The organism is Streptomyces sp. NBC_00377 (assembly GCF_036075115.1).
GTDB lineage: Bacteria > Actinomycetota > Actinomycetes > Streptomycetales > Streptomycetaceae > Streptomyces.
In genome coordinates, this window is the sequence record NZ_CP107958.1 from 5436621 (window position 1) to 5493404 (window position 56784).

Annotated in this window: 52 protein-coding genes (2 of these 52 running past the window's edge); 25 read left to right on the forward strand and 27 right to left on the reverse strand. The window is 72.2% G+C overall.

Going from position 1 to position 56784, the window contains the following annotated elements:
• Both OHS71_RS24380 and OHS71_RS24385 read right to left on the reverse strand, forming a co-directional pair.
• Positions 1–479, reverse strand: partial view of an acetyl-CoA C-acetyltransferase gene (locus tag OHS71_RS24380; RefSeq protein ID WP_328481476.1) — the 5' end (the start) only. The gene continues 742 nt to the left of window position 1, outside the view; only the first 479 of its 1221 coding nucleotides appear in the window; the start codon lies at positions 477–479; the stop codon falls past the left edge of the window.
• 257 nt (positions 480–736) lie between these two features.
• Positions 737–1804 (reverse strand): SGNH/GDSL hydrolase family protein, encoded by a 1068-nt coding sequence (locus OHS71_RS24385; protein ID WP_328481477.1) that lies wholly within the window; start codon positions 1802–1804, stop codon positions 737–739.
• Positions 1805–1965: 161 nt separating this feature from the next.
• Between OHS71_RS24385 and OHS71_RS24390 the strand changes: the two genes are divergently transcribed.
• Positions 1966–3354, forward strand: a complete 1389-nt coding sequence (locus tag OHS71_RS24390; protein WP_328481478.1) for a cystathionine beta-synthase — start codon at positions 1966–1968, stop codon at positions 3352–3354.
• 420 nt (positions 3355–3774) lie between these two features.
• Here the strand turns inward: OHS71_RS24390 and OHS71_RS24395 are convergent, their stop codons facing one another.
• Positions 3775–4638 carry a helix-turn-helix transcriptional regulator gene (locus OHS71_RS24395; RefSeq protein WP_328481479.1) on the reverse strand — a complete coding sequence of 288 codons (864 nt, stop codon included), beginning with the start codon at positions 4636–4638 and terminating at the stop codon, positions 3775–3777.
• Between the two features lie 145 nt (positions 4639–4783).
• Here OHS71_RS24395 and OHS71_RS24400 point away from each other — a divergent pair, with 145 nt between their 5' ends.
• Positions 4784–5563 carry an SDR family oxidoreductase gene (locus OHS71_RS24400; RefSeq protein ID WP_328481480.1) on the forward strand — a complete coding sequence of 260 codons (780 nt, stop codon included), beginning with the start codon at positions 4784–4786 and terminating at the stop codon, positions 5561–5563.
• A gap of 15 nt (positions 5564–5578) precedes the next feature.
• Here OHS71_RS24400 and OHS71_RS24405 read toward each other — a convergent pair whose 3' ends face one another.
• The 5 genes from OHS71_RS24405 to OHS71_RS24425 form a co-directional block, all read right to left on the reverse strand.
• Positions 5579–6004 carry a hypothetical protein gene (locus tag OHS71_RS24405; protein ID WP_328484622.1) on the reverse strand — a complete coding sequence of 142 codons (426 nt, stop codon included), beginning with the start codon at positions 6002–6004 and terminating at the stop codon, positions 5579–5581.
• 169 nt (positions 6005–6173) lie between these two features.
• Positions 6174–7106, reverse strand: a complete 933-nt coding sequence (locus OHS71_RS24410; RefSeq protein WP_328481481.1) for an ABC transporter substrate-binding protein — start codon at positions 7104–7106, stop codon at positions 6174–6176.
• A gap of 9 nt (positions 7107–7115) precedes the next feature.
• A complete protein-coding gene (locus OHS71_RS24415) occupies positions 7116–7787 on the reverse strand; it encodes an ABC transporter permease (protein WP_328481482.1) in 672 nt (223 codons plus the stop codon).
• Positions 7787–8428, reverse strand: a complete 642-nt coding sequence (locus OHS71_RS24420) for an ABC transporter permease (protein WP_328481483.1) — start codon at positions 8426–8428, stop codon at positions 7787–7789. Before OHS71_RS24420 ends, OHS71_RS24415 begins: the two co-directional genes overlap by 1 nt.
• Positions 8425–9468, reverse strand: a complete 1044-nt coding sequence (locus tag OHS71_RS24425; protein ID WP_328481484.1) for an ABC transporter ATP-binding protein — start codon at positions 9466–9468, stop codon at positions 8425–8427. Before OHS71_RS24425 ends, OHS71_RS24420 begins: the two co-directional genes overlap by 4 nt.
• Positions 9469–9609: 141 nt before the next feature.
• Between OHS71_RS24425 and OHS71_RS24430 the strand changes: the two genes are divergently transcribed.
• The 3 genes from OHS71_RS24430 (at position 9610) to OHS71_RS24440 (ending at position 12797) form a co-directional block, all read left to right on the forward strand.
• A complete protein-coding gene (locus tag OHS71_RS24430) occupies positions 9610–11118 on the forward strand; it encodes an aromatic amino acid ammonia-lyase (RefSeq protein ID WP_328481485.1) in 1509 nt (502 codons plus the stop codon).
• On the forward strand, positions 11115–12059 hold the full coding sequence (locus tag OHS71_RS24435) for a MurR/RpiR family transcriptional regulator (protein WP_328481486.1): 945 nt from the start codon (positions 11115–11117) through the stop codon (positions 12057–12059). Before OHS71_RS24430 ends, OHS71_RS24435 begins: the two co-directional genes overlap by 4 nt.
• Before the next feature lie 153 nt (positions 12060–12212).
• Positions 12213–12797, forward strand: a complete 585-nt coding sequence (locus OHS71_RS24440; RefSeq protein ID WP_328481487.1) for a hypothetical protein — start codon at positions 12213–12215, stop codon at positions 12795–12797.
• Between the two features lie 31 nt (positions 12798–12828).
• Here the strand turns inward: OHS71_RS24440 and OHS71_RS24445 are convergent, their stop codons facing one another.
• Genes OHS71_RS24445 through OHS71_RS24460 form a run of 4 tightly spaced genes read right to left on the reverse strand, consistent with a single transcriptional unit; the run spans position 12829 to position 15163 of the window.
• Entirely contained in the window at positions 12829–13203 is a 375-nt protein-coding gene (locus tag OHS71_RS24445) for a hypothetical protein (protein WP_020128504.1), read from the reverse strand.
• A gap of 22 nt (positions 13204–13225) precedes the next feature.
• Positions 13226–13765: a roadblock/LC7 domain-containing protein gene (locus tag OHS71_RS24450; protein ID WP_328481488.1), complete on the reverse strand. Its 540-nt coding sequence runs from the start codon at positions 13763–13765 to the stop codon at positions 13226–13228.
• A 34-nt stretch (positions 13766–13799) separates the two neighbouring features.
• Positions 13800–14702, reverse strand: a complete 903-nt coding sequence (locus OHS71_RS24455) for a transcriptional regulator (protein WP_328481489.1) — start codon at positions 14700–14702, stop codon at positions 13800–13802.
• Positions 14699–15163 (reverse strand): hypothetical protein, encoded by a 465-nt coding sequence (locus OHS71_RS24460; RefSeq protein ID WP_328481490.1) that lies wholly within the window; start codon positions 15161–15163, stop codon positions 14699–14701. Before OHS71_RS24460 ends, OHS71_RS24455 begins: the two co-directional genes overlap by 4 nt.
• A 586-nt stretch (positions 15164–15749) precedes the next feature.
• Between OHS71_RS24460 and hutU the strand changes: the two genes are divergently transcribed.
• The 4 genes from hutU (at position 15750) to hutI (ending at position 21398) form a co-directional block, all read left to right on the forward strand.
• Entirely contained in the window at positions 15750–17414 is a 1665-nt protein-coding gene (hutU, locus tag OHS71_RS24465; protein WP_328481491.1) for a urocanate hydratase, read from the forward strand.
• Between the two features lie 143 nt (positions 17415–17557).
• Positions 17558–18760 (forward strand): allantoate amidohydrolase, encoded by a 1203-nt coding sequence (locus tag OHS71_RS24470; protein WP_328484623.1) that lies wholly within the window; start codon positions 17558–17560, stop codon positions 18758–18760.
• Entirely contained in the window at positions 18757–20106 is a 1350-nt protein-coding gene (locus tag OHS71_RS24475; protein ID WP_328481492.1) for a formimidoylglutamate deiminase, read from the forward strand. Before OHS71_RS24470 ends, OHS71_RS24475 begins: the two co-directional genes overlap by 4 nt.
• 59 nt (positions 20107–20165) lie before the next feature.
• Positions 20166–21398: an imidazolonepropionase gene (hutI, locus tag OHS71_RS24480; RefSeq protein WP_328481493.1), complete on the forward strand. Its 1233-nt coding sequence runs from the start codon at positions 20166–20168 to the stop codon at positions 21396–21398.
• On the opposite strand, the gene OHS71_RS24485 is transcribed toward hutI, so the two are convergent.
• The 3 genes from OHS71_RS24485 to OHS71_RS24495 all read right to left on the reverse strand — a co-directional run bounded on the left by OHS71_RS24485 (position 21338) and on the right by OHS71_RS24495 (position 25423).
• Positions 21338–22330, reverse strand: coding sequence for a DMT family transporter (locus OHS71_RS24485; protein WP_328484624.1), 993 nt, complete (start codon positions 22328–22330; stop codon positions 21338–21340). The genes hutI and OHS71_RS24485 overlap by 61 nt on opposite strands.
• Before the next feature lie 324 nt (positions 22331–22654).
• Positions 22655–24190, reverse strand: a complete 1536-nt coding sequence (locus OHS71_RS24490) for an RICIN domain-containing protein (protein ID WP_328481494.1) — start codon at positions 24188–24190, stop codon at positions 22655–22657.
• Between the two features lie 297 nt (positions 24191–24487).
• On the reverse strand, positions 24488–25423 hold the full coding sequence (locus OHS71_RS24495) for an RNA polymerase sigma factor SigF (RefSeq protein WP_328481495.1): 936 nt from the start codon (positions 25421–25423) through the stop codon (positions 24488–24490).
• Positions 25424–25662: 239 nt separating this feature from the next.
• Between OHS71_RS24495 and OHS71_RS24500 the strand changes: the two genes are divergently transcribed.
• From OHS71_RS24500 to OHS71_RS24525, 6 genes are all read left to right on the forward strand, one after another.
• A complete protein-coding gene (locus tag OHS71_RS24500) occupies positions 25663–26058 on the forward strand; it encodes an STAS domain-containing protein (protein ID WP_328481496.1) in 396 nt (131 codons plus the stop codon).
• 204 nt (positions 26059–26262) lie between these two features.
• The gene (locus OHS71_RS24505; RefSeq protein WP_328481497.1) at positions 26263–26811 is read left to right on the forward strand and encodes an ATP-binding protein; all 549 of its coding nucleotides are present in this window, start codon (positions 26263–26265) and stop codon (positions 26809–26811) included.
• A 900-nt stretch (positions 26812–27711) separates the two neighbouring features.
• Complete coding sequence (locus OHS71_RS24510; protein WP_328481498.1) at positions 27712–28431, forward strand: LPXTG cell wall anchor domain-containing protein; 720 nt, start codon at positions 27712–27714, stop codon at positions 28429–28431.
• 32 nt (positions 28432–28463) lie between these two features.
• Positions 28464–29294: a COG1470 family protein gene (locus OHS71_RS24515; protein ID WP_328481499.1), complete on the forward strand. Its 831-nt coding sequence runs from the start codon at positions 28464–28466 to the stop codon at positions 29292–29294.
• A 1-nt stretch (position 29295) separates the two neighbouring features.
• On the forward strand, positions 29296–30405 hold the full coding sequence (locus tag OHS71_RS24520) for a hypothetical protein (protein ID WP_443047033.1): 1110 nt from the start codon (positions 29296–29298) through the stop codon (positions 30403–30405).
• 68 nt (positions 30406–30473) lie between these two features.
• The gene (locus tag OHS71_RS24525) at positions 30474–31733 is read left to right on the forward strand and encodes a hypothetical protein (RefSeq protein ID WP_328484626.1); all 1260 of its coding nucleotides are present in this window, start codon (positions 30474–30476) and stop codon (positions 31731–31733) included.
• Positions 31734–31823: 90 nt separating this feature from the next.
• On the opposite strand, the gene OHS71_RS24530 is transcribed toward OHS71_RS24525, so the two are convergent.
• Positions 31824–33320 carry an oligopeptide:H+ symporter gene (locus OHS71_RS24530; protein WP_328481500.1) on the reverse strand — a complete coding sequence of 499 codons (1497 nt, stop codon included), beginning with the start codon at positions 33318–33320 and terminating at the stop codon, positions 31824–31826.
• Positions 33321–33845: 525 nt separating this feature from the next.
• Here OHS71_RS24530 and OHS71_RS24535 point away from each other — a divergent pair.
• Positions 33846–34523: a response regulator transcription factor gene (locus tag OHS71_RS24535; RefSeq protein WP_020128522.1), complete on the forward strand. Its 678-nt coding sequence runs from the start codon at positions 33846–33848 to the stop codon at positions 34521–34523.
• Between the two features lie 231 nt (positions 34524–34754).
• The gene (locus OHS71_RS24540; protein ID WP_328481501.1) at positions 34755–36029 is read left to right on the forward strand and encodes an ATP-binding protein; all 1275 of its coding nucleotides are present in this window, start codon (positions 34755–34757) and stop codon (positions 36027–36029) included.
• Between the two features lie 82 nt (positions 36030–36111).
• On the opposite strand, the gene OHS71_RS24545 is transcribed toward OHS71_RS24540, so the two are convergent.
• Positions 36112–36657 (reverse strand): GtrA family protein, encoded by a 546-nt coding sequence (locus OHS71_RS24545; RefSeq protein WP_328481502.1) that lies wholly within the window; start codon positions 36655–36657, stop codon positions 36112–36114.
• A 198-nt stretch (positions 36658–36855) separates the two neighbouring features.
• Between OHS71_RS24545 and OHS71_RS24550 the strand changes: the two genes are divergently transcribed.
• The 4 genes from OHS71_RS24550 (at position 36856) to OHS71_RS24565 (ending at position 41077) form a co-directional block, all read left to right on the forward strand.
• Complete coding sequence (locus OHS71_RS24550; protein WP_328481503.1) at positions 36856–38007, forward strand: 5-(carboxyamino)imidazole ribonucleotide synthase; 1152 nt, start codon at positions 36856–36858, stop codon at positions 38005–38007.
• 20 nt (positions 38008–38027) lie between these two features.
• Positions 38028–38525 carry a 5-(carboxyamino)imidazole ribonucleotide mutase gene (gene purE / locus OHS71_RS24555; protein WP_328484627.1) on the forward strand — a complete coding sequence of 166 codons (498 nt, stop codon included), beginning with the start codon at positions 38028–38030 and terminating at the stop codon, positions 38523–38525.
• A 5-nt stretch (positions 38526–38530) separates the two neighbouring features.
• The gene (locus OHS71_RS24560; protein ID WP_328481504.1) at positions 38531–39709 is read left to right on the forward strand and encodes a dipeptidase; all 1179 of its coding nucleotides are present in this window, start codon (positions 38531–38533) and stop codon (positions 39707–39709) included.
• Between the two features lie 207 nt (positions 39710–39916).
• A complete protein-coding gene (locus OHS71_RS24565; protein WP_328481505.1) occupies positions 39917–41077 on the forward strand; it encodes a dipeptidase in 1161 nt (386 codons plus the stop codon).
• A 235-nt stretch (positions 41078–41312) separates the two neighbouring features.
• Here the strand turns inward: OHS71_RS24565 and OHS71_RS24570 are convergent, their stop codons facing one another.
• Together OHS71_RS24570 and OHS71_RS24575 are read right to left on the reverse strand one after the other, a co-directional pair.
• On the reverse strand, positions 41313–41711 hold the full coding sequence (locus OHS71_RS24570) for a VOC family protein (protein WP_328481506.1): 399 nt from the start codon (positions 41709–41711) through the stop codon (positions 41313–41315).
• A gap of 120 nt (positions 41712–41831) precedes the next feature.
• Positions 41832–42191 carry a VOC family protein gene (locus OHS71_RS24575; protein WP_328481507.1) on the reverse strand — a complete coding sequence of 120 codons (360 nt, stop codon included), beginning with the start codon at positions 42189–42191 and terminating at the stop codon, positions 41832–41834.
• A gap of 134 nt (positions 42192–42325) precedes the next feature.
• Here OHS71_RS24575 and OHS71_RS24580 point away from each other — a divergent pair, with 134 nt between their 5' ends.
• The gene (locus OHS71_RS24580; RefSeq protein WP_328481508.1) at positions 42326–42859 is read left to right on the forward strand and encodes a CGNR zinc finger domain-containing protein; all 534 of its coding nucleotides are present in this window, start codon (positions 42326–42328) and stop codon (positions 42857–42859) included.
• A gap of 199 nt (positions 42860–43058) precedes the next feature.
• Here the strand turns inward: OHS71_RS24580 and OHS71_RS24585 are convergent, their stop codons facing one another.
• Complete coding sequence (locus tag OHS71_RS24585; RefSeq protein ID WP_328481509.1) at positions 43059–44402, reverse strand: UDP-glucose dehydrogenase family protein; 1344 nt, start codon at positions 44400–44402, stop codon at positions 43059–43061.
• A 197-nt stretch (positions 44403–44599) separates the two neighbouring features.
• Here OHS71_RS24585 and OHS71_RS24590 point away from each other — a divergent pair, with 197 nt between their 5' ends.
• Complete coding sequence (locus OHS71_RS24590; protein WP_328481510.1) at positions 44600–45757, forward strand: acyl-CoA dehydrogenase family protein; 1158 nt, start codon at positions 44600–44602, stop codon at positions 45755–45757.
• Positions 45758–45852: 95 nt separating this feature from the next.
• Here the strand turns inward: OHS71_RS24590 and OHS71_RS24595 are convergent, their stop codons facing one another.
• Positions 45853–46413 (reverse strand): acyl-CoA thioesterase, encoded by a 561-nt coding sequence (locus OHS71_RS24595; RefSeq protein ID WP_328481511.1) that lies wholly within the window; start codon positions 46411–46413, stop codon positions 45853–45855.
• Positions 46414–46533: 120 nt separating this feature from the next.
• Here OHS71_RS24595 and OHS71_RS24600 point away from each other — a divergent pair, with 120 nt between their 5' ends.
• Positions 46534–47826, forward strand: coding sequence for an LCP family protein (locus OHS71_RS24600; protein WP_328481512.1), 1293 nt, complete (start codon positions 46534–46536; stop codon positions 47824–47826).
• A 68-nt stretch (positions 47827–47894) separates the two neighbouring features.
• On the opposite strand, the gene OHS71_RS24605 is transcribed toward OHS71_RS24600, so the two are convergent.
• Positions 47895–48257, reverse strand: coding sequence for a four-helix bundle copper-binding protein (locus tag OHS71_RS24605; RefSeq protein WP_328481513.1), 363 nt, complete (start codon positions 48255–48257; stop codon positions 47895–47897).
• A 132-nt stretch (positions 48258–48389) separates the two neighbouring features.
• Positions 48390–49850, reverse strand: a complete 1461-nt coding sequence (locus OHS71_RS24610) for an LCP family protein (protein ID WP_443047034.1) — start codon at positions 49848–49850, stop codon at positions 48390–48392.
• 131 nt (positions 49851–49981) lie between these two features.
• Between OHS71_RS24610 and OHS71_RS24615 the strand changes: the two genes are divergently transcribed.
• Positions 49982–51028: a glycosyltransferase family 2 protein gene (locus OHS71_RS24615; RefSeq protein ID WP_328481515.1), complete on the forward strand. Its 1047-nt coding sequence runs from the start codon at positions 49982–49984 to the stop codon at positions 51026–51028.
• A gap of 36 nt (positions 51029–51064) precedes the next feature.
• Here OHS71_RS24615 and OHS71_RS24620 read toward each other — a convergent pair whose 3' ends face one another.
• The 4 genes from OHS71_RS24620 to OHS71_RS24635 form a co-directional block, all read right to left on the reverse strand.
• Positions 51065–52642 (reverse strand): LCP family protein, encoded by a 1578-nt coding sequence (locus OHS71_RS24620; RefSeq protein ID WP_328481516.1) that lies wholly within the window; start codon positions 52640–52642, stop codon positions 51065–51067.
• A 132-nt stretch (positions 52643–52774) separates the two neighbouring features.
• Positions 52775–54550: an LCP family protein gene (locus OHS71_RS24625; protein WP_328481517.1), complete on the reverse strand. Its 1776-nt coding sequence runs from the start codon at positions 54548–54550 to the stop codon at positions 52775–52777.
• Positions 54551–54793: 243 nt separating this feature from the next.
• Positions 54794–56026 (reverse strand): LCP family protein, encoded by a 1233-nt coding sequence (locus OHS71_RS24630; protein ID WP_328481518.1) that lies wholly within the window; start codon positions 56024–56026, stop codon positions 54794–54796.
• A 535-nt stretch (positions 56027–56561) separates the two neighbouring features.
• Positions 56562–56784: the final stretch of a TIGR03089 family protein gene (locus OHS71_RS24635; protein ID WP_328481519.1), read on the reverse strand. The gene runs 536 nt beyond the window's last position; 223 of the gene's 759 nt are visible here — the last part of the coding sequence; the start codon falls outside the window, past its right edge — the gene reads right to left on this strand; it ends in the stop codon at positions 56562–56564.

Sequence of the window (56784 nt, forward strand, 5' to 3'; positions counted from 1 at the left end):
GGGTCGTGCCAGGTGGTGCCCTCCTGGGCCGCGACGGCCGCGGTGCGGGCCTCGGCCTCGGCGAAGAACGGGTTGTGCGTGTCGGGCAGGCTGTCGGAGTTGCCCTTGGTGAACCGGGAGACCAGTTCGACGCCGGCCGAGATGAAGACGTCGCCCTCGCCGGCCTTGATGGCGTGCAGGGCCATGCGGCTGGTCTGCAAGGACGAGGAACAGTAGCGGGTGACCGTGCAGCCGGGGAGGTGGTCCATCCCCATCTGCACCGCCACGATGCGGCCGAGGTTGTTGCCCTGCTCACCGCCGGGGAGGCCGCAGCCGAGCATCAGGTCGTCGATGTCCCTCGGGTCCAGCTCGGGAACCTTGGCGAGCGCCGCCTGGATGATCGTGGCGGTGAGGTCGTCCGGGCGCAGGTCCTTCAGGGAGCCCTTGAAAGCGCGGCCGATGGGCGAGCGGGCGGTCGAGACGATGACGGCTTCGGGCATCACGGCTCCAGGAGAACGGTTCGTATGGGGACGGCTGCTTGGGAAGTTACCCGTACGTATGGCCTGGGTCACGGGGACGGCGGTGTGACTCGTGCCGCAATTTACTAAGCGCTTGCTTTGGCCTTCGGCGGTTGGGTGGACCCGTCCGGCGGGGGCGGCGCGCGGGTGGCGCGCCGGTTCGGGGGCTGTGCCCCCGGACCCCCTCTCGGCCCACGGGCCCCCTCCCGGCACCGGAGGGGCCCGCCTGTCGGTCTCCGTCAGGCCCGTCGGGCAGGCGGCTCACCGGGGGCGGTCAGGCGCTCGTCGGGGAGGTCGGCCCCGGGTTCCGACACCCGCCGCCGGCGGCGGCGCTTCAGCAGGGCCCAGGGACCCCGGGGCCCGGTGGGCATCGCCGCCGTGACTTCCGTGCCGGGCTCCGAAGCTGCCTCCGCCGCCGCTCGGGCCACCGGCAGGAACCCCTCGCGGCGGGAGACGTCCGGGCGTTCCTCGTCCGCCGGCCAGAGGCCGAGGGCCGCGCAGACCGTGGGGAGGACCGCCATCGCCGCCGTCGCGTACCCCTCCGCGGAGGGGTGGTAGTGGTCGGGGCCGAACAGCTCGCGCGGATTGGCCTCGAACTCGGGGCCCAGCAGGTCGCCCAGGGAGACCGTGCGGCCGCCCTGCTCGACCGCGCCGATCGTCTGGGCGGCCGCCAGCTGACGTGAGGCCCGGCGCGCCAGCCAGCGCAGCGGCTGCTGGACCGGCTCGATCGTCCCCAGGTCGGGACAGGTGCCGACGACCACCTCCGCGCCGGCCGTGCGCAGCCGCCGTACCGCCGAGGACAGGTGACGGACCGAGCGGGTGGCCGGCATGCGATGGGTCACGTCGTTCGCGCCGATCATGATCACGCAGACGTCGGGCACCCGGTCCGAGCCCGCGAGGACCAGTGTGACCTGACGGTCGAGGTCGTCCGACTGGGCGCCCGGAAGCGCCACGTTGCGCAGCTCCACCGGCCGCTCGGCGACCGCCGCCAGGCCCGAGGCCAGCAGGGCTCCGGGGGTCTGGCCGGAGCGGTGGACGCCCTGGCCCGCGGCCGTGGAGTCGCCCAGCATCGTCAGGCGCAGGGGTTCCTTGCCGGGCCCGGGGGCGTCGTAGGTGACGCCGTAGCGGCCGTCCGCGTGGGGGACGTGCGGCTGGGACCCGTTGTGGTTCACCTGGCGCCGGGCCAGATGCACCTCGGCGACCACCAGCCCGACCGCGGCCGCCCCGGCCAGTCCGATGCCGCCGCCGCCATAGGCCGCGCCGGCCGCGATGCGCCGGGCCACTCTCGCCCTCGACATGCTCGTCATGCCTCGACGCCACCTCCTCGTGTCCGTACACCCACTCCTTGCCCCGTACGGACCGTCGTCCAATCTCGACCGGGAGTGAACGTGCCGACCCGGCCGCCGTCCGGGCCGTACTCTGGCGTAACCACTACGACCACTGTTTTTGCAAGCAACCGGAGACAACGGTGCAATTCCACGACTCGATGATCAGCCTCGTCGGCAACACCCCGCTGGTGAAGCTCAACAACGTGACCCAGGGCATCCGGGCGACTGTCCTGGCCAAGGTGGAGTACTTCAACCCGGGCGGTTCCGTGAAGGACCGCATCGCGCTGCGCATGATCGAGGCGGCGGAGGAGAGCGGCGAACTCCGGCCGGGCGGCACGATCGTCGAGCCGACCAGCGGAAACACCGGGGTCGGGCTCGCCATCGTGGCGCAGCAGAAGGGGTACAAGTGCATCTTCGTGTGCCCCGACAAGGTGTCGACGGACAAGATCAACGTGCTGCGGGCCTACGGCGCCGAGGTCGTGGTCTGCCCCACCGCCGTGGACCCCGAGCACCCGGACTCCTACTACAACGTCTCCGACCGGCTGGTGCGTGAGACGCCGGGCGCGTGGAAGCCGGACCAGTACTCCAACCCCCACAACCCGCTCTCCCACTACCACTCCACCGGCCCCGAGCTGTGGGAGCAGACGGACGGGCGGATCACCCACTTCGTGACCGGCGTCGGCACCGGTGGCACCATCTCCGGCACCGGCCGCTACCTGAAGGACGTCAGCGAGGGCCGGGTCCAGGTCGTCGGCGCCGACCCCGAGGGGTCCGTGTACTCCGGCGGGTCCGGGCGGCCGTACCTGGTCGAGGGCGTGGGTGAGGACTTCTGGCCGAGCGCCTACGACCGGACCGTCGCCGACGAGATCGTCCCGGTCTCCGACAAGGACTCCTTCCAGATGACCCGGCGGCTCGCGAAGGAGGAGGGTCTGCTGGTCGGCGGCTCCTGCGGGATGGCCGTCGTGGCCGCCCTGCGCGTCGCCGAGCGGCTGGGCCCGGACGACGTCGTCGTCGTCCTCCTGCCGGACAGCGGCCGCGGTTACCTGAGCAAGATCTTCAACGACGAGTGGATGGCCGACTACGGCTTCCTCGAGGACGAGGGCCCCAGCGCCCGCGTCGCCGACGTCCTCAACGACAAGGTGCACGGCGCCATCCCGTCCCTCGTCCACATGCACCCGGACGAGACGGTCGGTCAGGCCATCGAGGTGCTGCGCGAGTACGGCGTCTCCCAGATGCCGATCGTGAAGCCGGGCGCCGGCCACCCGGACGTCATGGCCGCCGAGGTCGTCGGGTCGGTCGTGGAGCGGGAGCTGCTGGACGCGCTGTTCACCCAGCGGGCCTCCCTCGACGACCCGCTGGAGAAGCACATGTCCGCCCCGCTGCCCCAGGTCGGTTCCGGTGAGCCGGTCGGGGACCTGATGTCGGTGCTCGGCACCGCGGACGCGGCGATCGTCCTCGTCGAGGGCAAGCCGACCGGCGTCGTCAGCCGCCAGGACCTGCTGGCCTTCCTCGCCAGGGGCGGGAAGTAACTTCTGGACGGCGGGGGCCGCAACCCCGGGGAAACCTGCGGTGAACGGCCCGCTCGGGCGCCGAACTTCCGTTTGCCCACCGAAATGGTGGACTTCGCGGAAGTGGTACGAGCGTGTCACGTGCACGCAGCACCCGGTTAACACGCGTCCGGCATATTTATGGATGTCGGCAGGGCGGGAGCGGCTCCCCGCCCGACCGGCACCAAAACGGCGTCACGGACCCTCCGGAGCGGCTCCCGGACCTCCACCGACGCCACGGACGCGGAGCCCGGCCTGACCCGGCGCGCGTCCCTCGCGGGGACCGCCGTCGTCCCGCCCCCCGGTAACGGGGGTGCGGCGGTCCCCGCGCAAGCTTGAGTCACTCAGGGCCTGTCCACCGGACAGGCCCTGAGTCGTGTCCGCCGAAGACCGGGGCAGCCCTCAGGACGACGTCCGGACCGGCGTCGCCCTCCAGCTGCCCAGGAGCCGCAGCCGCTCCTCCGTCCCGGAGCCCGCCTCCGGGGTGTAGACCAGCAGGGACTGGTCCGGGTCCGCCGACACCGCCAGCGTCTCGTACGGGAAGGTCAGCAGGCCCGCGACCGGGTGCTGGATCCGCTTCACCCCGTACGCGCACTCCCGGACCGGGTGATCGGCCCACAGCCGGCGGAAGTCCTCGCTCTTCAGCGAGAGTTCCCCGACGAGCGCGGTCAGCCGGCGGTCGTCCTGGTGATGGCCCGCCAGCATCCGCAGATGTGCCACGCACTGGACGGCCACCGCGGACCACTCCGGGTAGAAGTCGCGGGAGCCGGGGTCCAGGAAGACGTGCCGCGGGATGCTGCGGCCGTCGGGCGCGGTGCCGCCGTAGCCGAAGACCGCGTCGGCGAGGGTGTTCCACGCCAGCACGTCCATCCGCTGGTCCAGCACGAAGGCCGGGGTGCGCTCCATGCTGTCGAGCAGCGCCTGCACGCCCGGGCGGACGCTGTGCCCCGCCGGGCGCCCGTTCGGCCTGCGGGGACGGGCGACGGCGTGCAGGTAGGCGTGCTCCGTGTCGTCCAGGCGCAGTACGCGCGCCACGGCGTCCAGGACCGCGTCGCTGACTCCCCCGGACTTCGTCCGGGAGGGATCCCCGGCGCCTCTGCCCTGTTCCAGGCGGATGTAGTAGTCGACGCTCACTCCGGCCAGCTGCGCGACCTCCTCGCGTCGCAGACCGGGTACCCGTCGGCGCCCGTGCGAGGGCAGTCCGACCTCCTCGGGCTGGATGCGGGCGCGGCGCGAGCGCAGAAAATCTCCGAGGTCCCCGTCCATGCGTCCGATCCTAGGGGAGGGGCGGGCCGCGAACCTGGTACTGGCAGACCCAGGAAAAGCGCATCCCTGGGTAGCGCGGACACGGTCGGCGAGTGTGGTGCGTGCCGCCGGGGAACCACCCCGGCCCGCGTCTTGGGAGCAACGCATGTCGCACGAGAACCAGAACCAGTACGCGAGCCTCGCGGGGCGTACCGCCGTCGTCACCGGGGCCGCCAGCGGGATCGGTGAGGCGGTGGCCGTGCTGCTCGCCGCCTCGGGCGCCCGGGTCGCGCTGCTGGCCCGGCGCGGGGACCGCCTGGAGTCGGTCGTCGGGAAGATCCGCGCCGACGGAGGCCAGGCCCTGGCCGTCGTCGCCGACGTCACCGACGACGCGTCGGTGGACGCGGCCGTCGCCGGCGTCCACGAGGCCTACGGGCGCGTCGACCTGGTCGTCAACAACGCCGGCGTCATGCTGCCGAACCCCGTCGACGACGGCCGGATCGACGAGTGGCGGCGGATGCTCGACACCAACGTCACCGGAGTGCTGCGGGTCATCCGTGCCTTCACCGGCGACCTGGTGGGCGCCGCCGCCGAGGGGCGCGCCGCAGACCTGGTGAACGTCTCGTCCATCGCCGCGCACATCGCGTTCCCGAACTACGGGGTGTACGGCGCCACCAAGGCGGCCGTCACCTATCTCTCGCAGGCCCTGCGCATCGAGTTCGGGCCGCGTGACGTGCGGGTCACCAACGTGGAGCCGGGGCTGACCGAGACCGAGCTGGCGACCCACCTCGACAACGCCGAGCTGGCCGGGCAGCTGGACGGCATGTTCGACGCGATCGGCGGGCTGTCCGCGGCCGAGATCGCCGACGTCGTCGGCTACGCCACCAGCCGCCCCCGGCACGTCAACCTGCGACAGATCATGGTGCTGCCCACCCGGCAGGCGTGACGCCGGGGCGGGGGCTCACTCCTCCCAGTCGCCGTCCTTCGACGGGCGCCGCCGGCCGCTGAAGAGGGCGGGGTTGCTGCGAGCGGCCTGGACGACGTTGACGCCGACGATGCCCACCCAGGACGCGATCAGGCCCGGCAGGTGCGCGACGCCCGCGCCGATCGCGGACAGCGGGACCGCCAGCACCAGCGAGACGACGCCGAAGCCGAAGCGCTCGCCCCACGAGTCCGTCGCCTGCGGTGAGCGCGCGCCCCGGGCCGCCACCATCTGCTGCTCGGCGAACTGCCGGCGCACCCGGCGCTCCACCGCGCCGTCGATGCGCTGGTCGACCTTCTCGAGGAACGAGTCCACCAGCGCGGACTCGTACTCCTCACCCAGCTCCCTGCGGGTCTGCAAGGTGGCGTCGAGGTCCTTCTTCAGGTCCGTGTCCCGCGCTTCCATGGTGGTCTCCCGTCCCGTCATGACGACCAGGCTAGGGAGCGGGAACGCCCACCGCACTGGGGATAGCCCCCCTGTCCGCGGTCGGGTTCGGCGCCGGGGAGGACCGTGGGGGAGCGGGCGGGCGGAGGACGGCGAGAGGGCGGGGGTGCGGCGAGGGGGCCGGGTGCGGTTACTTCGTCAGCCCGTGCTGTTTCGCGTAGGCGTTCGCCACGTCCTCCGGGTCCTTCTTGTCCTTGTCCACCTGGCGGTTGAGCTCGGTGAGCTGGGCGGTGGTGAGGACGTTGCCGAGCTTCGCCAGGGCCTTGCGGACGGTGGAGTCGGCCTTGCGGTCGGCGATCAGGGGGACGATGTGCTGGCTGGGGATCAGGTTTTCCGGATCGGTCAGGACGACCCAGTCGTTGGCCTCGATGTCGGTGTCGGTGGTGAAGAGGTTCGCCACGTCCACGTCGCCCTTCTTCAGGGCGCCCTTGACCAGCGGGCCGTCGGAGTCGAGGGACTTGAACTCCTTGAAGTCCACCCCGTAGACGTCCTTGAGACCGATCACGCCGACCTGACGCTTCTTCACCTCGGGGGCCGCGCCCAGCACCAGCCTGCCGTTCTGCTTCTTCAGATCGGCGAGTGAGGTCAGCGCGTACTTCTTCGCGGTCTCCCTGGTGACGACGAAGGCGTCGGAGTCCTCGGCCAGGCCGTAGGGGAGGACCTGGAGGCCGGACGGCAGGGCGAGGGTGAGGGCGTTCTGCATGGCGCCCTCCTCCGCGGCGGTGGCCTTCGGGTCGAGGTAGTTGAGAAGGGCGCCCTGGTACTCGGGCAGCAGATCGATGTCGCCGCTCCTGAGGGCGGGGATCACGATCTCCCGGGTGCCGAGGTTGGGGCGGACCTTCACCTTCACACCGGCCGCCGACAGGACGGCCGCGTAGAGGTAGCCCAGTACCTGGTTCTCGGTGAAGTTGGCGGTGCCGATGGTGACCCCGTCCTTGCTGGAGCCGCCGCCGCCGGAGGTGGCGCCCTCGTTGTCGAGGGAGGTGATGCCGCTCGCGCAGGCGGTCAGGGCGGGGACGGTCGCGGCCGCGAACAGGCCGCCGAGGATCATGCGTCGGTTCATGTCGGTTCCCTAGACGGTCTGTGCCGGGCGGTGCCGGAAGAGGAGGCGCTGAACGCCCGAGAGCGCGAGGTCCAGGACGATGGCGACGGCGGCGACCAGCGCCGCGCCCCCGAGCACCTGGACGAGGTCGCGCTGGGCGAGGCCGTCGAAGACGTAGCGGCCGAGGCCGCCGAAGGAGACGTACGCGGCGATGGTGGCCGTCGCGACGACCTGGATGAGCGCGAGGCGCAGGCCGGTCATGATCAGGGGGAGGGCCAGCGGCAGTTCCACCTGGAACAGGACCTGGTGGCCCCGCATGCCCTGACCGCGTGCCGCGTCCTTCACATCGGGGTCCACGGCGGTCATTCCGGCGTAGGTGTTGGTGACGATCGACGGGACGGCGAGGGCGACGAGCGCGACGTAGACGGGCAGCATCGACAGTCCGCCGGCCAGGAAGACCAGGACCACCAGGCCGACGGTCGGCAGGGCCCGGCCGAAGGAGGCCAGGTTGATCGCGACGAACGCGCCGCGCCCGGTGTGGCCGATCAGCAGGCCGATCGGGAGGCCGATCGCGGTCGCGACGAGGGTGGCCAGCAGCGAGTACTGGAGGTGTTCGGCCAGGCGGTGCGCGATGCCGTCCGAGCCGGACCACTGGGCGCCGCTGGTCAGCCAGCCGCCGAGGTTCTTGAACAGTTCGAACATCAGGCTCGCCGCCTCTTCCACGGGGTGAGGAGGTACTGGACGCCGACCAGCAGCGCGTCGGCGACGACCGCCAGGAGGATGGTGAGGACCACTCCCGCGATCACCGGGGTCGGGAAGTTGCGCTGGAAGCCGTCGGTGAACAGCTGGCCGAGGCCGCCGTCGCCGATGTAGGTGGCGACGGAGACCAGGGAGATCGACATGACCGTCGCGATGCGGACGCCCGCCATGATCACGGGGAGTGCGAGCGGGAACTCGACGGTGAGGAGCGTGCGCAGGGGGCGCGTGCCCATCGCCCTGGCCGCCTCCTTGGTCTTCGCGGGGACCGAGTCGAGCCCCTCGACCGTGTTCCGCAGCAGCACGACCAGGGTGTAGACCGTCAGGCCGATGACGGTGGTGGTGCGGGTGAGGCCGCTGACCGGCAGCAGCAGAACGAAGATCGCGATCGACGGGATCGTGAACAGGACGTTGGACAGGCCGAGCAGGAAGCCGCGCAGGGGGCGGACCCGGTGGGCGATCACCGCGAGGGGGAGGCTGATCAGCAGGCCGAGGAGGACCGCGGTCAGCGCGGCCTGGAGGTGGGAGATCGTGAGGGTGGTCAGGTCGTCGGTGTGGTCCGCTATCCAGGACCAGTCGATGCTCATGCGGCCACCCGTGCCTCGGTGTGGGCCCGGCCGGCGTGGGTGTGGATGTCCTCGCGGGAGGTGACGCCGGTGAGGGCGCCGCCCGCGTCGACGCGGGCGACGAGCCCGGTCGGGGAGGCGACCGACTCGTTGAGCGCGGACAGCAGGGAGTCGGCGTCCCTGAGGGGGCGCACGGGTACGGCGGTGCCGGCGGCGTCCTTCGACGCCCAGTGCAGCGGCTTGCGGGCCTCGTCGAGTACGAGGGTCCAGGCGCCGCCCTCGGGAGCGGGGCCCTGGGGGACGTCCGCGAGGGTCTTCAGCGAGAGCAGCTTCAGGCCCCGCTCGGCGCCGAGGAAGTCGGCCACGAAGTCGTCGGCCGGGCGGGCGAGCAGTTCGGCGGGTGAGGCGCACTGGACCAGGTGGCCGCCCGTGCGGAACACGGCGATCTGGTCGCCGAGCCGGACAGCCTCGTCGATGTCGTGCGTGACGAAGACGATGGTCTTGCTCAACTCCTTCTGGAGCCGCAGCAGTTCGTCCTGGAGCTGGGTGCGGACCACGGGGTCGACCGCGCCGAACGGCTCGTCCATGAGGAGTACCGGCGGGTCGGCGGCGAGCGCGCGGGCCACGCCGACCCGCTGCTGCTGGCCGCCGGACAACTGGTGCGGGTAGCGCTTGCCGGAGTCGGCGGACAGGCCGACGGTCTCCAGCAGTTCGGCGGCGCGGGCGCGGGCCCTGCGCCGGCCGTGGCCCAGCAGCAGCGGCACGGTGGCGATGTTGTCGAGCACCGTGCGGTGGGGGAAGAGTCCCGACTGCTGGATGACGTATCCGATGGAGCGGCGCAGTTCGGCCGCGTCCTGGCGGGTGACGTCCTTGCCGCCCACCTCGATGGTTCCGGAGGTCGGGTCGACCATCCGGTTGATCATCCGCAGGGTGGTCGTCTTGCCGCAACCGGAGGAACCGACCAGTACGGTGACGCCGCCCTCCGGCATGTGGAGGGAGAGATCGTGAACCGCTGTCGTGCCGTTGGGGAAGCGCTTGTGGACCGCGTCGAACTGGATCATGAGTTGTCCCTTGCCCGGCTGTATATCGTCATGCAGAGTTCTCGGTAGGTGAATAGCTTGTCAACGGTTCGGTGTTAATCCGAGGTAACTGATGACCGGCAGGCAAGATCGGGTGTCCGAATCGAGGGGAGTTCGTACCTTATGTCGTCTCGGATGGTGGACGCCCCCGCTGGGGCGGGTTCCGGACTCGTCGTCCTCGACGGGATCGCCCTCGGTGTCGCGGACGTCGCCCGCCTCGCCGACCGGACCGCCCGGCCGGTCCCCGGCACCGACGCGACGAAGCGGATGACCGAGTCCTGGGACGCCGCCCGCCGCATCGCCGCCACCGGTCGCGTCTACGGCCGCTCCACCGGGGTCGGCGCCAACCGGAACGAGGACGTGCCCACCGAGGCGGCCGCCGAGCACGGTCTGCGCCTGCTGCGCAGCCACGCCGGCGCCATCGGCGAGGAACTGCCCGCCCGGCAGGTCCGGGCCATGCTCGCCGTCCGCGCCAACCAGCTGCTCGCCGGGGGAGCCGGCCTGCGGCCCGGTGTCGTCACGGCCCTGTGCGAAGCACTGGAGAGCGGGGCCTACCCGGTCGTCAACGAGTTCGGCTCGGTGGGCACCGGGGACCTCGCGGCGCTGGCCCAGGTCGGGCTCGCGCTGGTGGGGGAGCACCCCTGGCGCGGCGCCGGAGCCCCCGAGCCGCAGCAGCTCGACAACAACGACGCCCTCGCCCTCATCAGCAGCAACGCCCTCACCCTCGGCCAGTCCGCCCTCGCCCTGCACGAACTGCGCGGGCTGCTGGAGGCCACCCAGGTGGTCGCCGCGCTCTCGCTGCTCGCCGTGGACGGCTCGCACGAGGCGTACGCGGCCCCGGTGCACGCCGCCCGACCGCACCGGGGCTCCGCCGAGACCGCCCGCCGCATGCGCGAGCTGATCGGCGCGCAGGACCGGCCCACGCCGCCCCTCGGCAGGATCCAGGACCCCTACGGCTTCCGCTGCCTGCCCCAGATCCACGGCCCCGCGCACGATGCCGCCGACACCCTGGAGAACGTGGTCGGCATCGAGATCAACGCGGCCGCCGAGAACCCGCTCATCTGCGCGGAGGACATGGCCGCCTATCACCACGGCGGCTTCTACCAGGCCCAACTCTCCCTGGCCCTGGACCACTTCAGGCTGGCGCTGACCCAGGTGGCCCGGCTGTCCACCTCCCGCCTGTCGACGCTCAACGAGCCGGCGTACACCCGGCTGCGGCCCTTCCTCGCCGACCCCGAGCCCGCCTCCTCCGGCGTGATGATCCTGGAGTACGCCGCCGCGGCCGCCCTGGGTGACCTGCGGGCCTTCTCCGCGCCCGCGTCGCTCGGCCACGCTGTACTCTCCCGGGGCGTCGAGGAACAGGCGAGTTTCGCCTCGCTCGCCGCCCGGCAGACACTGCGCGCCTGTGCCGCGTACCGTCTCGTCGTCGGCTGTGAACTCGTCGCCGCGGTACGGGCGCTGCGCCAGCGCGAGCTGCGGCCCGAGCCGGGGCTCCCGGTGGGGCGGGCGCTGGAGCTGGCCGAGGCGGTGCTCGACGCGGAACAGGCCGACCGGCCGCTCACGGAGGACGTGCGCGCGGCGGCCGCACTGCTGGACCGGTTCACGGACATCTGGAGGGGGAGCGGGGCATGAGCGCGCAGACGCAGACCGGTGGGGGAGTGCCGGGCCGGGAGGCGCCGGGGGCCGGTGTACCTGACGCCGACGCACCGGACGCCGCCGGCGTACCGGGGGCCGGTGTGCCGGACAGTCCCGCCGCCCGGTTGCAGGCGCTGTTCGAGGGGCACCGGCTGACCCCGACCCAGCGGCGCATCGCGCACAGCATGGTGCGGCGCGCCTCCGACGTGCCGTTCCTGTCCAGCGTGGAGCTGGCCGAGCTGGCGGGTGTCAGCCAGCCGTCCGTGACCCGCTTCGCGGTCGCCCTCGGCTTCGACGGCTACCCCGCCCTGCGCAAGCACCTGCGCGAGGTCGCTCCCGCGGAACAGGCGGCGGGCTCGGCCTCGTACAACGAGTACCAGCAGGCCGTCGAGGCCGAGATCGAGAACCTGAAGCACCTCGCCGAACTCCTCGCCGACCCCCGGCCGGTCCAGCGGGCGGGACGGCTGCTGGCGGCCTCGCGCCCGCTTCCCGTGCTCGGACTGCGGGCCGCCGCCTCCCAGGCGTACGGGTTCGCGTACTTCGCCGCCAAGGTCCACCCGGACGTACGGCTGCTGAACGAGGGCGGCACGATGATCCACGACCGGATCGACGCCGCCGTCCGGGCGGGCGCCTCGGCCCTGCTCTGCTTCGCACTGCCCCGGCATCCGCGCGAGGTCGTCGACACGCTCGCCTACGCCCGGGAGGCGGGGCTGAGCGTGGTGACGGTCGCCGACTCGGCGTTCGCGCCGGTCGCCAAGGTCTCCGACCTGCTGCTGCCGGCCGCCGTCGGCACCGGCCTGGCGTTCGACACGGCGTGCGCGCCGATGCTGCTCGGGCGGGTGCTGCTGGAGGCGATGTGCGACGACCTGCCCGACGCGCAGGCCCGCCTGGAGGAGTTCGACGCACGGGCGGCGGCGCGGGGTCTCTTCGTGGAGTAGGCCGCCACTCCCGCGGGGGCGGGATTCTCCTCCGGCCTCCCTCAGCCTCCCTCGGCCGTCCCGGGCTTTTTCCGCGTTCTCTCAGACTCGTCTCACGTTCGCTCACTAGTCTGAACGGCCACAAAACTGTGCCGGAGAGACCAGGAGGCGGACGTGGCGCGCGGAGGGCAGGGGCTGGCTCGGGTGGCCGTCGTCGTACGGGCCGGGGCCGCGCCGTTGTGGTGGTGCGGGGTGTTCGCGGCAGGGGTCGGGGTGCTGGTGCCCGGCCTCACCGGGCGGCGGATCGGGGTGCTGGCGGGTGCCGCGCTGTTCATCGTCGCGGCCGCCGTGGTCGCGACGCGCGGCCGCAGACGGATCACCGGTCTCGGGCGCGGTGCCGTCCGGGCCGGGAAACACGATGTGCTCCAGGACCGGGCGGTGACCGTCCGCACCTGGCGGCGTGGGCACCGCTGGTGGCTGCTGCTCTCCTTCGTGGCCGCGCTCGGCAGCTCCTTCGCGGTGCCCGCGGCCGCCGGGCTGCTGCTCGCCGGCTGCGGAACCGGGCTGCGGGTGAAGGCCGCCTGGCTCGGGCGTCGCGAGCGGGCCGACGAGGCGCTGCTGTGGGTGCGCGTCGACTGGCTGGACCGGCACGGCGGACGCCCGGCCGGCAAGGCCGTGAAGGCGTACCGCAGCACCGGCATCGCGGCCGGCGACGCGACCCCGGGAGGGGCGCGCCGCCGCACCACGGCGCTGGTCTAGCCGTACCGGGTCCGGTGTCCGGCCGGGCCGGCTACACCTCGAGATCCTCCTCGATCTTCTTCAGCTGGTGGCGGGCCATCGCCAGGTTGGCCCGCTTGGCGTCCAGGACCAGGTACATGAAGAGTCCGTTGCCGCCGCGGCCGCTGATCAGCCGGATCAGGTGGTACTGGTCGTTCAGCGTGATCAGGATGTCCTCGATCTGGCCCTTGAGCCCGAGGTGCTCCATGGTGCGCATCTTGGCGCGCACCACATCGGTGTTGCCCGCGGCGGCGACGTTCAGGTCGAACGTCTTGCTGCCGCCCATGGTGCCCAGCGCCATGCCGCTGGTGTAGTCGACGAGTGCCACTCCGGTCGCGCCCTCGATCGAGGCGAGACACTCTTTCAGCGTGGTTTCGGTGTTGGCCATGACAGTGCTCCTCGGTTCCTTCTCAACTTTCCGTGGTGGTGCGCGCGTTGGTCGTCGCCGATCCGCGCGCCGTTCTGGTCCGGACGATGGGGGGTTTGGCGGGCGTCCGCACGGGCGCCTTCGCGGGTGTCTTCGCCGGCGTCCTGGCCGCCGTACTGGCGGAGGCGGCCTTCGCCTCCCGCGCCGTCGCCTCCCACGCGTCGACGAGCTCCCCGATGCGGGCCCCGGCCCGGCGGCCCTCCAGATGCAGCCGGCCGACGTTGACCCGGTCCTGCGCGAGCAGGGTCAGGACGGCGCTCTCGCCGGCCGCGTAGGTCGCGACATAGCCGTAGACGCCGCGCACGAGCAGCTCGCGGAAGTCGCCCTGGCCGGTCGTGTCCGCCATCCGCACCGCGACGCCGAGGGCGGCGGCCGTCAGCGCGGCCACCACCTCCGGCTCCACGCCGGGTGTGTCGTGGGCGAGGACGAGACCGTCCACGCCGGCCGTCAGGGCGCCGGTCAACTGGGGCACCCGGGCCCGCAGCCGCCGGAGTTCGTCGAGTATCTCGGGCTCGGACACCATCAGCTCGCTCCTCTCGGCGCGCGGTCGCTGCCGCTCAAAGGGCCTCCAGCGCATCCCTGAGCCTCTTCAGCAAGGTGATGTCGGGGTCGTTGACACGGGGCAGGGTGACGCCCGGTGCCGGGTTCGGGACCGGCGCCGCGGTGTTCGCGGCCGGACCGGTGTCGGGCGGGGGCGCGGCCGGCGGGCGCTGCGGCCGCGGCGGTGGGAACAGACCGGTCAGCAGGCCCGCCGCCGCCAGCCGCCGCACGTCCACCAGGGTGTGGAAAGCCTGCCGGCCCAGCTCCCGGGCGATGTCCGTCGCGGTGCGCACGCCGTCCACCAGAGCCAGTACCGCGCCCTGCCGGGCGGTCGGCGCGGGCGCCGCGACGGACTCGGCGCGTCGCAGCGGCGCCCCGTCGGTCAGCGGGTCCGGCCATAGACGGTGCAGCAGCTCGCGCCGGCGCAGCGTCTCGCGCTCGACCGCCTCGACCGCGACCGGCCGGAGCGTGCCCAGCCAGTGTCCGGCGCCGTACCGGAAGTGGCCCGGTGTGCTGCTGGGGGTGAGCGCGAAGTACGCCGCGTCGTACACCGCCTCGAGGTGGCAGAGTTCCAGCGCGCCGCGCGGGACGCGGCCGGCGTCGAGCAGCAGACGGGCGACGCCGTACTCCTCGTCGGCCCGCTCGACCGCGTCCTGCCAGACAGCGGGGGCGAGGGTGCCGTGGGCCAGGAGGAGCACGTCGAGGCCCGGGGCGAGCGGGCTCTCGGCGTGCACCACCCGGCCCTCGTCGAGGTAGAGCGAGCCGCGCTCGCGCTCCAGGACACCGGTGGCCCGTTCGGCCGCGAGCCGGGTCAGCATCGGCGACAGTCCGCCGCCGCGCTCCCGGGCGCCCGACTTCTCCCGCACGGGCAGCCTGGGCGGCGGGGTCGTCCCCTGCGGGGTCGTTCTCACCGCGGTCATCCCAGCACCAGCCGCCCCGCCATCTCGCCCAGCCGGATCCGGGCCAGCGCGAGGTTGCCGTCCGGCCGGCCGAGCCACACGTGCAGGAACACGCTGCTGTCGAAGGACGTCGGCACGAAGCGGAGCACGTGGTAGCTGTCCCGGTTGCTGATGATCAGGTCCTCGACCGGAGGATCGGCGGGCCCGGCTCCGGCCCCCGCGCCGGTGGCCGCCGGTCCCTCCCCCGCCCCGCCGCCGTCCCCGTCGTGGCCGTGGGCGGTGTGGCCGTCGGGGGCGAACGCGCGCTGCTCCGCCGTCAGCCGGGCGACCTCGGCGGCCTCGGCGGCCGCCGCCTCGTGGTCGCCGCCAGGGAACTCCCCGACCGAGCCCAGCGCCAGCCCGCTCGTCCAGTCGACCAGCGCGGCCCCCCGGGCACCGGGCAGCCGCATGGCCTCCAGTAGACACTCGTCGATTCCGGGCACCGTTGGGCTCCCCTCCCGCCTGCGGTTCGGCTGAGTGATGAAGAAGCTACGCAACGTATGCGCGGGGAGTGAGTCTTCTGGCATTTTCCAGCGGAACATGCGGTGGGGTCACTAAGGTGGGTCGACTGTCCCTGTTTCGGGCGCTCTTGACGTCCCACGCGTCCCTTCCCTACCGTTCAACACCATCTCCACCGGCGCGTGTCAACGGCGTACGTGTAGGCAGGGGTGGCGAAGGTGAGGGCGCGCGCCCTCGCGTTCAGCCGCACGCCCCCATGGCCCCCGGCGCCCCGTCCGTCGCGCTCCTTGTCGGGCTCCGGGGCCCGTCGCCCGGCCCGCCCGGCACCCGTGCCCCCTCCCCGCGCCCTCGTCCGCCGCCGTCTGCCGTCCCGCCCTCTCGCCGCGCGCCGCCGTGCCGTCCCCTACGCCGCCTCGCCGTCCCGCCCACCCTCCGTTTCCGGACCTCCGGATGCCGGTACGTCACCGCACTCCGGTGGCCCCGATGTATTGACTAGCTCTATTCATCAAGTCAGGATGTGAATAAGAACAGCAACACCGTCGGGATCACCCATCCGCAAGGAGGCAGACCATGTCAGGACCCCGCCCCGTACGAGCGTCACGCGGTACGGAACTGAGCGCCCTGGGATGGCAGCAGGAAGCCGCCTTGCGCATGCTGCAGAACAACCTCGACCCCGAGGTCGCCGAACACCCCGACAAGCTCGTCGTCTACGGCGGCACGGGCAAGGCGGCCCGTGACTGGCGCTCCTTCGACGCGATGGTCCGCACGCTGCGGACCCTCAAGCAGGACGAGACCATGCTCGTCCAGTCCGGCCGCCCGGTCGGCGTCATGCAGACCCACGAGTGGGCCCCGCGCGTCCTCATCGCCAACTCCAACCTCGTCGGCGACTGGGCCAACTGGGAGGAGTTCCGCCGGCTGGAGGCCCTCGGCCTCACCATGTACGGCCAGATGACCGCCGGTTCCTGGATCTACATCGGCACCCAGGGCATCCTCCAGGGCACCTACGAGACCTTCGCCGCCGTCGCCGCGAAGAAGTTCGGCGGCTCCCTCGCCGGCACGATCACCCTCACCGCCGGCCTCGGCGGCATGGGCGGCGCCCAGCCCCTCGCCGTCACGATGAACGACGGCGTGGCCATCTGCATCGACTGCGACCCGCGCGCCATCGACCGCCGCATCGAGCACCGCTACCTCGACGTCAGGGCCGACAACCTCGACCACGCTCTCCAGCTGGCCGTCGAGGCCCGCGACCAGCGCAGGCCGCTCTCCATCGGCGTCCTCGGCAACGCCGCCGAGCTCCTTCCGCAGCTGCTCGCGATGGGCGCCCCCGTCGACATCGTCACCGACCAGACCTCCGCCCACGACCCGCTGGCCTACCTCCCCACCGGGATCGCCTTCGAGGACATGGCCGACGCCGCCGAGAAGGACCCGGCCGGCTTCACCACCCGCGCCCGCGAGTCGATGGCACGGCACGTCGAGGCGATGGTCGGCTTCATGGACGCCGGCGCCGAGGTCTTCGACTACGGAAACTCCATCCGGGGCGAGGCACAACTCGCGGGATACGACCGCGCGTTCGCCTTCCCCGGGTTCGTCCCCGCCTACATCCGCCCGCTGTTCTGCGAGGGCAAGGGCCCCTTCCGCTGGGCGGCGCTCTCCGGCGACCCGGCCGACATCGCCAAGACCGACAAGGCGATCCTCGACCTCTTCCCGGAGAACGAGTCCCTGGCCCGCTGGATCAAGCTGGCCGGTGAGCGCGTCCACTTCCAGGGTCTGCCCGCCCGGATCTGCTGGCTCGGCTACGGCGAACGCGACAAGGCCGGCGAGCGCTTCAACGACATGGTGGCCTCCGGCGAGCTGGCCGCCCCGCTGGCCATCGGCCGCGACCACCTCGACTCCGGTTCCGTGGCCTCCCCGTACCGCGAGACCGAGGCCATGCTCGACGGCTCCGACGCGATCGCCGACTGGCCCCTGCTCAACGCGATGGTGAACGTCGCCTCGGGCGCCTCCTGGGTCTCCATCCACCACGGCGGCGGCGTCGGCATGGGACGCTCCATCCACGCCGGTCAGGTGTCCGTGGCCGACGGCACGAAGCTCGCCGGCGAGAAGCTGCGCCGCGTCCTCACCAACGACCCCGGCATGGGTGTCATCCGGCACGTGGACGCCGGGTACGACATCGCCGAGACGGCAGCCGACGAGCGGGGCGTGCGCGTGCCCATGCGTGAAGGTGACGACGCGTGACTCTTCCGGGAGATGAGCGGGGCGGCGACGGGGCGGTGGAGGCGGAGCTCTCGTCGCCGACCGCGGGTCCGGCCGGGCCCACCGGCTCCGCCCCGCGCAACGACCGCCCGCAGCCGGCAGCGGCTCGGTCGTCCTTCCAGGAGATGTGGCGTGAACTGGCGCCCATCGGACGGCACTCCGAATCCCGCGGCTACCGCCGCTACGCCTGGACCGCCGCCGACACCGACTGCCGTGCCTGGTTCAGGCAGCAGGCCGAGACGCGGGGTCTGACCTACGAGGTCGACCGCAACGGCAACCAGTGGGCGTGGCTCGGGGACCCGGCGGCCGGGGACGCCGTCGTCACCGGCTCGCACCTCGACTCCGTGCCGGACGGCGGCGCCTTCGACGGGCCCCTGGGCGTGGTGTCCTCCTTCGCCGCCCTCGACGAACTCCGCGCGCGGGACGTCACGCTCACCAGGCCGCTCGCTCTCGTCAACTTCGGTGACGAGGAGGGCGCCCGCTTCGGGCTCGCCTGCGTCGGCTCCCGGCTCACCGCCGGCCGGCTCACCCTGGAACAGGCCCACCGCCTCACCGACGGCGACGGGATCACCCTCCCGCAGGCCATGGAGGCCGCCGGGCACGACCCCGACGCCATCGGTCCCGACCCGGAGCGGCTCGCCCGTGTCGGCGCCTTCGTCGAACTGCATGTGGAGCAGGGGCGTGCTCTCGACCTGAGCGGGGACCCGGTCGGCCTCGCCAGCGCCATCTGGCCGCACGGGCGCTGGCGGTTCGACTTCCGGGGTGAGGCCAACCACGCCGGCACCACCCGTCTCGTGGACCGGCGCGACCCGATGCTGCCGTACGCCGAGACCGTGCTGGCCGCCCGCCGCGAAGCCCGGCTCGCGGGCGCCGTGGCCACGTTCGGCAAGATCTCCGTCGAGCCGAACGGCGTCAACGCCATCCCTTCCCTGGTGCGCGGCTGGCTCGACTCCCGCGCCGCCGACCAGGCCGCCCTCGACACGGTGGTCGGCGGGGTGGAGCGGGCCGCACGCGAGTACGCGCAGACCCACGGCATCGACCTGGACGTCGTCCGGGAGTCGTTCACGCCCGTCGTCGAGTTCGATCACGCCCTGCGCGACGAACTCGGCCGCATCCTCGGCAGCGACACGGACCTCAAGGTCCCCGTCCTCGGCACCGGCGCCGGACACGACGCCGGGATCCTGTCCGGGACCATCCCGACCGCCATGCTGTTCGTGCGCAACCCCACGGGCGTCTCGCACTCCCCCGCCGAGTTCGCCGGCGAGGACGACTGCGTGGCCGGGGTGCACGCCCTCGCCGACGTACTGGAAGGACTGGCCCGCAGGTGACACCCACGCAGCGGACACGGACGTACTGGCTGGAACACGCCTGGCTCGACACGAACGTCGAGCCGGGCGTCGCCCTGGAGGTGACGGAGGGACGCATCAGCGCCGTCCGGACGGGCGTCGACACCCCGCCGCCCGGCGCCGAGATCCTGCGTGGCCTCACCCTTCCCGGCCTGGCGAACGCCCACAGCCACGCCTTCCACCGGGCCCTGCGCGGCACCGTCCAGGTCGGCTCGGGCACCTTCTGGACCTGGCGCGAGGTCATGTACTCGGTCGCCGACCGGCTCACCCCGGACACCTATCACCAGCTGGCCCGCGCGGTGTACGCCGAGATGGCGCTGGCCGGCATCACGGCCGTCGGCGAGTTCCACTACCTGCACCACGCGCGGGGCGGCACCCCCTACGCCGACCCCAACGCCATGGGCGAGGCCCTCATCGAGGCCGCCGCCGAAGCCGGCATCCGCATCACCCTCCTCGACACCGCCTACCTCTCCGCCGGTTTCGGACAGCCGCCCACCGCCCACCAGCTCCGCTTCTCCGACGGCGACGCGGACGCCTGGGCCGAACGCTGTTCACTTCTCAAGGAACGGGATCACGCGAGGATCGGGGCGGCCGTCCACTCCGTACGGGCCGTGCCCGCCGGGCAGTTGGCGACCGTGGCGAGCTGGGCCGAGGAGCGCCGGGCGCCGCTGCATGTGCACCTGTCCGAGCAGACCGCCGAGAACGACGCCTGCCTCGCCGCCCACGGCCGCACGCCCACCCAGCTCCTCGCCGAGCACGGCGTCCTCGGGCCACGCACCACCGGCGTCCACAACACCCACCTCACCGACGAGGACATCACCCTCCTCGGCCGGTCAGGCACCGGCACCTGCATGTGCCCGACGACCGAACGGGACCTCGCCGACGGCATCGGCCCGGCCGTCGCCCTCCAGGCCGCGGGCTCACCGCTCTCCCTCGGCTCCGACAGCCACGCCGTCATCGACCTCCTCGAAGAGGCCCGCGCGATGGAGCTGAACGAGCGGCTGCGCACCCGCACCCGGGGTCACTGGACCGCGGCGGCCCTGCTGCGCGCCGCGTCCGCCGACGGCCACGCCGCCCTCGGCAACCCGGACGCGGGCACCCTGGAGACCGGCGCGGCGGCCGACTTCACGACCCTCGCGCTCGACTCGGTCAGGACGGCGGGCCCGGTGCCCAGACTGGGCGCCGAGACGGCCGTATTCGCGGCGACCGCGGCGGACGTACGGCATACGGTCGTCGCCGGGCGGCACGTCGTACGCGACGGGGCGCACACGCTCGTCCCCGATGTGCCGCAGGCCCTCGCGCGGGCCGTGGCGGCCCTGCACGCCTGACCCGGGCGGCCGCCGCCACCGCCTCTTCCCCCGCCCCCGTCGACCACGAGGACACGACGATGAGCAGCAGCACCGGTACGACCGGCACGAGCACCGTCATCACCGACATCGCCATGCTGGTCACCAACGATCCCTCCCTCGGATCCGGGTCCCCCCGCCCGAGCACCTTCGGGAGTGGGGGAGGCTCTCCCCTGGGCGTGATCCGGGACGCGGCCGTCGTCATCGAGGGCGACCGCGTCGTGTGGACCGGTGAATCAAGCAAAGCACCCGCCACTGACAACCGGGTCGACGCCGGTGGCCGGGCGGTCCTCCCGGGCTTCGTCGACTCCCACTCCCACCTGGTCTTCGCGGGCGACCGCACCGAGGAGTTCAACGCCCGCATGTCGGGCCGCGGTTACACGGCGGGCGGCATCCGCACCACGGTGGCGGCCACCCGGGCGGCCACCGACGGGGAACTGGAGGCGAACCTCACGCGTTTCCTCTCCGAGGCCCTCCGCCAGGGCACCACCACCTTGGAGACCAAGTCGGGCTACGGCCTGACGGTCGCCGACGAGGCCCGCGCCCTGCGCCTCGCCGCCGCCCACACCGACGAGGTCACCTACCTCGGCGCCCACATCGTCTCCCCCGACTTCGCCGACGACCCGGCCGCCTACGTGGCGCTGGTCACCGGCGAGATGCTCGACGCCTGCGCGCCGCACGCCCGCTGGATCGACGTCTTCTGCGAGAAGGGCGCCTTCGACGGCGACCAGGCCCGCGCGATCCTCACCGCCGGCAAGGCGAAGGGACTGCACCCCCGCATCCACGCCAACCAGCTCTCCTACGGGCCCGGCGTGCAGCTGGCGGTCGAGCTGGACGCGGCCAGCGCCGACCACTGCACCCACCTCACGGACGCGGACGTCGACGCCCTCGCGAGCGGCGACACGGTCGCCACGCTGCTGCCCGGCGCCGAGTTCTCCACCCGCGCCGAGTGGCCGGACGCCCGCCGGCTGCTGGACGCGGGCGTCACGGTCGCCCTCTCCACGGACTGCAACCCCGGCTCGTCCTTCACCTCGTCCGTGCCGTTCTGTATCGCGCTCGCGGTACGGGACATGGGGATGACGCCGGACGAGGCGGTGTGGTCGGCGACCGCGGGCGGGGCTGCGGCCCTGCGCCGCACGGACGTCGGACGGGTGGCCCCCGGCGCGTACGCCGACCTGACCTTCCTGGACGCTCCGAGCCACGTCCACCTGGCCTACCGGCCCGGCGTACCGCTCGTCTCGCAGGTGTGGCGGCGCGGCGTACGGGTCGTCTGACCGGGCGTCCCGGCGGGCGTCTCGGCGGAAGCAGCCTCACGGGGCGTCGCGTCGGGGTCGGCCGCCGGCTCCTGCCCACGGTCCGCCACCGACCGTCCCCATCCGGTGCCGACGAGCACGAGCACCGCGCCCACGTAGCCGAGCCACCCGGGCCGGTCCCCGGCGAGCGCGATGCCCACGGCGGCCGCCCACACCGGTTCGGTGCCCAGCAGCAGGCTGACCCGGGAGGGCGACGTACGGCGGACCGCCCACATCTGCACGAAGAACGCGAACAGGGTGCAGAAGACGGAGAGGTAGACCAGCCCCAGCCAGTCGCCGCCGTCGAAGTCCGCCGCGGCCGCCCACGGCGACGCTCCCGTCCCCGGCGCGGCCGCCAGCACCGCGAACACGGCCACCGCGGAACCCAGTTGAACCGTCGTCAGCGACAACGCGTCGGCGCCTCGTACCGCGTCCATGCGCGCCATGGCCAGCACGTGCACGGTACGGGCGACGGCCGCCCCCAGCATCAGCAGATCGCCCCCCGACGGAGCGGTGAACCCGGCGCCCTGCGTCAGCAGCGCCACGCCGAGCACCGACAGCCCGGCCGCCGCCACGAAGGCCCCGGGCAGTCGCACCCCGCGCACCCGGCTCTCCGCGAGCGGGGTGAAGACCATGGTCAGACTGATGATCAGCCCGGCATTGGTGGCGGAGGTGTGCACCACGCCGTACGTCTCCAGCAGGAAGATCACGGCCAGGATCAGCCCCAGCACGCCGGCCCCACGCCACTGCGGCCCGCTGAGCGCGCGCAGCCGCCTGCGCCCGGCGATTACCAGCACCGGCAGCACCACGGCGAACCGCAGCACCAGCACGGCCGCCACGGTGTCCGCGGTGGTGACGCCCTTGGCGGCCAGATAACTGGAACCCCAGACCACCGCGACGAGCAGAACGGGCAGATCGGCGAGCCGTCCGAGGCGGGAAGGGGCCGCAGGCGAGCCCGGGGAGACCGGTGAGGCCGCCGGGACGGGGGAGGAGACGGGGGAGTCGGGCACGGGGCACCTCATGGACAGAGGACGTGGCTGGCCCAGCGGCTCTGCTGGTCAGAGGGCTGGGCCAGAGTAGTCACCGCGAGGAATGCGGCCGACGGGTTTTCAGCATGAGGACACCCCGGCCCCACGGACGGCCGTCCGCCGCCCGGAGCCCGGAGCCCGGAGCCCGCAGCCCGCATGGCGCCGAGCCGCCGCCTGCCGCCCGGCGTTCAGGGGCCGCCCGCAGGACGCTCAAGCCGCCCCGGCCCGCCACAGCTGGGCGCCCGACTCGTCCAGGGGCTCCAGGGACAGTCCGCCGGTTCCCTGGGCGGTGAGGGCCGTCAGGATGGCGATGGCGGGTCGGATCGTGCCGTCGCCGTCCACGGTGAACCTCAGGTTCTGACCGTTGTCGCCGTCCACCGAGGAGCAGTCCCAGACGCCCACGCCGTTGTCGACCGAGCCGCGGCTGTCCAGGCAGAAGGCGGGGTCGGCGTACGACTGGAGCACCTCGCGTGAGGCGTCGACCCGCCAGCGCTGGCTGGGGGAGGCGGTACAGGGCACGGTGACGACGTCCGTGCCGTTGTCGAGGTCGCCCGCCACCTCCAGGCAGCGGCCCGTGGCCACGTTCACGACCTGGGCGTACGCCGCGCCGGGCGGCCGTACGGGGGCCGGGGACGGGGACGGCGTGGTGCTGGGTTCTGGCGGTGCGGCGGTGCGGGTCGGGGAGGGACGCGGCGACCGGGACGGTGACGGGGAGGCGGTGCCCGGTACGGCGGGCACCGCGACCGTCGCCGTGACGGTCACCGGCGGCGCGGTCGACGGCCCGGCGGCGACGGGACCCGACGGGTCCCCGCCCGACCCGCCGTTGGCCACCAGCAGGAACAGCAGCGGCACCACGGCGACCCCCAGCACCGCCGACGCCAGCACGACCCGGCGGGCCGGTCTGCGTGCGGCTCTCGGCGCCGGGCGGGGCGACTCGCGCACGTCCATGACGTACGCCGCCCCGCCCCATGGCAGCAGCCCCTCGGCGAGGGCCCCGCGCGGGGTGTCGCGCAGCGCGCACTGCTCCTCGTAGGCGGTCGCGCAGTGCGGGCAGTGCGTCATGTGGACGTCGAGGTCGGGGCTGTGCCGGGGGCCGTCCGCACGTACCGACTGCTCGATCAGACGGCGGAAGTCCCCGCAGCGGGGATCGTCCGAGGCGGCGAGGCGGTACCGCAGACAGGTCTGCGCCAGGACCTGGAGGGCGGGGCCCGCGCCGTACGTGACGTCCTCGGGGGTCAGTCCGAGCAGCGCGGCCGTCCGCTCCACGGGCTCGCGTTCCACGACGCCGTACCAGACGATTCCCTGTGCGCGGGAGGGCAGCGAGCGGAACGCGCCGAGCAGCGGCGGCACCGGGCCGCCGGGGGCCGCCGTGTTGACGACGAGCAGCAGTGCCGCGTCCAGCCCGCCGGCCCGGTCGTCGGCGGCCCAGTCCGCGGCCACCTGCCAGGACAGCAGCAGCAGCTGATGCCGCCAGGGGCCGCCGGGGTCGTTGCCGCGAGCCGTCTCCCGGGCGGCCAGAGTGAACGCCTCGGCCGCGAGGCGCCGCGCCGCCGGTTCGCTGGTCGTGCAGCGGCGGGCGTAGGCCAGGACGGCCGGGTGGTGGCGGGCACGGAGGGTGCGCAGCGCCGGGTACGCGGCGGCGGGGGCGGCGCGGAGCCGGTCGGTGAGGTACGCGTCGGAACCGTCGAGACCGTCGGTGCTCACGTCGTCGCTGTCGCTGTCGCCGACGCCGTCGGCAGGGGCCATGGGGGTCGCCTCCTCGCGGGATGCACGGACATCCGGTTGCTGACGTACTGGTCAGTCTGGGGTGAGGGTGACCATAGTGGCGACCGGGGTTCCGTGGGGAGGGTTTCCGGGGGTAACCGAAACAACCGCAGGGGCGTTTGCCGGTGGCCCGGTGGCCGAAGCGGGGGCTGGGGGCCGAGGGGTGAGCACGACGTCGGTGTCCGTGTCCGGGCGGGTGGGCCGGAGACGGACAAACCGGGCGAGCACGGATACGGCCGCGGACCCCTCGGGGTGGGTCCGCGGCCGGATGCCTGGGTGCTACTCCTCGACGGTCAGCCCCTTGCGCAGCCGCACCAGCGTCCGCGACAGCAGCCGCGACACGTGCATCTGCGAGATGCCGAGTTCCTCGCCGATCTCCGACTGGGTCAGACCGGCGACGAAGCGGAGGGAGAGGATCTGCCGGTCGCGGGACGCGAGTTCGGCGATCAGCGGTTTCAACGACTCCACGTACTCGATGCCTTCGAGCCCGTGGTCCTCGTAGCCGATGCGGTCGGCGAGGGCGCCCTCGGAGTCGTCGTCCTCCGGCTGCGCGTCCAGGGACGAGGCCGTGTACGCGTTGGACGCGGCCATGCCCTCGACGACCTCGTCGTTGGAGATGCCGAGACGTTCGGCCAGCTCCACCACGGTGGGCGCCCGGTCCAGCTTCTGGGCCAGTTCGTCACCCGCCTTGGCCAGTTCGATCCGGAGTTCCTGGAGGCGGCGCGGGACGCGGACCGACCACGAGGTGTCGCGGAAGAAGCGCTTGATCTCGCCGATGATGGTTGGCATCGCGAAGGTCGGGAACTCGACGCCGCGCGACAGCTCGAAACGGTCGATCGCCTTGATCAGGCCGATGGTGCCGACCTGGATGATGTCCTCCATCGGCTCACTGCGGGAGCGGAAGCGGGAGGCGGCGAACTTGACCAGTGCGAGGTTCAGTTCGACGAGGGTGTTGCGCACGTACGAGTACTCGTACGTGCCCTCTTCGAGGGATTCGAGCCGCGCGAACAGGGTCTTGGACAGAGCCCGCGCGTCGACGGCTGTGACCTCGTCGTACGGGGGGATCTCCGGAAAGCCGGCGAGGAGGTCGGTGGGGTCGACGTCCGGTGCCGCGTCCTGCGCGATGGGTTCCAGATGTTCTTGGTCCGGTGGGGGTGTCGACGTCGCTCCGCGGGTAGGCGGTGCGTCGAGCCGGGGTGACATGATGTCCTCCATCGTTCTCGGCTTATGGCTGCCGAAGCCACTGAGCGCACTACGGTGTGCGGCGCCTCCAAAGCCGGCCGTGTCGGTTAGGTGCTTCTACTAGCCCTACCCGCTTTACTTGCCCCGCCGCAAGTGCATTTTGTGCGGCTATGTCCGTTTGTGTGTGATTGTTCGGGTGTTGAGGTGCGGGTCGAAGGCGTAAGGTGCGAGGGCGTCAGCAAGCAGTCAACGACCCCAGGAGAAGAGACGGCATGGACCGCGGGACGGTCGGCAGCGCACAGTCGGGCCGGCTTCTGGTCGAGGTGCGGCAAGAGGGCTCTAGCGCCGTCGTGACTCCGGCGGGTGAGCTCGATCACCACACCGCCGATCTGTTGCGTGAGCCACTGGAGGACTGCCTCTCCAAGGGACTCAGTCGCCTCGTGGTGGACTGCGCCCGTCTGGAGTTCTGCGACTCCACCGGGCTCAACGTGCTGCTCGGCGCCCGCCTGAAGGCGGAGGCGGCCGGTGGAGGGGTCCATCTGGCGGGCATGCTCCCCGTGGTGGCCCGGGTCTTCGAGATCACCGGTGCGGACGCTGTGTTCACCGTGCACGACACGGTGGAGGCGGCCCTTGCCGACGGGCGCGACGGGCGTGACGAGGACGGCTGAGTTCCGCCGTCCGCCGGAAACGGGTGCGAACGGACGTGAACGGGGGGTGTTCCGGCGGTTCCCTCGGGCAGGAGACATCCTGAACCCGAACATGTCGGCGCCGATGCCGACGCGAACGCCGTCCGTCTACGTACAGAACCCTGTAGTGATGCGACTTGTGAATTGTGATCTGGTGGATCGGGGAATCGGTGAGGTGAAGCGCTGATGAGCACCACCCGGCCTTGCTCGCCGGGCGACCGCGGCCCGGAGCCCAGCGGCGCTTCCGAAGCGTCCGAGGGGGGCGCACAGGGGGCTGAGGCGTCCGAAGGGGGCGCGGCGACCGTGGTATCAGGGTCGCCGGGCGGCCGCCAGGTACGCCGGCTGAGCTTCGACGACGTCGGCGGGGTGGTCCCGCTCGCCCGGGACTTCGCACGCCAGGCCCTGTACGCGTGGGACTGGCTGCCCGCCGCCACCGCCGACCGGCGAGCCGCCGCCGAGGACGTGCTGCTCGTGGTCTCCGAACTGGTCACCAACGCGTGTCTGCACGCCGAGGGGCCGGACCGGATGGTCCTCAGCTGCGACAACAAGGTGATCCGCGTCGAGATCTCCGACCGCGGCGCGGGTCAGCCCGCCCCGCGCACCCCGCACCGCGCCGGCCGCCCCGGCGGCCACGGCATGTTCATCGTCCAGCGCCTCTGCCTGGACTGGGGCGTCGTCCGCACCCCGGGCGTCACGGGCAAGACGGTCTGGGCGGAACTGGGCGCCCCGGCCTGACGATCAAGGGCCCCGGGAACCTCCCTCCCCGGGCCCCCTCCGGCGGCTCGCTCCCCGGCACGGCTCCCTGCCGCCCGGGCCCCAGCCCGGCTCCCGGCCTCCCCGGCGTTCGGTGGCCCGCACCTCCCGGTCCCGGGTTTGCCTGGCGGTCGGTCGCCTGCACCTCCCGGACCTCGGTCCCCTTGGCGGTCGGCCGCCCGGACCTCGCTTCCTGGCCGGCACTCGGTCGCCCGTTCTCCGCGCCAGGGCCCGGCTCGCCCGTACCTCGGCGCCCGGGTCGGGTGCGCCTGTCGTCCTCCTGTCGGGTCGGGTGCGCCCGTCGTCCTTCCGTCGGGTCGGGTGCGCCCGTCGTCCTCCTGTCGGGTCGGGTGCGCCCGTCGTCCTTCCGTCGGGTCGGGTGCGCCTGCCGTCCTCCTGTCGGGTCGGGTGTGCCTGTCGTCCTCCTGTCGGGTCGGGTGTGCCTGTCGTCCTTCCGCCGGGCCGGGTGCGCGCCCGTCGTCCTCCTGCCGGGTCGGGTGCGCCTGCCGTCCTTCCGTCGGGTCGGGTGTGCCTGCCGTCCTCCTGTCGGGCCGGGTGTGCCCGTCGTCCTTCCGCCGGACCGGTTACGCCCGTCGTCCTTCCGCCGGACCTGGCTGCACGACCGCTCGTGGTCGGCCCCGGGCTGGGGGCTGCCGTCTCCTCTCCGGTGATTCCGGCGCGCTGACGGCGCGGTCGACGTTCCCGGCGTGCCGCGCCGACGGCGCGTTCCGCGTCCTCGGGATCCCCTGGATCCGTGCGCCGGATCGTCACAACTCCGGCGCGTACCTTCTCTTCCCTCCTCATCGCCCCGGGCGTACCTTGACGGCTCAATCTGATGCCTCGTCAGTAAGGGCGGGGCGGTGGGAGTGAGGGGACGGGACCGTGTCGAACCGGAAGCGAACCGCCGCGCTCGCGACTGCCGCGGCCCTGGCCGGCTCGGCGGTGTGGATGGCCGCCCCCGCGGCCGTGGCCCAGGTCGTGAACGTGAACTACACCTGTGACACGCCCATCGGCGTGAAGACGGCCGTATCGCCCATCGACATCCAGGGCGTCAAGAGCGGCAGCGGCTACAAGATCACCATGTCCTGGCAGAAAGGCGTCTCCTCCAGCCCCATCGAACTGGGCGCCGGCGCCATGAATCCGAGCGCCACGATCAAGCTGGGCGGCGCCGACGGCGGCACCCTGAAGGTCACGGGACCCGCCAACCAGGCAGCGATACCCGAGAACACCCCCATCAAGATCAACGACCTGAGTGGCACGTACACCCCGAAGAAGACCGGCAAGGTCACCTTCACGGCCGGTGTGCTCACCATCAAGGCGATGGGCACGACCACCACCTGCACACCGAGCAACAAGCCCGGGCCCTCCCTGACGCTCGACGTGAGCGCGGCCGGCGGCGGAAGCGGCGGCGGGAGCGGCACGAGCGGCGGCGGGTCCGGCGGCTCGACCAGCGGCGGCGCCTCCGGCGGCGACCTGCCGCAGACCGGCCCCGAGGACTCCGCGGTGGCGCTCGGCACCTTCGGCGGCACGGTGCTGCTCGCGGGCGCCGCGGGCGCCCTGTGGCTGACCCGGCGGAACCAGACGGCACGCGCCCGCCGCTGACCGTCCCCCTCGTACGAGTGCTGGAGCCGCCGATGCCGTACGCCGCCGCCCGTGTCCTGTTGCTGACGACCCTGTCGCTCCCGCTGCTGCTCGCGGCCGGCCCGGCCACCGGCGGCGGCTGGTCGGTCGCGCCCTCCGGCGGCGGCCGGCCCTCCTTCTACGCGGAGGGCGCTCCCGGGGAGGTGCTCCGGGACACGGTCTCCGTGACCAACCGGGGCACGCGGCCGCTCACCGTACGGCTGCGCGCCGGCGGTGACGGCCTGCGGGTCGCGTTCGCCGAAGGAACGCTCGGCATCCCCGCCCGCACCCGCGCCGAGGTGCCCTTCACCGTGACGGTCCCGGCGGACGCGGCGCCCGGCGACCGCGTCGGCGAACTCGTCGTACGGGACGCCGCCGGCAGGAGGTCCGCCGTCCGGCTGCTGATCCGGGTCGCCGGCCCCCGGCTTGCCGCGCTGACCGTCGAGCACGTGGCCGTGCACGGCGACCGCATCACGTACGAACTGGTCAACCGGGGCACCACCGCCCTCGTCCCGAGGCTCGCCGTGCACGCGGACGGCGTCCTCGGCGCCGTCCTGGACCGGGCCCCGCGCACCCTGCCCGTCAGCCTGCCACCGGGCCGCCGCCTCCGCCTCGACGAACCGTGGCCCGACCGCCCGGCCCTGGACGCGGTCACCGTCCGCCTGACGGTGACCGCGCCGGGGGCGGCGCGGGCCACCGGGCGGGCGTCGGCGCGCTTCGTGCCGCGGGAGGCGGCGGCGGGCGCGGCGGCCGGCGCGCTGTCGGTGGCGGGGGCCGCCGCGATGGCCGTACGGCGACGCGGACGCCGGGCGGCCGCGGTCCGGGCCGGACGAGAGGAGCGCTGACGTGAGAGCGATACCGCGGATCACGGTGCTGGTGCCGGTCCTGCTGCTGACACTGCTCCCCTTCCTGCCGACGCCTGCGGGCGCGGCCGACGCGGCGGGCGAACCGGCCGTCACCCTCTCCGAGTCGCAGGCGGGGACGGGTGGTTCGATCACCGTGAGCGGCAGCGGCTGGCGGCCGCGCACGCTGGTGATGCTGCTGGTCTGCGGGCAGGCGACACCGGCCCGGGGCGTGGTCGGCGGCACCAACTCCTGTGCCAACGCCGACGGACGCGCCGTCACCACCGACGCCGAAGGCCGCTTCAGCCGGGCACTGCCGGTGACCGAGCCGCCGGTGCCGTGCCCGTGTGTGGTGCACGTGGCCACCGCCACCGGGGCCAAGGCACAGGCCGACGCGGTGTTCCAGGTCGCCGGGCACCCGGTGCGACCGCTTCCCGCGCAGACCACCGGCGGACGCCTGTCCGTGCTCAGCGACACCCGGCTCGACGGCTCCGGAGGTCTGCTGACCTGGTTCGGGGCGCCGCCCTCCCGCACGCTGACCTTCACCGTCGGCAACGTGGGCACCGCGGCCGTCAAGAACCCCGTCTTCCAGGTCGGCACCGCCCACGGGGTGTTCGCCCCGCAGTGGGACGAACGGCAGTGGCGCGGCACGCTCGGCCCCGGCGAGAAGGCCCGCGTCGAACTGCCCGTCGAGCTCGCCGCCGGCGCCCACGGCGACTACACCGTCTCCCTGAAGTACGGCGGGAAGGTCCTCGCCGAGCAGCCGTGGGGCGTGGGCCGCCCCTGGGGCGTGACCCTGTTCTGGATCCTGCTCTGCCTGGTGGTGCCGGCGGCGGTCTTCCGCGTCGGCATGGCGGTGGTGGACCGGGTCCGGCCGCGCCATGCAGCCCGACGGCCCGCACGCGCCGCGGCACGCGCCCCCGCACGCGGACGCAGGCGCGGGGCGGCTGCCCCGCCCGCGAGGTCCGCGCCCCCCACCTCGAACGCGACCCTGCCGTGGTTCACCCCGGACACCGGTCCGGGCGGCCCGGCGGGCCGGCTCTCCGCACCGCACGAAGACCGTCCGGCGAGTCCCACGACTCCCACGACTCCTGGCAGGAAGGGATCCACGTGAGTGAGAGAGCCGTATCACCCGACCGTGCGCCCGCACGGAAGAGAGCGGCAGCGGCGGCCGCCGCCGTCATGTTCACCGGGGCGGCCGTCCTGCTCGGCGTGACCGCCGGGCAGGCGCAGGCCGCCGAGGTGTCCTATGCCACCAAGTGCGTGCCGCCCTCGGGCATCGGCCTGCCCGACGTCAACGGCACCACCAAGGTCGACATCACGGCGCCGGCCACCGCGAAGGTCGGCGACACCGTCGACATCGTGTGGAAGTTCACCCAGGCCGCCTCGAAGAACCCCGACATCATCGACCTGCCCGCGAACTCGGTCCAGCCCTCCGGAACCCTCAAGGCGGCCGGCGCGCAGACCTCCGACATCGCGATGCAGGGCCCCCGGGAGAACCCGGCGATCCCCAAGGGCGGCGCGATGACGCTGTCCGACATGAAGGGCACGCTGAAGCTGACCGCGGCCGGACAGGTGACGCTGACGCCGGACGCCTACGTCGTCAACGCGCTGTCCACGGACACCAAGTGCGCGCCGACGGAGGCCGTCCAGCCGGCCGCGACCATCACCGTGACGGCGGGGGAGGGGAGTTCGGGCACGGGCTCGGGTTCGCCCTCGTCGAGCACGTCCACGTCCCCCGGTCCCTCGCAGAGCCAGTCACCCTCGCCGAGCACGTCCGGCACACCCGGCACCTCCCCGTCGGCGTCCGCGACCGGCGGCCAGACCGATTTCACGGGCAAGGTCGTCGACATCCCGTACACCTGCGCCTCGCCCATCGGGGAGAAGAAGGCGACCTCGCCGATCCAGATCAACGCCAGCAAGGACGGCGGGAGTTACGACCTCACCGTGCAGTTCAAGAAGTCGGTGATGGACAGTCCGATCGCCATCCCGGCCGGCAAGGTGAAGCCGACCATGCAGATCGTGCTGGGCGGCGCGGACAAGGGCTCGGTGAAGGTGGAGGGTCCGCTGAACTCCGCGCCGATCCCGCAGAACGCCCCGATCGAGATCCCGGACCTCAAGGGCGTCTACAAGCCCGGCGCCACCGGTGAGTCCACGCTCTCGCCGGGTGTCCTCGTCATCGAGGCGATGGGCACGACCACCACCTGCACCCCGGACAGCACCGCCGTCTCGCTCACCCTGGACACCGCGGAACAGGCGAGCGGCGCGTCCGGCGGCAGCGGCTCCGCGTCTTCGGGCGGGACCTCCTCGACCGGTGGCGGCCTCGCCGAGACCGGCTCAGGCGACCACGGCGCTCTGAAGGCCCTCGGCCTGGTCGCGGGCACGGCGATCCTGCTGGGCGGCGCGGTCTTCACGTTCATGCCGGGCAGGAGGGTGCGCTGAGTCCGGGCCTGAGGGGCTCGGCCGGAACGCGGGAGGGCCGCCGTACCCACAGGGGGTGCGGCGGCCCTCCCGGCCGTACCGGAGCCGACGTCAGCGAACGGCGCCCATGAGGACCTTGACCTTCTTGCGGTACATCCACACCGCGACACCGGCGGCCACGGCGAGCGTGGCCTCCAGGGCGACGACGCCCGTCTTGTTGAGGTCGACGCCCGCGATGGACAGCAGACCGGTCGTGGCGTCACCGGCGGTGACGGCCAGGAACCAGACGCCCATCATCTGCGAGGCGTACTTCGCGGGAGCCATCTTCGTCGTGACGGACAGGCCGACCGGCGAGAGCAGCAGCTCACCCACGGTCTGCACGAAGTAGATCGCCACGAGCCACAGCGCGGCCGCCTTGTGACCGCCCTCGGCGATCGACAGGGGGGCCAGGAAGAGGAAGAAGGACGCGCCGACCAGGAGCAGACCCGAGGCGAACTTCACGATCGTGCTGGGCTCCTTGCCGCGCCGGTTCAGCGCGAGCCAGATCCAGGCGAAGACCGGGGCCAGGGCCATGATCAGGACCGGGTTGACGGACTGGTACCAGGAGACCGGGAACTCCCAGCCGAGGACGGTGTTCTCGGCCGACGAGTCGGCGAAGATCGACAGGGTCGAGCCGCCCTGGTCGTAGATCATCCAGAAGACGGCCGCGGCGACGAAGAACCAGATGTACGCGGACATCGACGACTGCTCGGTGCGGTCCAGGTCGCGGTCGCGCTTGATGCGGGTCAGCACCATGACCGGGATGATCACACCGAGGAGCGTCAGCGGGACCAGGAGCCAGTTCAGCGTGTAGTGCCCGGAGAACCCGACGATCGCGTAGAAGACGAGGGCGATGCCCGCCCAGATCGCGGCCTTGCGCAGCGTCGAGGACTTCTCCTCGGCGGACAGCGGCGTCGGGACGACGCTGGAGCGGTCGGCCAGGTGGCGGCTGCCGAGCAGGAACTGGGCCAGACCCAGTGCCATGCCGAGGGCGGCCAGGGCGAAGCCCAGGTGCCAGCTGACGTTCTCGCCGATGGTGCCGATGACCAGCGGCGCGGCGAAGGCGCCGAGGTTGATGCCCATGTAGAACACGGTGAAGCCACCGTCGCGGCGCGCGTCGTCGCGGCCCTCGTAGAGGTGGCCGACCATCGTCGAGATGTTGGCCTTCAGCAGACCCGAGCCGATCGCGACGAGACCGAGGCCGGCGTAGAAGGTGCCGGACGAGGGCAGCGCCAGCGTGAGGTGGCCGAGCATGATGACCCCGCCCGCGACGGCGACGGTCTTGCGCGGACCCCAGACCCGGTCGCCGAACCAGCCGCCCGGCATCGCGAGCAGGTACACCAGCGACACGTACACGGAGTAGATCGCGGTCGCGGTCGCCGCGCTGAGGTGCAGGCCGCCCGGGGCGACGAGGTACAGCGGGAGCAGAGCCCTCATGCCGTAGTAGGAGAAACGCTCCCACATCTCGGTCATGAAGAGAGTGGCCAGTCCGCGGGGGTGGCCGAAGAAGGTCTTCTCGGAACCGGGGGTGCCCGGAGTCACCGAGTCCTTCGTCAGGCTGGACGCCATGGTCGTTCCTTGCTGGTCGGGACGCGCCGCACGGGGGTGCCGCGCGCCCGGTGGGGGGCGGCCGGCACCGGCGGACCGCTTCGTCCACCCCTACGCCCCGGGGAGTCCGCTCCGGGTCTCGGAGCGGCGGACGGCGACCACCGGGATCCACGCCCCCTCGCTTCGGGGGCCCGGCCACAGGTCATTCCTTTCGGGGCCGGCGGGAACCGGCCCGCACACAAAAGTGACCTTCGGCTGTCAAGCCGACCGCCGAAGGTCGTTGCGTGCTACAGGCGTTCTTTCACCATACGGCAGCACAACGCCGGATATGGAAGGACTTGAGACACGGATCACAGGTGATCAAGGAACCGCGATCGGGGTTTTGAAGGTCTACGCCAGGATGCCATCCCTCGACCGTAGGTCCGTACCAAGATCGACGGCGGGAGGGCCGACGTCCGACACGCCGCCTGTCCGGCATGTCCGTGAGTAAGAATCAGCCGGGCGATCACACTTCGGCCGTCGCCCGGTGCGGACTACCATCTGCTCATGACCCGTGTACTGCTCGCCGAGGACGACGCGTCCATCTCGGAGCCGCTGGCCCGCGCACTGCGCCGGGAAGGTTACGAGGTCGAGGTGCGTGAGGACGGCCCCACCGCGCTCGACGCCGGAATGCAGGGCGGCGTCGACCTGGTCGTGCTCGACCTCGGGCTGCCCGGTATGGACGGCCTCGAAGTGGCCCGGCGGCTGCGCTCGGAGGGCCACGCCATCCCGATCCTCATCCTGACCGCGCGCGCCGACGAGGTGGACACCGTCGTCGGTCTGGACGCGGGCGCCGACGACTACGTCACCAAGCCCTTCCGGCTGGCCGAGCTGCTGGCCCGGGTCCGGGCCCTGCTGCGGCGCGGCGCGTCCGAGCCCCAGCAGCCGCCCGCCACCCACGGCGTCCGTATCGACGTCGAGTCGCACCGCGCCTGGATGGGCGAGGAGGAACTCCAGCTCACCGCCAAGGAGTTCGACCTGCTGCGGGTCCTCGTCCGGGACGCGGGCCGGGTCGTCACCCGCGACCAGCTGATGCGCGAGGTCTGGGACACCACCTGGTGGTCGTCCACCAAGACGCTCGACATGCACATCTCCTGGCTGCGCAAGAAGCTCGGCGACGACGCGGCCAATCCCCGCTACATCGCCACGGTGCGGGGCGTCGGGTTCCGCTTCGAGAAAAGCTGAGCGCTGCCGGGGGCCCGGCCGGTGTCTGAGCCGCGCCTCGCCCCCGTGTTGTCGGGCGCGGGTGAGTGGGCGCCGGTCGCGCAGTTCCCCGCGCCTGCGGGGGCGGGGTCCGGCCGGTGCCGTGCAGTCCCCCGCGCCCCCCAGGGGGTCGCCCCGACCGGTCTCGTAGAGGCACCGCGTTCCGACGGGGCGCACCGACCGGTCTTGTGAAGTCATCGCCCGGAGGGCCTCGTGCGTCGCCGTCTCATCCAGTCCACCCTCGCCGTCGTGCTCGTCGTCATCGCCGTTTTCGGGGTGTCCCTCGTCATCGTCGAGACCCGCACGATCAGCAACAGCGCCCAGGAGCGGGTGGATTCCGAAGCGCTACGGCTGGCCAGCATCGTCGACAGCCGGCTGGTGGGCTCGGAGAACGTCACCCCCGACATACTGCGCGACCAGGTCACCCAGGACCGCTACGCCGAGATCCGCATCCCCGGACGGCCGGTCATCCAGGTCGGTGACAAGCCCGGGGGCGATGTCATCAGGGCCACGGCCCAGGGCGAGGAGGGGGAGACCGTCCTGGTCCAGGAGCCGCGCTCCACGGTGACCCGCGAGGTCGGCCGCACCCTGCTCATCATCGCCCTGGTGGCGCTGCTCGCGGTGATCGCGGCGGTGCTGCTGGCCATCCGCCAGGCCAACCGGCTCGCCTCCCCCCTCACCGACCTCGCGGAGACGGCCGAGCGGCTCGGCTCGGGCGACCCGCGGCCCCGGCACAAGCGGTACGCCGTCCCCGAGCTCGACCGGGTCGCCGACGTCCTCGACGCCTCCGCCGAGCGCATCGCCCGCATGCTGACCGCCGAACGACGGCTGGCGGCGGACGCCTCCCACCAGCTGCGCACGCCCCTGACCGCCCTCTCCATGCGCCTGGAGGAGATCACCCTCACCGACGACCCGGACACCGTGAAGGAGGAGGCGACGATCGCCCTGACGCAGGTGGAGCGCCTGACGGACGTCGTCGAACGCCTCCTGACCAACGCCCGGGACCCGCGCACGGGCTCGGCGGTCACCTTCGACCTCGACGAGGTCATCCAGCAGCAGCTCGCCGAGTGGCGCCCCGCCTACCGGGGTGTGGGCCGGGCCATCGTCAGCTCGGGCAAGCGCAATCTGCGGGCGGTGGGCACCCCCGGCGCGGTCGCCCAGGTCCTGGCCGCGCTGATCGAGAACTCCCTGATGCACGGCGGCGGCACGGTGGCGCTGCGCACCCGCGTCACCGGCAACCAGTCCGTCGTGGAGGTCACCGACGAGGGCCCCGGCGTGCCGGCCGATCTGGGCGCCCGCATCTTCGAGCGGGCCATCAGCGGCCGCAACTCCACCGGAATCGGCCTGGCCGTCGCCCGTGACCTGGCGGAGGCCGACGGCGGCCGTCTGGAGATGCTTCAGGCCCAGCCCCCGGTCTTCGGCCTGTTCCTGTCGCGCACGGCCCCGCAGAAGCGGACCCCGCAGGACGGCGGGTCGACGGTCAGATAGGGCCCGCGGTCCGCTCGGTCCGCCGGGCCCGCCCGTCAGCCGGTCCGCCCGCGGCCCGGCGCACGCGCCGCCCGGCTGCGGCTCAGCCCACGCGCTGTTCGGCCTTCGGCTCGGGCTTGCGGGACTGCTCGGCCTTCGGCTCGGGCTTGCGGGAGTGCTCGGTGACGGTGAGGTACGGCTCGGCGCCGGCCGGGGCCTCCTGGCCCGGCAGCGCCCGGAACACCCAGCTGCGGTACGACCAGAACCGGAACAGGGTGGCGATCCCGATGCCGACGAACTTGGACACGTTGCTCTGGAGCGGGCTGTCCCAGCCGAAGCCGTACGTCGCCGCGAACAGCAACCCGTTCTCGATCACCAGGCCCACCGCGCTGAACAGCAGGAACAGCGTCAGTTCCTTCGTACGCCCGCTCTTGTCGCGGTCACGGTAGGTGAAGTAGCGGAACCCGACGTAGTTGAAGACGATCGACACGACGGTGGCTATGACGCTGGCCCGGACCACCTGGAGGTCGGTGAGATGCCGCACCAGGTTGAAGACGCCGAGGTTGACCAGCAGCCCCGCGCCGCCCACGGCTCCGAACTTGGCGAGCTCGCGGACGACCCTCCTCAGCCCCGAGGAACCATGTGCCATGGTCGTACAGGCCCCCGTCCGGGATCGGTTTCGTCAACCCAGCCATGCTAACCACCACTCCTGCCGGTTTCCTGTGGTCCGGCTCACGGGTCGGTGACCAGCGGGGAAGAAGCGGGGAAAGGGTGGGTATGAGACGGGAAAGGTCCCGGTAAGAGGCGCGGGATCCGGCCGGGGTGGCGTGGCCGATACCCTGGGGTCGTGACGTTCCCGGTAGTCGGCATGGTCGGCGGCGGCCAGCTCGCTCGTATGACACACGAGGCGGGCATCCCGCTCGGCATCAGATTCAAGCTCCTCAGTGACACCCCACAGGATTCCGCGGCGCAGGTCGTGAGCGATGTCGTCATCGGCGACTATCGCGATCTCGACACGCTCCGTGAGTTCGCACGCGGGTGCGATGTGATCACCTTCGATCACGAACACGTCCCCACCGAGCACCTCAGGGCACTGGAGGCGGACGGCATCCCCGTCCGCCCGGGCCCCGACGCGCTGGTGCACGCCCAGGACAAGGGGGTGATGCGCGCGCGCCTCGACGCCATCGGCGTTCCCTGCCCCCGGCACCGGATCGTGACCGACCCGGCGGACGTCGCAGCGTTCGCCGCCGAGGGCGACGGTTTCCCGGTGGTCCTCAAGACCGTCCGCGGCGGCTACGACGGCAAGGGGGTGTGGGTCGTCGACTCGGTCGAGGAGGCGGCGGATCCGTTCCGCGCCGGCGTGCCCGTCCTGGCGGAGGAGAAGGTCGACTACGTCCGCGAGCTCGCCGCGAACGTCGTGCGTTCGCCGCACGGACAGGCGGTCGCCTACCCGGTGGTCGAGTCGCAGCAGGTCGGCGGCGTCTGCGACACGGTGATCGCCCCGGCGCCCGGCCTGGACGGGGCGCTCGCCCTGCGGGCCGAGCAGATGGCCCTGCGGATCGCCAAGGAACTGGCCGTCGTGGGTCACCTCGCGGTCGAGCTGTTCGAGGTCCGCAACCCCGACGGGTCCTCCGGCGTCCTCGTCAACGAACTGGCGATGCGGCCGCACAACTCGGGCCACTGGTCGATGGACGGCGCGATCACCTCGCAGTTCGCCAACCACGTCCGCGCCGTGCTCGACCTCCCCCTCGGCGACCCGCGCCCGCGCGCCCCGTGGACGGTCATGGTCAACGTCCTCGGCGGCGACTACCCGGACATGTACTCCGCGTACCTGCACTGCATGGCCCGCGACCCCCAGCTGAAGATCCACATGTACGGCAAGGACGTGAAGCCCGGCCGCAAGGTCGGCCACGTCAACACCTACGGCGACGACCTGGACGACGTCCTCGAACGCGCACGTCACGCAGCCGGTTACCTGAGAGGCACGATCACCGAATGAGCCCAGTTGTAGGCATCGTCATGGGTTCGGACAGCGACTGGCCCGTCATGGAGGCCGCCGCGCAGGCCCTCGACGAGTTCGAGATCGCGTACGAGGTCGACGTGGTCTCCGCGCACCGCATGCCGCGCGAGATGGTCGCGTACGGCGAGCAGGCCGCCGAGCGCGGGCTCAAGGTGATCATCGCGGGTGCAGGCGGCGCGGCCCACCTCCCCGGCATGCTCGCCTCCGTGACCCCGTTGCCCGTGATCGGGGTACCCGTGCCCCTGAAGTACCTGGACGGCATGGACAGCCTGCTGTCGATCGTGCAGATGCCGGCCGGTGTCCCGGTCGCCACGGTCTCGGTCGGCGGCGCCCGCAACGCCGGTCTCCTGGCCGCCCGCATCCTCGCCGCGCACGACGAGGAGCTGCTCGCCCGTATGCGGGACTTCCAGCAGGAGCTGAACGACCAAGCCACCGAGAAGGGCAAGCGTCTGCGCGCCAAGGTCGAGGGTTCGAACGGCTTCGGTTTCGGAAAGTGAAGCAGATGACCTCACTGGACGCGGCCCGCGAGCTCCTGCGCGAGTTCCCCGTCGCCGACGGCCACAACGACCTGCCCTGGGCCCTGCGTGAGCAGGTCCGCTACGACCTCGACGCCCGGGACATCGCCACCGACCAGCACGCCCACCTGCACACCGACATCCCCCGGCTGCGCGCGGGCGGGGTCGGCGCGCAGTACTGGTCGGTGTACGTGCGCGCGGACCTGCCCGACGCGGTCCCGGCGACGCTGGAGCAGATCGACTGCGTGCGCCGGCTCATCGCCCGCCACCCGCGGGACCTGCGCGCCGCGCTGACCGCCGCGGACATGGAGGCGGCGCGCGCGGAGGGCCGTATCGCCTCCCTCATGGGGGCGGAGGGCGGCCACTCCATCGCCAACTCGCTGGGCACCCTGCGCGGGCTGTACGCGCTCGGCGTGCGCTACATGACGCTCACCCACAACGACAACGTGGACTGGGCGGACTCCGCGACCGACGTACCGAGGGCCGGCGGTCTGTCCTCCTTCGGCCGCGAGGTCGTGCGCGAGATGAACCGTGAGGGCATGCTCGTGGACCTCTCGCACGTGGCGGCGACGACGATGCGGGACGCGCTCGACGCGACGGCCGCACCGGTGATCTTCTCCCACTCCTCCGCGCGAGCGGTGTGCGACCACCCCCGCAACATCCCGGACGACGTCCTGGAACGCCTCCCCGCCAACGGCGGCATGGCGATGGTGACCTTCGTGCCGAAGTTCGTCCTCCAGGCCGCGGTCGACTGGACGGCCGCCGCCGACGACAACATGCGGGCCCACGGCTTCCACCACCTCGCCACGACGCCCGAGGCGATGAAGGTGCACCGGGCCTTCGAGGAGACGAACCCCCGTCCGGTCGCCACCGTCGCCACGGTCGCCGACCACCTCGACCACATGCGCGAGGTCGCCGGTATCGACCACCTCGGCATCGGCGGCGACTACGACGGCACCGCGTTCACCCCCGACGGCCTCGACGACGTCTCCGGCTACCCCCGGCTGATCGCGGAGCTGCTCGACCGCGGCTGGTCCGGGCCGGACCTCGCCAAGCTGACCTGGCGCAACGCGGTACGCGTCCTCGGCGCGGCGGAGGACGTGGCCCGCGACCTCCGGGCGACCCGGTCGCCCTCCCACGCGACCATCGAGTCGCTGGACTGCTGACGGGCCGTCGGCCGGGGCGGGACGGTCACCGGGGCCGGCTGCCCCGGCCCGTCCCGGCCGCCCCGGCAGGGTTGTCGGGACGGCGGACCCAGGACCGCGCAGCGCGCCTGACCGACGCGGCCGTCCCTCGAACGCGCCGCCCACCAGGAAGCGTGCCGCCCGCCGTGCGACGGTGACCGTACTGCCGACCGACGTACGGAGACCGCCATGGCCGACCTCCATGACGAGCCGCGCACCCTCCCCGAGGTCGGTGAGCTCGACGACGAGGCGCAGGCGGAAGCCTCCACCCCGCACCCGCCGCTCACGGCCGGGGAGACCGCCCGGGACGGGCAGGGAGCGCGGGACGCCCGGGAAACCGCGGGCACGCCGCTGGAGCGGGCCCGCGCACTCCTCGCCGCGCACCCCGTCGCCGACGGCTACAGCGGACTGCCCTGGGCCCTGCGCCACCTGCCCTGGTACGACCTCCAGCTCGGCGAGAGCGCCGTAGCCACGGACGTGCCACGGCTGCGCGAGGGGCATGTCGGCGCGCTGCTGTGGTCACTGCACCTGCCCGAGGGCATCGCCGCGGACCGGGCCGCCGGGGCCACCCTGGAACAGCTGGATCTCGTCCGGTCGGTGATCGACGCCCATCCCGAGGGACTGCGCCTCGCCCGCAGCGCCGGCCAGGTCATCGACGCCCGCCACTGCGGCCGCGTCGCCGTGGTCCTGGGCCCGGCCACCGCCACCGCGCTCGACGACTCCCTGGCCGTCCTGCGCATGCTGCACCTGCTCGGGGTGCGCGTCCTCACCCTCGCCGGCACCTCATGGGCAGGCGACGCGGGGCTGACCCGGTTCGGCGAGGAGGTCGTCCGGGAGATGAACCGGCTCGGCGTGCTCGCCGACCTCTCCGGTGCCTCCGACACCACCGTCGCCCGCGTCCTCGCCCTGTCCAAGACGCCGGTCCTGTGCACCCGCTCCGCGGCCCGCGCGCTGTGTCCCCGTCCCGACAACCTCTCCGACGACCTGCTCGCCGAGCTGGGCGCTGCCAAGGGGCTGTGTCTGGTGCCGCTGACCGCCGAGCAGACCGGCCCGGGCGTCCGGGACGTCGCCGACCACCTCGACCACGTCCGCGCGATCGCCGGCCCCGACTGCGTCGGCCTGTCCGGCGCCCACGACTCCGGAGCCGCCCACCCCGAGGGCCTCACCGACGCCTCCGGCTACCCGCATCTGATCGCCGAGCTCCTCGACCGAGGCTGGCCGGAGACCGATATCGCCCTGCTGACCTGGGGCAACATGCAGCGCGTCCTGCGCACCGCCGACTTCACGGCCCGCGCGGCACAGGAGCGCAGAAAGCCGTCGACGGCGCGGATCACGGAGCTGGACGGCTAGGGCCTCTCTCTCGGATCAGGTCGCTCGGAGCCGCGGCGCCCCGTAGCGGCCCCGAGAGGGCCGGGTGCGTGCGGCTGCAAGGCGGAGGAGGGCGTCGACGCTGAGCGTCGGCAACCGACGACGACGCGGCTGGGGTCCCCCCGCCGGGGGAGTGCGTGCCAGGGCCCGTGCCCCCCGACGAGATCCGAAAGAGAGGCCCTGGGGCCCCGCCCGGCCGGCCGAGGGGCGCGGGGAACTACGGGCGCTCGATCCGGCACAGGCAGAACGGATGCCCCGCCGGATCGGCGTACACCTGGAAGTCCTTCTTCTCCCGGTCCTCCAGGTCCAGCGGTCGCGCGCCGAGCGCCAGCACCCGCTCGTGGGCCGCGTCGATCTCCGCCCAGGTGGCGCCGCCGTCCAGATCGAGGTGGAACTGCTGGGGATTGCGGTCGGCGCGCGGCCACTCCGGCGGGGTGTACCCCTCCACCTGCTGGAACGCGATCCGGGGGCCGTCCGGGACGTGGAGCACGAACCAGTCGTCCTCACCGTCCTCGGCCTCGGGCGTACCGCCCAGGACCGCCGCGTAGAACTCCGCGAGAGCTCGCGGGTCGGGACAGTCGAGGACCACGGAACGGAAGCGGGCGACGGGCGGCATGAATTCCTCCTGGCTCGAGTGCGGTACAGGGTTCTTCAGCGGTCGTGCGGGTTTCGCAGCGGTCGTGCGGCCTCCGGCTGAGCGACCGGCTTCGTCGGCGGCCCCGGCGGGCCCGGCGGTTCAGCAGTTGCACAGGCAGAACGGGTGCCCGGCCGGATCGGCGTACACACGGAAGCCGCGCGAGTGGTCGTCGGCGTCGAGCGGCTTCGCGCCCAGCGCGAGGACGCCCCGCTCGGCCGCGTCCAGGTCGTCGACGGTCAGATCCAGATGGAACTGCTGCGAGTGATCCGGCGCCGGCCAGGCGGGCGGCACGAACCCGGGAGCGGCCTGAAAGGCCAGCGACTGCCCACCGGGCACCTTCACGTCCACCCAGTCGCCCTCACCCTCGACGCTGCCGCCCAGCAGCTCGGCGTAGAAACCGGCCAGCGCGCCAGGGTCGGGACAGTCCACAACGACGGCACCCAGCTTGGCGAGAGCCATGACTTCTCCTCACGGTCGGAACGAACGGGCCCGCATCGGGGCACCCGCTCAGGGGACCCCTCCGGGTTACCTGTAGAACCGGGTAACCAGTAACGGTTACTGCATGCTGCCGCATAGGCGGTAACGTCGCAAGCATGAATGACCGATCGGCCGCCCCCGGAGGCCTGGCCCTGGTCGAGGCCCTGGTGAACACGCTGGACATCGAGTCGGGCGCGGACGCGCTGGACACGGCCGAGGGCCGGGCCCGCTTCGGACTGCCGGAGGGCGCCGAAGGCGTCGCGGGGGAGCTGGCACGGGCCCGCGAGCTGCGCGAGTCCCTGCGGGCGGTCCTGCTGGCGCACGCGGGCCATCCGCCGCACCGCGAGGTGACCCCGCTGGGCGAACTGCTGGCGGCGGCGCCGCTGCTGGTGACGATCGACGAGCACGACGGCTCCGCCCGCCTCGCCCCCGGCCCCGCGGGCCCCGGCGACGCCGTCCCGCTGCTCGCCCGTACGGCCGCGGTCGTTGCGGAGGCCCTGATCGCGGGCACCTGGACCCGGCTGAAGGCCTGCGAGGCCGTCACCTGCCACTGGGCCTACTACGACCGCAGTCCGGGGGGCCGGGGGCGCTGGTGCTCGATGCAGGTGTGCGGGGCGCGCGCGAAGATGCGCCGGTACCGGGCGAAGTAGTTCACGGGCCGGGGCACAGGCCGGTGGTGCAGAATGCACCAAGACGCCGGTTCGGCCGACTGAGCCTCGGCCGAACCGGCGTCGCTCTGCACGCCCGCCCGCATCCGGCCCGATCGCCCGAATCCGGCTGGATCAGCTCGGTCTGTATCCGGCTCGTCCGCCTGAGCGCTGAGCGCTGAGCGCCTGAGCGTCTGTCCGCCTAGGCGGTCGGACGGCCCATCGCGCGGTACGTCCAGCCGGCCTTGCGCCACAGCACCGGGTCGAGCGCGTTGCGTCCGTCGAGGATCAGCCGGGCCGACGCGACCTCGCCGAGCTCCGCCGGGTCCAGGTCGCGGAACTCCCGCCACTCGGTGAGGTGGAGGACGACGTCGGCGCCCCGGACGGCCTCCAGGGCCGAGTCCGCGTACCCGAGCGTCGGAAAGACCCGGCGTGCGTTCGCCATGCCCTTGGGGTCGTACACCGTGACCTGACCGCCCTGGAGATGGATCTGCCCGGCGACGTTGAGGGCGGGCGAGTCCCGTACGTCGTCGGAGTCGGGCTTGAAGGTGGCGCCGAGCACGGCGACCCGCCTGCCCAGGAAGGAGCCGCCGCCCAGCGCCTGCCGTGCCAGCTCGACCATCTGTCCGCGCTGACGCATGTTGATGGAGTCGATCTCGCGCAGGAAGGTCAGCGCCTGGTCGGCCCCGAGCTCACCGGCACGGGCCATGAAGGCCCGGATGTCCTTGGGCAGACAGCCACCGCCGAACCCGATCCCGGCCCGCAGGAACTTCTTCCCGATCCGGTCGTCGTACCCGATGGCCTCGGCCAGCTTGGCGACGTCGCCGCCGGCGGCCTCGCACACCTCCGCCATGGCGTTGATGAAGGAGATCTTGGTGGCGAGGAAGGAGTTCGCCGAGGTCTTCACCAGCTCGGCGGTGGGGAAGTCGGTCACCACGAACGGCGACCCCTCACCGATCGGCGTCTCGTAGACCTGCCGCAGCAGCGCCTCGGACCGCTCGCTGCGCACCCCCACGACGATGCGGTCCGGGTGCAGGGTGTCCTGGACGGCGAACCCCTCGCGCAGGAACTCCGGGTTCCAGGCGAGCTCGGCGTCCGCGCCGGCGGGCGCCAGCTCGGCGATCGTCCGGGCCAGCCGGTCGGCCGAGCCCACCGGCACCGTGGACTTGCCGACGACGAGCGCGGGCCGCGTCAGATGAGGAGCGAGGGAGCCGATGGCGGACTCGACGTACGACATGTCGCACGCGTACTCGCCGTGCTTCTGCGGGGTGTTGACGCACACGAAGTGGACGTCGCCGAAGGCCCCCACCTCGGCCCAGTCCTGGGTGAACCGCAGCCGTCCGCTCGACCCCTCGAAGCCGGGGACATGGCGGCGCAGCAGCTCCTCGAGCCCCGGCTCGTACATGGGGGTCTCGCCCCGCTCGAGCATCTCGATCTTCTCGCGCACCACATCGAGAGCGAGCACCTCGAAGCCCAGCTCGGCCATGGCCGCGGCGTGCGTCGCGCCGAGATAGCCGGTGCCGATCACGGTGATCTTGAGGGCCATGGATGCTCCTGGTGGGGGTGTCGTCGCTGCGCGCCCGAGCATAGCCGCGGCGTGTCGGCTCCCCTCACGGGGCGGTTGCCGGGCGGGAGGCCCTGTCGCCAAACTCACGTATCACTCGGGTGGGCGGACCTTTAAAATTTGAGTTACTTAACGGTAATTAGCGTCGGTGACCGTAGCGTTTTGGAGCGTGAGACACCTTGGCCGGATCGGCTGACTTCGACCTGTACCGCCCGTCCGAGGAGCACGACATGCTCCGCGACGCCATCCGCTCGCTCTCCGAGGCGAAGATCGCGCCGTTCGCCGCCGCGGTGGACGAGGAGGCCCGGTTCCCGCAGGAGGCGCTGGACGCCCTGGTGGCGAGCGACCTGCACGCGGTGCACGTTCCCGAGTCGTACGGCGGCGCCGGCGCGGACGCCCTCGCCACGGTGATCGTGATCGAGGAGGTGGCGCGGGCCTGCGTGTCCTCCTCGCTGATCCCCGCGGTGAACAAACTGGGCTCCCTGCCGGTGATCCTCTCGGGCTCCGAGGACCTGAAGAAGAAGTACCTGACGCCGCTCGCCAAGGGCGACGCGATGTTCTCGTACGCCCTCTCCGAGCCTGACGCCGGTTCGGACGCGGCCGGCATGAAGACCAAGGCGGTCCGCGACGGCGACCACTGGATCCTGAACGGCGTGAAGCGCTGGATCACCAACGCCGGGGTCTCCGAGTACTACACGGTGATGGCCGTGACGGACCCGTCGAAGCGCAGCAAGGGAATCTCGGCGTTCGTCGTGGAGAAGTCCGACCCGGGCGTCTCCTTCGGTGCCCCGGAGAAGAAGCTCGGCATCAAGGGCTCCCCGACCCGCGAGGTCTACTTCGACAACGTCCGCATCCCGGCCGACCGCATGATCGGCGAGGAGGGCACGGGCTTCCTCACCGCGATGAAGACCCTGGACCACACCCGCATCACGATCGCCGCGCAGGCGCTGGGCGTCGCCCAGGGCGCCTTCGACTACGCCAAGGGCTACGTCCAGGAGCGCAAGCAGTTCGGCAAGGCGATCGCCGACTTCCAGGGCATCCAGTTCATGCTCGCCGACATGGCCATGAAGATCGAGGCGGCCCGTCAGCTGACGTACGCGGCGGCGGCCAAGTCCGAGCGTCTGGACGCCGACCTCACCTTCCAGGGCGCGGCCGCCAAGTGCTTCGCCTCGGACGTGGCGATGGAGGTCACCACGGACGCGGTCCAGCTCCTCGGCGGCTACGGCTACACCCGGGACTACCCGGTGGAGCGGATGATGCGCGACGCGAAGATCACGCAGATTTATGAGGGTACGAACCAAGTGCAGCGGATCGTGATGGCGAGGAACCTTCCCTGACGGGGGGCCTTCGCGGCTGCTGACCCGCTGCACGAACGACACGGCCCCCGACGTCCTGCCGGGGGCCGTTGCCGTGTGCCGACGCGGGCGCCCGCTCAGTCCCCGAACCCCTCCGCGACCCGGCGCTCGCGCAGTTCCCTGATCGCGCGCCGCCGGGCCAGCCGGTGGGTACGGCGGATCTGGGCCTCCTGGTAGCGGCGTTCGTCGCGTTCCGTCTCCGGGACGACCGGCGGGACCGCACGGGGCTTGCCGTCGGCGTCGACGGCGGCGAAGACCAGGTAGGCCGAGCCGACCTGGGTGGCCGGAGCGGACTCGTTCCAGCGTTCGGCCAGGACCCGGACGCCGACCTCCATCGAGGTCCTGCCGGTCCAGTTGACCTGAGCCTTCACATGGACGAGGTCGCCGACGCGGACCGGCTCCAGGAACGCCATCTCGTCCATGGACGCGGTGACGGCGGGTCCGCCGGAGTGCCGTCCGGCCACCGCGCCCGCCGCGTCGTCGACGAGTTTCATGATCACACCGCCGTGCACCGTGCCCAGCAGGTTGGTGTCGTTGTGGGTCATGATGTGGCTGAGGGTGGTGCGGGACGCGGACGTGGGCTTGCCCGGGATGTCCGGGGTACTGCCCGAGTCCGCCGCGGTGACCTGGTCTGTCATGGCCTCCACCTTATGCCGAGGGGGACAAGCCGGGATTTTGTGTCAGCTTGGCAACAGCGGGGCCCTGATTCTCCGACGGCCCTTGTAAGGCACACAGCACTGCCCTGCACACTGGTCCGCATGAACGATTGGCCCGAGGGATGGTCCGACAGCGACCGCGGCAACCGGTACGGCGGCGGCAGCGCCAACGCGCAGCCCGAGAGCCCGCGTGTCATGCGGCAGGTCCGCCGCGGCCCGGCCGCGCCGCCGCAGGGCGGGGGTGTTCCGCAGCAGCCGTCGTACGTCAACGGTCAGGGGTACGGCGACTTCACCGACGCCCGGGGCGCCGGCTACGACAGCGGCTACAGCTCGGGCCAGGTCTACGGGGGCGGCGGGGGCGACTCCGGTGGTCCCGGGGACCCCGGGGGCTACGGGACCCGCGCCCCGCGCCCCGCTCCGAACTGGCGCCGGCGCATCAAGTGGACGGCGATCAGCGTCCTGACCGTGCTGGTCGTCACCTCGGTCGGCACCTACTTCTGGGCCGACGGCAAGCTGAAGCGCGAGGTCGACCTGTCGAAGGTCATCGACCGGCCCGAGGGCGGCGACGGGACGAACTACCTGATCGTCGGCTCCGACAGCCGTGAGGGCCTGTCCGCCGAGGAGAAGAAGGAACTGCACACCGGTTCCGCCGAGGGCAAGCGCACGGACTCGATGATGATCCTGCACGTCGGCTCCAACGGCGACACGCTGGTCTCGCTCCCGCGCGACTCCGACGTGGAGATCCCGACGTTCGTCGGCTCCGAGTCCGGCAAGACGTACAAGGGCACCGGCCGGCACGTGAAGCTGAACGCCGCGTACGCGACGGACGGCCCGGAACTGCTGGTGCGCACGATCGAGTTCAACACCGGCCTGCGCATCGACCACTACGTCGAGATCGGCTTCGCCGGCTTCGCGAACATCGTCGACGCGGTCGGCGGTGTCGAGATCACCATCGACAAGGCCTTCAAGGACAAGTACTCGGGCGCCGACTTCCAGGCGGGCAAGCAGACCCTGAACGGCGAGGAGGCGCTGGCCTTCGTCCGCACCCGGCACGCGTTCGCCGCGTCCGACCTGGAGCGCACCAAGAACCAGCAGAAGTTCCTCGCGGCCCTCGCCCACGAGGTGGCGACCCCGGGCACGGTCCTGAACCCCTTCGCGCTCTACCCGACGATGAGCGCGGGCCTGGACTCGCTCATCGTCGACAAGGACATGGGGCTGTACGACCTGGGGTCCATGTTCTTCGCTATGAAGGGTGTCAACGGCGGCGACGGCACCTCGCTGAACATGCCGATCTCCGGCTCCTCCGGCGGCAACCTCGTCTGGGACAAGACGAAGGTGAAGCAGCTGGTGAACGAGTTGAACAACGACGAGAAGGTCACGGTCACCGGCAGCTGAGCCGCGGTGACCCGCTCATGAGAAGGGGGCGCCCGTACCGGGCGCCCCCGCTCGCGTTCGACCGGCGGTCACATCGTGGCGCCCGCCATCGTGCGGCACATGTCGGCGCAGCGGCGACAGGACTCGGCGCAGCGCATCATCTGGGGATCGTCCGGCATGGCCGTACACGCCTCGGCGCACATGTCGCAGGCCTTGGCGCACATCGCGCACATCTCGGCCGACATGGGCGAGCGCCGCATCATCATGTCGGCGCACATGCGGGTCGTCTCGGAGCAGTCCATGAGCGCGCGCATGATCTGCATCTGGGCCTGGCCGCCCATCTGCATGCAGGAGCTCATGGTCTCCTCGCACACGCTGTGGCAGGTCATGCACGCCTCGACGCAGTCCTGCATCTCCTTGCTCATGGTGGTCATGGTTCCGGGCTGGGTCATGGCTCCTCCTGGGGGTGAGGGGGCCCGGGGCGGGCCCCGTGCGTGCCCTTCCGTCGTACGCCCCCCAGGTGCCCCGCGCCATCGGGGAGTCGAGACCAATTCGCACGTTTCGCACCAGAAGCACACATCCGTTCAGGGGCAGCCCACTTCGTCCCCCCGGACCACCCCGAACTCCCCCTGCTCCGCCTGGGCCGCCCGCACCTTCCTCACCTGCCGGAAGTCGCTCCCCGCGATGACCCGCAGGGTCGGCCCGAGGCCCTTCACGGGCCGTAGTTCGCTGCCCGGAAGGGCGGTCGCGAGGGATTTCGCGGAGCGGTCCCAGCGGGGGTCGTAGGCGACGACCGTGCGCCGGGCGGTGGGGGCGGCGGCACTGACCGGCTGCCGGGTGGTGCGGAAGCCCGTCGCTGCCAGCGCCGCGTCCACCCGCCCGCCGAGCCCCGCGATACGGGTGCCGTTCTCGACCTGGACGCGGATCTGCTGCGGGGCCACGTCCACGCGGGTGGCCCCGCCGCCGGGCGGGCGGGCGCCGGCGGCGAGGGGCTCGTCGTCGCGCAGGGCCCGGAAGAGGCGCTGTGACCGCACCGGATCCCACTTCAGCGTCGAGCCGATGCCTTTCGCGACGTATCCCATCTGACCGATGGGGACGGTGGTGAACTCGGAGGAGGAAGGGGAGAACGTGCGCATCGCCCGGCCGAGGTCGAGGAGTTCGTCCGTGCCGAAGCCCCGGTCGGCCCGCACCGAGCCGAGCACCGCCCGTGTCACGTCCCGGAACCTCAGGGGGTTCAGCAGGACCCCGGAGGAGGTGGCCCGGGCCACCAGGGCCGCCAGGAAGCGCTGTTGGCGCTTCATCCGGCCCAGGTCGGAGGAGGCGTCCGCGTGCCGGGAGCGGACGTACTGGAGGGCCTGCCCGCCCTTGAGCGTGTACGCGCCCGGCGCCAGGTCCAGCCCCGTGTACGTGTCCCTCAGAGGCTCCGCCGTGCAGATCTTCACGCCGCCCAGCACGTCCACCGTCTTCATGAAGCTGGTGAAGTCGACCTCCAGATAGTGGTCGATCTTCACATGGGTCATGTTCTCGACCGTGCGGACGGTGAGCTGCGGCCCGCCCTCCGCGTACGCCGAGTTGATCCTGATCGGGTGGCCCCGGTGCTCCTCGCCGGTGACCTGGTCGGTGTGCGGGGGCGTCACGGCGTAGGAGTCGCGCGGGAGACTGACGACGCTGGCCCGCTCACGGTCCTCCGAGATGTGCACGATCATGATCGTGTCGGTGCAGTGGCAGGGAGCCCCGCCCAGCCGGTAGCGGCGGCGCTCCGCCTCCTTGACCGCCTCGCGTCCGTCGGTGCCGACCAGCAGGAGGTTCATGCCGTGGCCGGCCCGCGGGCGGTTCTTCATGTCCTTGAAGGGGTCGACCCGGGCGATGTCCGCGTCGAGACCGGCGACCACCGAGTGACCGATCCCGGCGGCGGCCAGGAGCACCACCGAGAGCGTGGTCGTCGCCCGCATGGCCCAGCGGGGGCGCCGGCGCCGGACGGCGGAACGGGGCGGACGACGCGGTGGGCGTGGATGACGCGGGGACCGGGGCGGTGTGGCGGGCATGGGGGCACCTCCGGGCGGCGGCCGTGGGCGGGGCGAGCCGTTGGAACAGTAGGCCCATACGATCGGCCGACCGGTGCAGCGCACCCGGCGGGGCGGGCCGTGTCCCCCGTTCGCGGTAACGTGAACCCCCTATGAACGCCAAGCCCGACGTGCAGCTCCCCGCCGTGTCCGTCATCATGCCCGTCCTCGACGAGGAGCGGCATCTGCGCGGAGCCGTCCAAGCGATCCTCGCGCAGGAGTACGCCGGCGAGATGGAGGTCGTGATCGCCATCGGTCCGTCCACGGACCGTACGGAAGAGATCGCGGCCGAGCTCGTCGCCGAGACGGCCTCCGGCCGGAACAAGCGCGTGCACACCGTCCCCAATCCCACCGGGCGCACGCCCGCCGCGCTCAACGCCGCGATCAAGGCCTCCCGCCATCCGATCGTCGTCCGCGTCGACGGGCACGGGATGCTCTCGCCGAACTACATCGCCACCGCCGTGCGTCTCCTGGAGGAGACCGGCGCGCAGAACGTCGGCGGCATCATGCACGCCGAGGGCGAGACCGACTGGGAGCACGCGGTGGCCGCGGCCATGACCTCGAAGATCGGGGTGGGCAACGCGGCCTTCCACACGGGAGGGCAGGCCGGCCCGGCGGAGACCGTGTACCTCGGCGTCTTCCGGCGGGCGGCGCTGGAACAACAGGGCGGCTACAACGAGGAGTTCGTCCGCGCCCAGGACTGGGAGCTGAACTTCCGCATCAGGGAGGCGGGCGGCCTCATCTGGTTCTCGCCCGAGCTCAAGGTGTCGTACCGGCCGCGGCCCAGCGTCAGGGCGCTCGCCAAGCAGTACAAGGACTACGGGCGCTGGCGGCACGTCGTCGCCCGCTACCACGAGGGCTCCATCAACCTGCGCTACCTCGCCCCGCCGACCGCGGTGTGCGCGATAGCCGCCGGGATCGTGGTGGGCGCCGCGCTGACCCCGCTGGGCTTCGTGATCCCCGGCGCCTACCTCGCGGCGATCGTCGCCGGTTCGCTGCCGGCCGGCAAGGGGCTGCCGGCGAAGGCACGGCTACAGATCCCCGTGGCCCTCGCCACCATGCACATGTCGTGGGGGTTCGGCTTCCTGACCAGTCCGAAGGCGCTGGCCAGGAAGGTCATCGCGTCGAGGCGCCCCGCGGTCCTCAGCGACGCGCGCTGAGCACCGCGAGACGCGGCGAGCACCCCGGGACCCGGGCTACCAGGTGTAGTTCGGGTCCACGTGCATGCACTGGGTGGTGTCGGACGCGTTGATCGCCTCGGCCGTGTCGGGCGTCTTGTCGTCCTTGACCGGCGCCTTGTACGCCGTATCCGACCGCCAGTCCGCGCCCACCACGACCGTGACCCCGGAGACCTCGGTGGTCCTCTTCACCTGACCTGCCGGGATGCCGAGGGCCTTGGCCACCGCCAGGGCGTCGCCCTGGAGGTCGGCGCTCGGGTAGCGGACCACCGTGGCCGCCACGGCCGTGGCCGGCGAGGTGTCCGCGACCGCCTCGGTGAAGCCCTTGCCGGTCAGGAGCTCCTTCACCGCCGTCGCCCGTCCCCGCACTGCCGCCAGCACGCTCGTGGACGTCCCGTTGTGCACCTGCACCGCGATCCTGTCGTTCGCGGCGGCCGGGTCCGTGACCGTCGGCGAGGGGCTGGCGGTGGCCTTCTTGGCGTCCTTGCCGTCCAGGGCGATGTCCTCGCGCACCAGGCGGAACAGCTGCTTGGCGTCCTCCGTCGGCACCACCCGGCTGCCCTGGTAGCGGTTGGGCATCGTCGTCATCGTGATGCGGTCGGTGGGCACCTTCTGGAGCTCGCCCGCGAGGTCGTACATCTTCGTGATGGTGTCGAGGCCGTCGTCGACGGTGATCGCCTTCGTCGCCGCCTCGGCGAGCTTGCGCAGCTTGTTGGGGCTGGTCAGCTTGGCGCTGGCGCGCAGCTCGCGGACCATCGAGTTCATGTACTGGTGCTGCGCCTTGGCGCGGGCCAGGTCGGTGTCGTCCTCGAAGCCGTAACGGGTGCGCAGCCACTGGAGGGCCTGCTTGCCCTTGACGGAGTGCGTGCCCTCCTCCAGCTTCAGGCCGGAGCCCTTGCCGGTGCTGGTGTGCGAGTAGACGTTGGCGTCCACGCAGACCGGGACGCCGCCGATCGCGTCCGCCATGGAGACGACACCCGCGAAGTCGATCATCATGAAGTGGTCGATGTGGATGTCCGTGAGCTTCTCCCACGTGGCCACCGTGCAGCCCGGGCCGCCGCGGCTGAGCGACGCGTTCGTCATCTCGCCCTGCAACGCCTTGTAGGTGGTCCCGTCGTCGGGGTCCGTGCACTTGGGGATGTCCAGCAGGGTGTCGCGCGGCATGCTCACCACCGACATGTTGCTGCGGTCCGCCGATATGTGCAGCAGCATCTGGACGTCCGCCAGCGGGGGGCCGCCGAAGTCGTACTTGGCGCCGCCGAGCTTCTGGTTCGCCGCGGTGTCACGGGCGTCCGAGCCGATCAGCAGGATGTTCAGCGCCGTCTGCCCGGCCGAGTTGGCCTTGGTGTCGGCCGCCCGGTCCTTGTCGTCGCCGATGTTCAGGTCGTCGTGCTTGATGTTCGAGTTGAGGTGTTCGTAGTAGAGGTATCCGGCCCCCGCGCCGCCGAGTATGACCACCGCGAGCACCGTCGCCGACCAGCGCAACGCGCGTCGACGTCGGCGTCTGCGATCCGGGCCGCGGCCCGCGCCGCGCCCCCCGCCGCGTCTGCCGCCCCCCTCGGACGCGCTCTCTTCTTCCCGCGTCGTCAAGGACATCGTGTCCTCGACCGCGGGAACCTCTCTCCGCACCCCGCTGTTCCCCGCCAATTCCCCTGCCCCTCCCCGCCGTGCGCCTGACACGGGCCCGTCCCGCGTCAAGTCAGACGCTCGACGGGCCCGAAGGGTTACCTACTTGGCGCACTCGACCTTGTCCGCCGTGGACTTCTGGACCGTGTCCGGCACGGCGGTCGGAGCCGTGAGCGAAACGCCCGCGCCCTTGAAGTCCTTGCCCAGCGTCAACGTCATCGTCGGCAGACCCTGGGAGTTCTCGACGCTCTTGCCCGGCTTCAGCGCGGTCCCGGGCAGCCCCATGATGGCGGCGAGCTTGCGTGCCTGGTCGGCCTGGTCGGGCGCGTACTCGAGCGTGGTCCTGCTCAGCGCCGCGGGAGCGTTGCCCGCGTTCTCGGACTTCGTCACGCCCTCATCATTCTGCAGCCAGCTAAGAGTCTCCTGTGCGCTGCCGGCCGGGGCGCCGCCGTTCATGACCTGCACCCGCACCGCGGAGGCGGCCGACTGGGCGCCCTTGAGACGAGCCGCAGCGGCCGCGGCCGCCGCGTCCTTCGAAGCCGCCGCCTGCTGCTTCACCGCGGTGAAGGAGACGTCGTCCTTGATCATCTGGAAGACGGTGGGCGCCGTCGACGTGTTCACGACGACCGTGGCCTTGACCTTCTCGGCCGGGTTGTCGACCACCGGCACGGTGGTGAAGGTCAGGTTCTTGACGTTGAGCTTGCCCAGCTCGAGGCCCAGGTCCTTCAGCTTGTCGATCTCGTCCAGCTTGCTGTCGACGGTGAGCGCCTTGGTGCCCGCCTCGGCCAGCTTGAGCATCTTGGTGGGGCTGGTGAGCGTGTCGTTCGACTTCAGCTTGCGCATCAGCGCGCTGAGGAACTGCTGCTGAAGAGCGATGCGGCTCAGGTCGCCGCCGAAGCCGACGGAGTGCCGGGTGCGCACGAAGGCCAGCGCCTGCTCACCCTCGATGGTGTGCGTGCCCTTCGACAGCTTCAGATGCGAGTCCTCGTCGTCGATGTCCTTGCCCAGGCACACCTCGACACCGCCGACCGCCGTGGTCAGCGTCTTGACCGCGTTGAAGTCGGCGACCATGAAGTTGTCGGCCTGGATCCCGGTCAGCTCGGTGACCGTGCGCACGGTGCAGCTGGGCGTGCGGCCGTCCTGCCCGAGGCTGGTGTTGAAGCGGACGTTGTCCGTGCCCGGGATGACCTTGGACGAACCGTCCTCCTGCTCGGTCCGGCAGTTCGGGACGTTCACGATCAGGTCGCGCGGGATGCTGAGCGCGGTCGCGTTCGTCCGGTCCTTGGAGACGTGCAGCAGGATCGTGGTGTCCGCGTGGCCCACGCTGCCGGAGTCGCCGTAGCCCTCGTTGCCCGAACCGGTGCGCTTGTCGGTGCCGATCACCAGCAGGTTGATCGCCTTGTCCTTGCTGAACCCACCGGTGCTCGCGCCGTCGTCGGAGACGGACGTGATGTTGCCGTTGAGGTGCTCGATGTAGAGGTAGGCCGCACCGGCGGTGCCCACCAGGACGAAAGCCATGATCCCGCCGGTCCACAGCAGGATCTTCTTCACCTTCGACTTCTTCTTCACCGGCCGGCGCCCACGCCGGTTCGCCGGTTCCTCCGCCGGCGTGCCTCTGCGACGGCGCGACGAAGGGGCCTCCGGGCCCGGCGCCTCCTCGGACGACGACGAAGGCGACTGCCGACCCGCCGCCGTACGGCCGCGCGCCTCGCCTCCTCCGCCCCGGGGCCGACCGGAGTCGCCCCTACGAGGCCCGGGCACCGCCGATTGCGGTGCGGAAGGAGTCAGTCGCAGTTCGTATTCGCCGGTGTTCGGATTGAGCACCCACTGGTCTGCGGGGTCGATGTTGTCCGCCCGCCCACGGCCTTGCGCGTCCACGGTTGTCCGAATCCTCCGTCGGGGCCACGCGGCGCCTTTCCCCCCTCAAGGCGCTCGGGTCTCGGTCACTCGGTGCGCGACCCCAGGAGAGACCTCGCGGCCGGGTGCACCGGATCGCTCACACTATCCGCCCTGTTCGGCGTGAAGCGACGGCCGTGACAAATTCCACGCCCCTACAACCGGGCAATCCGACCTATTTCTTTGAACTTGTGTTCGCCGTAAGGGCTCGGCTTGGCAAGCGCTTTACCCGCAGTCGTCCTCGGCGGCGGTGGTCCCGCGGAACGTGGGAGCGGGCGGAGTGGGCGAAACCGCACCGGAAGCCGCACGTCCGGCGGCCCTCGACAGGAACGGACCGTAGTCGGCCGACTCCGCAGGGGCCGAGTTCGTGGGAATTCTCTTAGAAACCCTCACCGGCGCGTCGGTGCGCAGCCGTTCGAACAGTTTCTCCGCCTCGGGCTCCACGAGTTGGTCGCGATTGGCGTCGTAGAGGTACGACTCCCGTGGAACGGTCAGGAATTGCACATGTTCGGCAGGAATGTCCCGCAGTCCGCGCACGAGTTCGTAGAGTCCGCGCAGACTCGCCAGATCCGGATCGGTGGTGAGCGAGGACGTCGCCGCGTCCAGCACCGGATACAGCTTCACCGGGTTCAGCAGGACGTCATTGCTCTGCACCTTGTTGACGAGCGCACCGAGGAACCGTTGCTGCCGGTCCATCCGGTCGGTGTCGCTGCCGTTCCCGAGGGATTTGCGGACCCGGACGTATCCGAGCGCCTGCTCCCCGTCGAGCGTGACCTTCCCGGCGGGCAGCCGCAGTCCGGCGTCCTTGTCGTCGATCGGCTTCTTCAGACACACCTCCACCCCGTCCACGGCGTCGACCATGTCCTTGAAGCCGCTGAAGTCGACCACCACGTGATGGTCGATCCGCACCCCCGTCAGCTTCTCCACCGTCCGGATCGTGCAGGCCGAACCCCCGGTCTGGAAAGCGGAGTTGAACATCGCGAACATCGGCTCCGTCCGCTTCCCGTCCGGCCGCAGACAGCCCGGCACGTCCACCATCAGATCGCGCGGGACGGAGACGGCGGTGGCGCTGTGCCGTCCGGCCGCCAGATGCAGCAGGATCGTCGTGTCCGACCGCTCGGTCCCGGAGTCCCGCCCGTACTTCCGGTTGCCGTCCCCCGACCGCGAGTCGGACCCGATGAGCAGGACGTTCTGCGCGTCCTTCACCAACGAGGTCGGCCGCTCCTTCGCATACCGCGCGAGCTCCGCCGCGGCCGCGTCGTCGGGCGTGATGTTCCCGTCGAGCTTCGCGTAGACGACCCACCCCGTCACCCCGGTCGCCAGCACGACCACACCCACCGCCCCGGCCCCGTACCGCAGCCACCGCCGCCGGCGCCGGCGTATGAGACCCCGCCCGTCGGCGGACGCGCCCACCCCCGGCCCGAGGAGGGGCCCGCCCGGACCCGCCGCTTTCCTCACGTCCGATCCACCCCTCCCGCTTCCGGGTCCCGCTCCGGCCGTACGAGCGTGCAGAGCTGCTCCTACGACGATGCCCCGAACCCCGGCCCGAGGCCGGACGGAGCTGAGCCGAACGAGTGAGGGGCCCTGCCGGGCGGCGGACGCGACGGGGTGAGCCGGCTGTCCGGTGCCTTGTGGGCGGGGTGGGCCCAGCGGGCTGCGGTGTCCGCGGGTGGCATGGGCGCAGCGCGTTGCGGTGTCCGGGGGTCTGCGGGCGCGACAGGCTCAGCGGGCTGCGGTGCCGGATGGGCGGGGAGCGTGAACCCGGCTGTCCGGCGCCTGGTGGGCGCCAGTGCGCGAAGTCATCCGGTCCGGGATCTTCCCCCGGGGGAGTCGGGGACGAGAACCTTTCGCAGCCGCAGCCGCAGCCGCAGCCGCAGCCGCAGCGGGGGGCTGGGGCGGCAGCCCCGCGACGCCGACACCCGACCGGGCGCCATTCCTGCCGCCCGCCCGGACGGCTGCCGCCCGCCCGGACGGCTATCGCCGGCCCGGACGGCTACCGTGCGGTCGCCGTCACCCGCTCGCTCTCCACCCGCCTGGCGACAGCCTCCTCGTCGGCCTCCGCCAGGTTCCGGCACAGCACCACGGACCCCCCGCTCGCCAGCGGCGCGTACAGCCCGGCGGCGAGCCCCTCCCATGTGTCGTACGGCAGCCCCGACAGCAGCCGGGACCCGGGCCCCGTGAGCCCCAGTCCCGCCGCCGACGCGCGCGCCCGTTCC

Bases quoted from the DNA above. Each gene is read 5' to 3' on its own strand.
- OHS71_RS24430 (WP_328481485.1), top strand. From the start codon at position 9,610: ATGTCGTCTCGGATGGTGGACGCCCCCGCTGGGGCGGGTTCCGGACTC.
- hutI (WP_328481493.1), top strand. From the start codon at position 20,166: ATGAGCAGCAGCACCGGTACGACCGGCACGAGCACCGTCATCACCGAC.
- OHS71_RS24575 (WP_328481507.1), bottom strand. From the start codon at position 42,191: ATGGCTCTCGCCAAGCTGGGTGCCGTCGTTGTGGACTGTCCCGACCCT.
- OHS71_RS24495 (WP_328481495.1), bottom strand. From the start codon at position 25,423: ATGGAGGACATCATGTCACCCCGGCTCGACGCACCGCCTACCCGCGGA.
- OHS71_RS24445 (WP_020128504.1), bottom strand. From the start codon at position 13,203: ATGGCCAACACCGAAACCACGCTGAAAGAGTGTCTCGCCTCGATCGAG.
- OHS71_RS24450 (WP_328481488.1), bottom strand. From the start codon at position 13,765: ATGGTGTCCGAGCCCGAGATACTCGACGAACTCCGGCGGCTGCGGGCC.
- OHS71_RS24545 (WP_328481502.1), bottom strand. From the start codon at position 36,657: ATGGCACATGGTTCCTCGGGGCTGAGGAGGGTCGTCCGCGAGCTCGCC.
- OHS71_RS24525 (WP_328484626.1), top strand. From the start codon at position 30,474: ATGTTCACCGGGGCGGCCGTCCTGCTCGGCGTGACCGCCGGGCAGGCG.
- OHS71_RS24615 (WP_328481515.1), top strand. From the start codon at position 49,982: ATGAACGCCAAGCCCGACGTGCAGCTCCCCGCCGTGTCCGTCATCATG.
- OHS71_RS24565 (WP_328481505.1), top strand. From the start codon at position 39,917: ATGGCCGACCTCCATGACGAGCCGCGCACCCTCCCCGAGGTCGGTGAG.
- OHS71_RS24570 (WP_328481506.1), bottom strand. From the start codon at position 41,711: ATGCCGCCCGTCGCCCGCTTCCGTTCCGTGGTCCTCGACTGTCCCGAC.
- OHS71_RS24415 (WP_328481482.1), bottom strand. From the start codon at position 7,787: ATGTTCGAACTGTTCAAGAACCTCGGCGGCTGGCTGACCAGCGGCGCC.
- OHS71_RS24395 (WP_328481479.1), bottom strand. From the start codon at position 4,638: ATGGACGGGGACCTCGGAGATTTTCTGCGCTCGCGCCGCGCCCGCATC.
- OHS71_RS24535 (WP_020128522.1), top strand. From the start codon at position 33,846: ATGACCCGTGTACTGCTCGCCGAGGACGACGCGTCCATCTCGGAGCCG.
- OHS71_RS24530 (WP_328481500.1), bottom strand. From the start codon at position 33,320: ATGGCGTCCAGCCTGACGAAGGACTCGGTGACTCCGGGCACCCCCGGT.
- OHS71_RS24620 (WP_328481516.1), bottom strand. From the start codon at position 52,642: ATGTCCTTGACGACGCGGGAAGAAGAGAGCGCGTCCGAGGGGGGCGGC.
- OHS71_RS24515 (WP_328481499.1), top strand. From the start codon at position 28,464: ATGCCGTACGCCGCCGCCCGTGTCCTGTTGCTGACGACCCTGTCGCTC.
- OHS71_RS24585 (WP_328481509.1), bottom strand. From the start codon at position 44,402: ATGGCCCTCAAGATCACCGTGATCGGCACCGGCTATCTCGGCGCGACG.
- OHS71_RS24505 (WP_328481497.1), top strand. From the start codon at position 26,263: ATGAGCACCACCCGGCCTTGCTCGCCGGGCGACCGCGGCCCGGAGCCC.
- OHS71_RS24400 (WP_328481480.1), top strand. From the start codon at position 4,784: ATGTCGCACGAGAACCAGAACCAGTACGCGAGCCTCGCGGGGCGTACC.
- OHS71_RS24490 (WP_328481494.1), bottom strand. From the start codon at position 24,190: ATGGCCCCTGCCGACGGCGTCGGCGACAGCGACAGCGACGACGTGAGC.
- OHS71_RS24435 (WP_328481486.1), top strand. From the start codon at position 11,115: ATGAGCGCGCAGACGCAGACCGGTGGGGGAGTGCCGGGCCGGGAGGCG.
- OHS71_RS24610 (WP_443047034.1), bottom strand. From the start codon at position 49,850: ATGCCCGCCACACCGCCCCGGTCCCCGCGTCATCCACGCCCACCGCGT.
- OHS71_RS24425 (WP_328481484.1), bottom strand. From the start codon at position 9,468: ATGATCCAGTTCGACGCGGTCCACAAGCGCTTCCCCAACGGCACGACA.
- OHS71_RS24420 (WP_328481483.1), bottom strand. From the start codon at position 8,428: ATGAGCATCGACTGGTCCTGGATAGCGGACCACACCGACGACCTGACC.
- OHS71_RS24410 (WP_328481481.1), bottom strand. From the start codon at position 7,106: ATGAACCGACGCATGATCCTCGGCGGCCTGTTCGCGGCCGCGACCGTC.
- hutU (WP_328481491.1), top strand. From the start codon at position 15,750: ATGTCAGGACCCCGCCCCGTACGAGCGTCACGCGGTACGGAACTGAGC.
- OHS71_RS24470 (WP_328484623.1), top strand. From the start codon at position 17,558: ATGTGGCGTGAACTGGCGCCCATCGGACGGCACTCCGAATCCCGCGGC.
- OHS71_RS24455 (WP_328481489.1), bottom strand. From the start codon at position 14,702: ATGACCGCGGTGAGAACGACCCCGCAGGGGACGACCCCGCCGCCCAGG.
- OHS71_RS24595 (WP_328481511.1), bottom strand. From the start codon at position 46,413: ATGACAGACCAGGTCACCGCGGCGGACTCGGGCAGTACCCCGGACATC.
- OHS71_RS24605 (WP_328481513.1), bottom strand. From the start codon at position 48,257: ATGACCCAGCCCGGAACCATGACCACCATGAGCAAGGAGATGCAGGAC.
- OHS71_RS24560 (WP_328481504.1), top strand. From the start codon at position 38,531: ATGACCTCACTGGACGCGGCCCGCGAGCTCCTGCGCGAGTTCCCCGTC.
- OHS71_RS24600 (WP_328481512.1), top strand. From the start codon at position 46,534: ATGAACGATTGGCCCGAGGGATGGTCCGACAGCGACCGCGGCAACCGG.
- OHS71_RS24405 (WP_328484622.1), bottom strand. From the start codon at position 6,004: ATGGAAGCGCGGGACACGGACCTGAAGAAGGACCTCGACGCCACCTTG.
- purE (WP_328484627.1), top strand. From the start codon at position 38,028: ATGGGTTCGGACAGCGACTGGCCCGTCATGGAGGCCGCCGCGCAGGCC.
- OHS71_RS24385 (WP_328481477.1), bottom strand. From the start codon at position 1,804: ATGACGAGCATGTCGAGGGCGAGAGTGGCCCGGCGCATCGCGGCCGGC.
- OHS71_RS24500 (WP_328481496.1), top strand. From the start codon at position 25,663: ATGGACCGCGGGACGGTCGGCAGCGCACAGTCGGGCCGGCTTCTGGTC.
- OHS71_RS24580 (WP_328481508.1), top strand. From the start codon at position 42,326: ATGAATGACCGATCGGCCGCCCCCGGAGGCCTGGCCCTGGTCGAGGCC.